This window comes from Peribacillus sp. NPDC096540 (assembly GCF_050278525.1).
Taxonomy (GTDB): domain Bacteria; phylum Bacillota; class Bacilli; order Bacillales; family DSM-1321; genus Peribacillus.
Genome location: NZ_JBNNTG010000009.1, coordinates 57,672 through 115,342, shown reverse-complemented (window position 1 = coordinate 115,342; position 57,671 = coordinate 57,672). Strand labels below are relative to the sequence as shown.

At 35.8% G+C, this 57,671-nt stretch carries 51 protein-coding genes, 4 pseudogenes and 1 riboswitch (1 of these 56 only partly in view); of the genes and pseudogenes, 48 read left to right on the top strand and 7 right to left on the bottom strand.

Annotated elements, in window-relative coordinates:
* The 29 genes and pseudogenes from pdxT to ACQKMR_RS10690 all read left to right on the top strand — a co-directional run.
* Window positions 1-50: the 3' portion of a pyridoxal 5'-phosphate synthase glutaminase subunit PdxT gene (gene pdxT / locus ACQKMR_RS10830; protein ID WP_427697333.1), read on the top strand. Its footprint begins 550 nt before the window's first position; the window shows 50 of its 600 coding nt (coding positions 551-600); the start codon falls outside the window, past its left edge; the stop codon is at window positions 48-50.
* Between the two features lie 569 nt (window positions 51-619).
* Entirely contained in the window at window positions 620-1,366 is a 747-nt protein-coding gene (locus ACQKMR_RS10825) for an SDR family NAD(P)-dependent oxidoreductase (protein WP_427697296.1), read from the top strand.
* 173 nt (window positions 1,367-1,539) lie between these two features.
* Window positions 1,540-2,127 (top strand): TetR/AcrR family transcriptional regulator, encoded by a 588-nt coding sequence (locus ACQKMR_RS10820; protein WP_427697295.1) that lies wholly within the window; start codon window positions 1,540-1,542, stop codon window positions 2,125-2,127.
* 425 nt (window positions 2,128-2,552) lie between these two features.
* Window positions 2,553-3,089, top strand: a complete 537-nt coding sequence (ssuE, locus tag ACQKMR_RS10815) for an NADPH-dependent FMN reductase (protein WP_427697294.1) — start codon at window positions 2,553-2,555, stop codon at window positions 3,087-3,089.
* A 331-nt stretch (window positions 3,090-3,420) separates the two neighbouring features.
* Window positions 3,421-3,529: riboswitch (SAM riboswitch) on the top strand.
* 178 nt (window positions 3,530-3,707) lie between these two features.
* Entirely contained in the window at window positions 3,708-3,851 is a 144-nt protein-coding gene (locus ACQKMR_RS10810) for a YezD family protein (protein ID WP_427697293.1), read from the top strand.
* A gap of 217 nt (window positions 3,852-4,068) precedes the next feature.
* Complete coding sequence (locus tag ACQKMR_RS10805) at window positions 4,069-4,746, top strand: phosphoadenylyl-sulfate reductase (protein WP_427697332.1); 678 nt, start codon at window positions 4,069-4,071, stop codon at window positions 4,744-4,746.
* Window positions 4,747-4,773: 27 nt separating this feature from the next.
* Window positions 4,774-5,922 (top strand): sulfate adenylyltransferase, encoded by a 1,149-nt coding sequence (gene sat, locus ACQKMR_RS10800; protein ID WP_427697292.1) that lies wholly within the window; start codon window positions 4,774-4,776, stop codon window positions 5,920-5,922.
* Between the two features lie 40 nt (window positions 5,923-5,962).
* The gene (gene cysC, locus ACQKMR_RS10795; protein WP_427697291.1) at window positions 5,963-6,562 is read left to right on the top strand and encodes an adenylyl-sulfate kinase; all 600 of its coding nucleotides are present in this window, start codon (window positions 5,963-5,965) and stop codon (window positions 6,560-6,562) included.
* A gap of 17 nt (window positions 6,563-6,579) precedes the next feature.
* Entirely contained in the window at window positions 6,580-8,205 is a 1,626-nt protein-coding gene (locus tag ACQKMR_RS10790; RefSeq protein ID WP_427697290.1) for a nitrite/sulfite reductase, read from the top strand.
* A gap of 21 nt (window positions 8,206-8,226) precedes the next feature.
* Window positions 8,227-8,442 carry a DUF3906 family protein gene (locus ACQKMR_RS10785; protein WP_427697289.1) on the top strand — a complete coding sequence of 72 codons (216 nt, stop codon included), beginning with the start codon at window positions 8,227-8,229 and terminating at the stop codon, window positions 8,440-8,442.
* 18 nt (window positions 8,443-8,460) lie between these two features.
* On the top strand, window positions 8,461-9,237 hold the full coding sequence (gene cobA / locus ACQKMR_RS10780; protein WP_427697288.1) for a uroporphyrinogen-III C-methyltransferase: 777 nt from the start codon (window positions 8,461-8,463) through the stop codon (window positions 9,235-9,237).
* Window positions 9,237-9,998 carry a sirohydrochlorin chelatase gene (locus ACQKMR_RS10775; RefSeq protein ID WP_427697287.1) on the top strand — a complete coding sequence of 254 codons (762 nt, stop codon included), beginning with the start codon at window positions 9,237-9,239 and terminating at the stop codon, window positions 9,996-9,998. Before cobA ends, ACQKMR_RS10775 begins: the two co-directional genes overlap by 1 nt.
* The gene (locus tag ACQKMR_RS10770) at window positions 9,979-10,593 is read left to right on the top strand and encodes an NAD(P)-binding protein (protein ID WP_427697286.1); all 615 of its coding nucleotides are present in this window, start codon (window positions 9,979-9,981) and stop codon (window positions 10,591-10,593) included. Before ACQKMR_RS10775 ends, ACQKMR_RS10770 begins: the two co-directional genes overlap by 20 nt.
* Window positions 10,594-10,767: 174 nt before the next feature.
* Window positions 10,768-11,667, top strand: a complete 900-nt coding sequence (locus tag ACQKMR_RS10765; protein WP_427697285.1) for a sulfite exporter TauE/SafE family protein — start codon at window positions 10,768-10,770, stop codon at window positions 11,665-11,667.
* A 792-nt stretch (window positions 11,668-12,459) separates the two neighbouring features.
* Window positions 12,460-14,652 (top strand): helix-turn-helix domain-containing protein, encoded by a 2,193-nt coding sequence (locus tag ACQKMR_RS10760; RefSeq protein ID WP_427697284.1) that lies wholly within the window; start codon window positions 12,460-12,462, stop codon window positions 14,650-14,652.
* A gap of 176 nt (window positions 14,653-14,828) precedes the next feature.
* Window positions 14,829-16,394: a class I adenylate-forming enzyme family protein gene (locus ACQKMR_RS10755; protein ID WP_427697283.1), complete on the top strand. Its 1,566-nt coding sequence runs from the start codon at window positions 14,829-14,831 to the stop codon at window positions 16,392-16,394.
* A 792-nt stretch (window positions 16,395-17,186) separates the two neighbouring features.
* Window positions 17,187-17,861, top strand: coding sequence for an NlpC/P60 family protein (locus ACQKMR_RS10750; RefSeq protein WP_427697282.1), 675 nt, complete (start codon window positions 17,187-17,189; stop codon window positions 17,859-17,861).
* A 486-nt stretch (window positions 17,862-18,347) separates the two neighbouring features.
* Complete coding sequence (locus ACQKMR_RS10745) at window positions 18,348-19,514, top strand: MalY/PatB family protein (RefSeq protein WP_427697281.1); 1,167 nt, start codon at window positions 18,348-18,350, stop codon at window positions 19,512-19,514.
* Window positions 19,515-19,857: 343 nt separating this feature from the next.
* The gene (gene mug / locus ACQKMR_RS10740; RefSeq protein ID WP_427697280.1) at window positions 19,858-20,376 is read left to right on the top strand and encodes a G/U mismatch-specific DNA glycosylase; all 519 of its coding nucleotides are present in this window, start codon (window positions 19,858-19,860) and stop codon (window positions 20,374-20,376) included.
* 105 nt (window positions 20,377-20,481) lie between these two features.
* Window positions 20,482-20,805: pseudogene (locus tag ACQKMR_RS10735) on the top strand (AzlC family ABC transporter permease); the annotation flags it as partial.
* A gap of 392 nt (window positions 20,806-21,197) precedes the next feature.
* The gene (locus tag ACQKMR_RS10730) at window positions 21,198-22,211 is read left to right on the top strand and encodes a glycoside hydrolase family 15 protein (protein ID WP_427697279.1); all 1,014 of its coding nucleotides are present in this window, start codon (window positions 21,198-21,200) and stop codon (window positions 22,209-22,211) included.
* Window positions 22,212-22,454: 243 nt separating this feature from the next.
* Complete coding sequence (gene glgB, locus ACQKMR_RS10725) at window positions 22,455-24,395, top strand: 1,4-alpha-glucan branching protein GlgB (RefSeq protein ID WP_427697278.1); 1,941 nt, start codon at window positions 22,455-22,457, stop codon at window positions 24,393-24,395.
* Entirely contained in the window at window positions 24,395-25,561 is a 1,167-nt protein-coding gene (locus ACQKMR_RS10720) for a glucose-1-phosphate adenylyltransferase (protein ID WP_427697277.1), read from the top strand. The genes glgB and ACQKMR_RS10720 overlap by 1 nt, the downstream gene beginning before the upstream one ends.
* Window positions 25,562-25,578: 17 nt before the next feature.
* Window positions 25,579-26,685 (top strand): glucose-1-phosphate adenylyltransferase subunit GlgD, encoded by a 1,107-nt coding sequence (gene glgD, locus ACQKMR_RS10715; protein WP_427697276.1) that lies wholly within the window; start codon window positions 25,579-25,581, stop codon window positions 26,683-26,685.
* Window positions 26,686-26,701: 16 nt separating this feature from the next.
* Window positions 26,702-28,141, top strand: coding sequence for a glycogen synthase GlgA (glgA, locus tag ACQKMR_RS10710; RefSeq protein WP_427697275.1), 1,440 nt, complete (start codon window positions 26,702-26,704; stop codon window positions 28,139-28,141).
* 114 nt (window positions 28,142-28,255) lie between these two features.
* Window positions 28,256-29,758, top strand: coding sequence for a cardiolipin synthase (gene cls, locus ACQKMR_RS10705; protein WP_427697274.1), 1,503 nt, complete (start codon window positions 28,256-28,258; stop codon window positions 29,756-29,758).
* Window positions 29,759-29,832: 74 nt separating this feature from the next.
* Entirely contained in the window at window positions 29,833-30,588 is a 756-nt protein-coding gene (locus ACQKMR_RS10700; RefSeq protein ID WP_427697273.1) for an exodeoxyribonuclease III, read from the top strand.
* 65 nt (window positions 30,589-30,653) lie between these two features.
* On the top strand, window positions 30,654-31,055 hold the full coding sequence (locus ACQKMR_RS10695) for a cytosolic protein (RefSeq protein WP_427697272.1): 402 nt from the start codon (window positions 30,654-30,656) through the stop codon (window positions 31,053-31,055).
* 484 nt (window positions 31,056-31,539) lie between these two features.
* Window positions 31,540-32,897 (top strand): annotated as a pseudogene (locus ACQKMR_RS10690) (IS1182 family transposase).
* 139 nt (window positions 32,898-33,036) lie between these two features.
* On the opposite strand, the gene ACQKMR_RS10685 reads toward ACQKMR_RS10690, so the two are convergent.
* Complete coding sequence (locus ACQKMR_RS10685) at window positions 33,037-33,558, bottom strand: DUF2179 domain-containing protein (RefSeq protein ID WP_056527290.1); 522 nt, start codon at window positions 33,556-33,558, stop codon at window positions 33,037-33,039.
* Window positions 33,559-33,806: 248 nt separating this feature from the next.
* Here ACQKMR_RS10685 and ACQKMR_RS10680 point away from each other — a divergent pair, with 248 nt between their 5' ends.
* The 7 genes and pseudogenes from ACQKMR_RS10680 (at window position 33,807) to ACQKMR_RS10650 (ending at window position 38,052) form a co-directional block, all read left to right on the top strand.
* Window positions 33,807-34,151, top strand: coding sequence for a n-acetylglutamate synthase (locus ACQKMR_RS10680; protein ID WP_427697271.1), 345 nt, complete (start codon window positions 33,807-33,809; stop codon window positions 34,149-34,151).
* 28 nt (window positions 34,152-34,179) lie between these two features.
* Window positions 34,180-34,749: a histidine phosphatase family protein gene (locus ACQKMR_RS10675; RefSeq protein WP_427697331.1), complete on the top strand. Its 570-nt coding sequence runs from the start codon at window positions 34,180-34,182 to the stop codon at window positions 34,747-34,749.
* Between the two features lie 92 nt (window positions 34,750-34,841).
* Window positions 34,842-35,510: an NAD-dependent epimerase/dehydratase family protein gene (locus ACQKMR_RS10670; RefSeq protein WP_427697270.1), complete on the top strand. Its 669-nt coding sequence runs from the start codon at window positions 34,842-34,844 to the stop codon at window positions 35,508-35,510.
* A gap of 373 nt (window positions 35,511-35,883) precedes the next feature.
* Window positions 35,884-36,118, top strand: a pseudogene (locus ACQKMR_RS10665) (alpha/beta fold hydrolase); the annotation flags it as partial.
* Window positions 36,119-36,281: 163 nt separating this feature from the next.
* Complete coding sequence (locus ACQKMR_RS10660) at window positions 36,282-36,698, top strand: BlaI/MecI/CopY family transcriptional regulator (RefSeq protein WP_427697269.1); 417 nt, start codon at window positions 36,282-36,284, stop codon at window positions 36,696-36,698.
* A complete protein-coding gene (locus tag ACQKMR_RS10655; RefSeq protein WP_427697268.1) occupies window positions 36,698-37,267 on the top strand; it encodes a M56 family metallopeptidase in 570 nt (189 codons plus the stop codon). The genes ACQKMR_RS10660 and ACQKMR_RS10655 overlap by 1 nt, the downstream gene beginning before the upstream one ends.
* A gap of 356 nt (window positions 37,268-37,623) precedes the next feature.
* Complete coding sequence (locus tag ACQKMR_RS10650) at window positions 37,624-38,052, top strand: DoxX family protein (RefSeq protein WP_427697267.1); 429 nt, start codon at window positions 37,624-37,626, stop codon at window positions 38,050-38,052.
* Window positions 38,053-38,175: 123 nt separating this feature from the next.
* On the opposite strand, the pseudogene ACQKMR_RS10645 reads toward ACQKMR_RS10650, so the two are convergent.
* A pseudogene (locus ACQKMR_RS10645) lies at window positions 38,176-38,304 on the bottom strand (IS3 family transposase); the annotation flags it as partial.
* 169 nt (window positions 38,305-38,473) lie between these two features.
* On the opposite strand from ACQKMR_RS10645, the gene ACQKMR_RS10640 reads away from it, so the two are divergent.
* From ACQKMR_RS10640 to speD, 7 genes are all read left to right on the top strand, one after another.
* Window positions 38,474-38,899: a VOC family protein gene (locus ACQKMR_RS10640; RefSeq protein ID WP_427697266.1), complete on the top strand. Its 426-nt coding sequence runs from the start codon at window positions 38,474-38,476 to the stop codon at window positions 38,897-38,899.
* Between the two features lie 805 nt (window positions 38,900-39,704).
* On the top strand, window positions 39,705-40,880 hold the full coding sequence (locus ACQKMR_RS10635) for an acyl-CoA dehydrogenase family protein (protein WP_427697265.1): 1,176 nt from the start codon (window positions 39,705-39,707) through the stop codon (window positions 40,878-40,880).
* A 213-nt stretch (window positions 40,881-41,093) separates the two neighbouring features.
* Window positions 41,094-42,248, top strand: coding sequence for a betaine/proline/choline family ABC transporter ATP-binding protein (locus ACQKMR_RS10630; RefSeq protein ID WP_427697264.1), 1,155 nt, complete (start codon window positions 41,094-41,096; stop codon window positions 42,246-42,248).
* Window positions 42,249-42,260: 12 nt separating this feature from the next.
* Window positions 42,261-42,914, top strand: a complete 654-nt coding sequence (locus tag ACQKMR_RS10625) for an ABC transporter permease (protein ID WP_427697263.1) — start codon at window positions 42,261-42,263, stop codon at window positions 42,912-42,914.
* A gap of 11 nt (window positions 42,915-42,925) precedes the next feature.
* Entirely contained in the window at window positions 42,926-43,843 is a 918-nt protein-coding gene (locus tag ACQKMR_RS10620; protein WP_427697262.1) for an osmoprotectant ABC transporter substrate-binding protein, read from the top strand.
* 17 nt (window positions 43,844-43,860) lie between these two features.
* Window positions 43,861-44,532 (top strand): ABC transporter permease, encoded by a 672-nt coding sequence (locus ACQKMR_RS10615; RefSeq protein WP_427697261.1) that lies wholly within the window; start codon window positions 43,861-43,863, stop codon window positions 44,530-44,532.
* 122 nt (window positions 44,533-44,654) lie between these two features.
* Window positions 44,655-45,491 carry an adenosylmethionine decarboxylase gene (gene speD, locus ACQKMR_RS10610; RefSeq protein WP_427697260.1) on the top strand — a complete coding sequence of 279 codons (837 nt, stop codon included), beginning with the start codon at window positions 44,655-44,657 and terminating at the stop codon, window positions 45,489-45,491.
* A 283-nt stretch (window positions 45,492-45,774) separates the two neighbouring features.
* On the opposite strand, the gene ACQKMR_RS10605 is transcribed toward speD, so the two are convergent.
* Entirely contained in the window at window positions 45,775-46,800 is a 1,026-nt protein-coding gene (locus tag ACQKMR_RS10605; RefSeq protein WP_427697259.1) for a YeiH family protein, read from the bottom strand.
* A gap of 130 nt (window positions 46,801-46,930) precedes the next feature.
* On the opposite strand from ACQKMR_RS10605, the gene ACQKMR_RS10600 reads away from it, so the two are divergent.
* From ACQKMR_RS10600 to ACQKMR_RS10580, 5 genes are all read left to right on the top strand, one after another.
* The gene (locus ACQKMR_RS10600) at window positions 46,931-47,824 is read left to right on the top strand and encodes a selenium metabolism-associated LysR family transcriptional regulator (protein ID WP_427697258.1); all 894 of its coding nucleotides are present in this window, start codon (window positions 46,931-46,933) and stop codon (window positions 47,822-47,824) included.
* 470 nt (window positions 47,825-48,294) lie between these two features.
* A complete protein-coding gene (locus ACQKMR_RS10595; RefSeq protein WP_427697257.1) occupies window positions 48,295-49,212 on the top strand; it encodes a hypothetical protein in 918 nt (305 codons plus the stop codon).
* 843 nt (window positions 49,213-50,055) lie between these two features.
* Window positions 50,056-50,682, top strand: a complete 627-nt coding sequence (locus ACQKMR_RS10590) for a metal-dependent hydrolase (protein ID WP_427697256.1) — start codon at window positions 50,056-50,058, stop codon at window positions 50,680-50,682.
* A 722-nt stretch (window positions 50,683-51,404) separates the two neighbouring features.
* Complete coding sequence (locus tag ACQKMR_RS10585) at window positions 51,405-52,328, top strand: Gfo/Idh/MocA family protein (protein ID WP_427697255.1); 924 nt, start codon at window positions 51,405-51,407, stop codon at window positions 52,326-52,328.
* A gap of 120 nt (window positions 52,329-52,448) precedes the next feature.
* Window positions 52,449-52,661 (top strand): hypothetical protein, encoded by a 213-nt coding sequence (locus ACQKMR_RS10580; protein ID WP_427697254.1) that lies wholly within the window; start codon window positions 52,449-52,451, stop codon window positions 52,659-52,661.
* 81 nt (window positions 52,662-52,742) lie between these two features.
* Here the strand turns inward: ACQKMR_RS10580 and ACQKMR_RS10575 are convergent.
* The 4 genes from ACQKMR_RS10575 to ACQKMR_RS10560 form a co-directional block, all read right to left on the bottom strand.
* Window positions 52,743-54,076 (bottom strand): IS3 family transposase gene (locus tag ACQKMR_RS10575; protein ID WP_427697253.1). Its coding sequence is split into 2 segments (ribosomal slippage): window positions 52,743-53,704 and window positions 53,704-54,076, totalling 1,335 coding nucleotides; the frame shifts between segments, so codons are not numbered across the junction.
* A gap of 289 nt (window positions 54,077-54,365) precedes the next feature.
* Window positions 54,366-54,557 carry a DUF3934 family protein gene (locus ACQKMR_RS10570; RefSeq protein WP_057216887.1) on the bottom strand — a complete coding sequence of 64 codons (192 nt, stop codon included), beginning with the start codon at window positions 54,555-54,557 and terminating at the stop codon, window positions 54,366-54,368.
* A 682-nt stretch (window positions 54,558-55,239) separates the two neighbouring features.
* Window positions 55,240-56,571, bottom strand: coding sequence for an oligosaccharide flippase family protein (locus ACQKMR_RS10565; protein WP_427697252.1), 1,332 nt, complete (start codon window positions 56,569-56,571; stop codon window positions 55,240-55,242).
* Window positions 56,572-56,843: 272 nt separating this feature from the next.
* A complete protein-coding gene (locus ACQKMR_RS10560) occupies window positions 56,844-57,308 on the bottom strand; it encodes a GNAT family N-acetyltransferase (RefSeq protein ID WP_427697251.1) in 465 nt (154 codons plus the stop codon).
* Window positions 57,309-57,671: the final 363 nt, after the last annotated feature.

The following is a 57,671-nucleotide window of genomic DNA, read 5'->3' as shown; positions in this document are numbered from 1 at the left end:
TCGGAATGGTGAAAGAATCTATCGGCAAAGTTGAAGTCAAAATGTGTTAAATATTATTGAGCTGTCCTATTTTATTAGGACAGCTCAGTTTGTAGACAAAAGGGGTTCGGAATGTTTTAATTCCGGACCCCTTTTGAAATTCCCTTTGAATTTTGCTCAAGATTAAGAGATTGGAAGCATCGTCATCACCAAGTTTTAATACTCCTATTTTAAAACAAAAAAGACTGTAGGAAAAAGGAGTTCTATCTAAATGTTAAAACAAAGTTGATTGGAACGGAAGGTGCGAGACTCCTGCGGGAAAAGCGTGTCCAAGGGAGACCCCGCAGGCGCATTGGCGCCGAGGAGGCTCCCGGACCGCCCGCGGAAAGCGAGTGCCTGGAGTGGAAATCAACGGTCAAAATTTAAAAACCTAAAAAAAACTGTAGACAAACTCAATTATTATCGAGTTTGTCTACATGCAAAAGGCTGTCCTATTTATTAGGACAGCCTTTTGCATGTAACAAGGATAAAGGGAACTATAAAAATAATTATTCCGCTTGAATTTATTATTCAATAAATCTATAATAAAAAGTGAGTAAATACTTACTTATATATTTTGAACGATGAAAGGGGAATTTTTATGACAGCAAGAGTGGCAGTTATTACAGGTGGAGCAAGTGGAATTGGTCGTGCAACATGTTTAAAATTTGCAAAAAAAGGGGACAAAGTCGTTGTTGCGGATTTTAACGAAGCCATGGCAGAAGAAACCGTTGAACTGATTAAGGCAGATGGCGGAGAAGCTATTTTTGTTAAAACAGATGTTTCAAAGCAAGAAGATGTTGAAGCATTGGTTAATATCGCTGTAGAAGTTTATGGAAGAATTGATATCATGTTCAATAACGCTGGCATAGGTGGTGGTGGCATGATTCTAGAACAGAATATGGAAGGGTACTTTAAAACGATTGGAGTAAACCAACACGGTGTGGCTTTTGGCATCATGGCAGCCGGACGTAAAATGAAGGACCTAGGCAGTAAGGGAGTTATTATAAATACTGCTTCGGTGTTTGGCTATTTAGCTTCACATGGGACTTTCGCATACCAGGCTTCTAAAGGCGCTGTAAGAATGATGACACAAACAGCTGCTTTGGAATTAGGTGCTTATGGAATACGAGTAGTAGGTATCGCACCAGGCGGTGTGGATACTCCAATTATCCAAGGATATAAAGATATGGGAATCATCGATAAATTGAATGCAAGCCAAATGCGCGGCAAATTAATTAAGCCGGAAGCAATTGCGAATGCTGTTTATCTACTATCATTAGATGAAGCTGATGCGATTAATGGCAGTATTGTTATGGTTGATGATGGCTATGCATCTTTTAAATAATTTTGAAAAGGAAAACATCGTCCTAATCCGACGATGTTTTCTTTATATGCCTTTTATGACTAATGCAAGTATCATAGACCAAAGGTTATATTGACCGATTGGTATCATCAGGCTATTATGGAAAATAGATCGGACAAGCCGGTCTTATCTTTTTTAAAAGAAGGTTGATATTTTTGAAAAAAGGGCAGCAAACAAAAGAACGGATCATTAATGTAGCCCGGACTCTTTTTGCCAGTAAAGGTTTTGACATGACCAGAACGAATGAAATCGCTTCTGCCTGTAATGTTTCCGAAGCTACGATTTACAAATACTTTGACAGCAAAAAAGATTTGCTTTTGGCTACGATTACTCCAAGTGAAAAAGAATATGCGGAAGATGTGACTAACATCCTTTCTACGGATGAGCTTGTAGAGAATCACGTTATCACATTGATAGAAAGAATTCTTGAAAATAAAGAACAGTTTTCGATATTATTTCGAGAAACTCAATTCGATCAAGAAATTTCTAAACAATATGTTGAGCAAATCTTCAAGCCAAATGCTAAGCTTATTGAACTTCAGAAGAGAATTGATACTGGAGAGATTCACTATATTTCTGATATTATCTTATTTAATGTAGGAATTATTTCTTTTACATTAGCTTTATCGACCCATTATGAGATTCATCAACAGAAAACGGAACCGTATTTTACTGAGGAACGAATAAAGAGTATTGCTCAGCTTTTAGTATATGGGATTCATGGAAAAAGAAAAAATACATAATTAAACGGTCATGTTTAAGGCGTATGAGTCAACAAGCCGCAAATATGACCGTTGCTTTATCTAATATTAGTATTAGTTATTCAAGATTGTACCTCTAGACTTGACGATACATAGTGCAAACTAGTGTAATCCGAAGAATGGAACTATATCTGTTATTTTGGAGGTGCAAAAATTAAAAGGTCAAGGAAGAAACAGTTTGAAATTTAAGGAAAAATAGAGTGGGATAACTGATGAAAGTTTCTGAATAGGTTATTCGCATCAATCCCGAGTTAAACACTTGACTTTTATTTTTCTGAATATTACGATGATTATATGATACATGACTTACCTAGGCAGGGTTCTTATCCGATTTATTAGTGATTGAGTGATTTTTATTGAATCAGCAAGTCTTATCGCAGATAAGAAAATAATAGGAGGAAATTTATATGAGCGAAATCGTAATTTTATCAGGCAGTCCAGCGAATCCATCAAGGACTGACATCTCTCTAAAACATGTTCGATCACTAGTTGAACAAGAGGGGTTTACCACTGCTTATTACTCTATAACGGATTTTTCCGCAGATGATCTGTTCCAAGGCCGGTATAATAGTGAAGATATAATAAAGCTTTCAAAAAAAATTCAAGAAGCTAGAGGTATCATTATTGGTTCACCAGTATATAAGGCATCGTACACAGGCGTATTAAAAGCTTTGATTGATTTGCTACCTGAGGGTGCATTTAAAAATAAGCCTGTTCTGCCAATTATGATTGGTGGAAGTAACAGGCATTTATTGGCGATTGATTACGCACTTAAACCTTTAATTTCAATTTTAAAAGGTGAGCCGTTGCAGGGCTTATATTTTGTAGATAAGGAAATAGATAAGCAGAATCCAGAAAGCCCAATAAAAGATGGCGAATTAGTTGATCGTGTGCAAAGTCAGGTGCAAGAATTTGTAGAAGCAATTCAAATAAGGAATAATTAACTGCTGTTAATAGACTAAAAGCAAAGGCTTAAGATTTTGAACTGCTTTTATTTTCATGAGATTAAAGATTATGTATGTACAATCAAAAAACTATTTATCTCTAGGTATTAGCAATTAAACAACTTAAAAAGAGGTAATTAATGAAATAGACTCAATTTTTTGGAGAGCTTCTCTAAAAAATTGAGTCTATTATCATATATAAATTATACAATTTTCGTTCAAGGAAAAGTGGATATAATAATAACAGTTCACCCATTTTATTAATCCAAGTTATTTTATATGAAAACTCCATTGACAAGGAATAAATATATGATAATATTTAAAATAATAAAACTTATCCAGAGCGACGGAGGGAAATGGCCCTTTGAAGTCCAGCAACCTGCATGGTGAATGCAAGGTGCTACATCCAACAAAATGTTGATCATTTTGGAAGATAAGGTAAATAATATTACCTTAAAAATCTTTCCATTATGGAAAGGTTTTTATTTTCTGTAAAATTCGTTTGCAAACCTTAACATTGTAAGATGTTTTGGAATATATAAATTTAAGAAAATTCATATAATAAGCGGGCAGCTATACGATAGGCTAGTCTCGAATTTTCTTAAAGGAGGAACAGGCGTGGAAAAAGAGAATCAGCTGGAGGAAATATTTGAACGCCTTCAAGATATGCTTAAGTCGATGAAATATGGATCCATAACACTTATCGTCCAGGATGGTAAAATTATTCAAATGGAAAGAAATGAAAAGCTGAGAATTAAATAAGGTATCTGCTGACTAGAAAACTAGAGGTGGATTTAACTGATATAAAAGAGAGTATTAGTTAAATTCGTCTCTTTTTTATAGAATTTTTTACGCTTGAGAAAAAATCAGCGTGTATATTAATCGCAAGTTACTCTATTCTGTGAAACATTTAGCAAGTTTTTTAGAGGGGGCTTTAAGATTGACTGCATTAGTAAACTATGAAAATTTCGACACAGGGATTTTGCCTGCATTTCCTGAGGACAGTGAGACAAAAGGTGCTTTAGAGGTTCTTGAGTGGGCAAATTCCCAATATGGAAACAAACTCATTTATGCATGTAGTTTCGGCATTGAAGGAATAGTACTTACGGATCTATTGGCAAAGGTCAATCCTTCAGCCAAAATTGTTTTTCTGGATACAGATGTTCATTTTGAAGAGACTTACAAATTAATTGAACAAGTTAAAAAGCGCTATCCGCAGCTTGCAATTGAAATGAAAAAGCCGGCATTGACACTTGAGGAACAAGCATCTGAATATGGAGATGAGTTATGGCTCCGTGATTCAAATAAATGTTGCAGCATACGTAAGGTCGCGCCGCTTACTGAAGTACTTTCAACGGCAACTGCTTGGCTCTCGGGACTACGCAGGGAGCAATCTGAAACAAGAGCATTAACGGAATATATTAATCAAGATAATAAGTTTAAATCAATTAAAATATGCCCGCTTATTCATTGGACATGGAAAGACGTATGGCGCTATGCCCATAAAAATGGACTTCCATATAATGTTCTTCACGATAATGGATATCCTAGTATTGGCTGTAAAACATGTACGGCACCTGTTATCAATGCCGATGATTTACGCTCGGGACGTTGGCAGGGCGCGCAAAAAACAGAATGCGGATTACATTTATCTTAATAAATAGAAAATTCAGGGGGAATTAGCATGACAGTTAGCTTACCGCACGGAGGAACGTTGATTAATCGTTGGAAACCAGACTATGATATTACTAATATAAAAAACTCAATCGAAATTGATGAGATTGCTTTAAGTGACCTGGAATTAATAGGTACTGGGGCCTACAGTCCTATTAAAGGATTCTTTACAAAAGATGACTATCAAACAGTGGTTAGGGATATGAGGCTTAGCAGCGGGCAGGTCTGGAGCATCCCGATTACTTTGCCACTTACTGATGAAGTAGCAAATGCTCTTACTCTAGGGGAAGAAGTAAAGTTGAATCATAAAGGAGAAACATACGGAGTTCTCACTGTTTCTGATATCTTCAGACCTGATAAACAGTTAGAAGCCACATTAGTTTATCAAACGGATGATGAGAAACATCCTGGTGTGAAAAACTTGTATAACCGTGGTGAAGTATATGTCGGTGGGGAAATTAAATTAGTTAAACGAATCGAACGTCCGCAATTCCAAGATCATTATCTGGATCCTGTTGACACAAGAAAAACTTTTGCTGAAAAAGGCTGGAAAACTGTTGTTGGATTCCAAACAAGAAATCCTGTTCACCGTGCACATGAATACATTCAAAAGACAGCTTTAGAGATTGTAGACGGTTTATTTTTAAACCCGCTAGTTGGTGCCACTAAATCGGATGACATACCAGCTGATGTACGGATGGAGAGTTATAAAGTTCTATTAGAGAAATATTATCCTAAGGATCGTGTCTCCCTAGCAGTTTTCCCTGCTGCTATGCGTTATGCAGGTCCAAGAGAAGCCATTTTCCATGCTATGGTTCGTAAAAATTACGGATGCACCCACTTTATTGTTGGCCGTGACCATGCCGGTGTGGGCGATTATTACGGCACATATGATGCACAAAAAATCTTTGGTAATTTTAAACCTGACGAGTTAGGAATCACGCTATTATTCTTTGAACATAGCTTTTATTGTAAAACATGTGGAAATATGGCTTCTGCTAAAACATGTCCTCATGGTAAAGAAGATCATGTCATCTTATCCGGAACGAAGGTTAGGGAAATGCTACGTAATGGTGAAATTCCACCAGCTACCTTCAGTCGTAAGGAAGTCATCGAAGTGTTAATCGAAGGCCTGAAAAAGAACGAAGTATATAACTAAACTAGTTTAAAATAGATGTAAGCAGTAGAGGGGGATTATTATGAGTAATAGCACGAATGTAACTTGGCATGAAGCGTCATTAACTAAGGAACTCCGTCGTAAGCAAAACAGACATGAGAGTACAGTTCTATGGTTCACCGGACTCTCAGGGTCCGGAAAATCAACGATTGCAAATGCAGTCGCCAAAGAGTTGTATAACCGAAATATTCGAAGTTATGTCTTGGATGGAGATAATATTCGGCATGGCTTAAATAAAGATTTGGGTTTTTCTGAAGAGGATCGGACTGAGAATATTAGACGGATTGGCGAAGTTTCTAAGCTTTTTGTGGATAGCGGTCAGTTCGTATTAACGGCATTTATTTCCCCTTTTCGAGCAGACCGTCAAATTGTACGCGATTTGCTTGAAGAAGGCGAGTTTATTGAAGTCTACATAAAATGTCCGATTGAAGAATGCGAAGTGCGTGATCCAAAAGGTCTTTACGACAAGGCACGTAAGGGAATCATTAAAGACTTTACGGGAATTGACTCTCCATATGAAGAACCTGAACAGCCGGAAATCGTTTTAGAATCCAACCAATATAGCGTTGAAGAGTGCGTCGAACAAGTAATCAACTATTTGACAGCTAAGAGCAAGATTTAATCGAGGAGGATAAAGTAATGGTATATGAGAAGTTCTGGTCTGAAAATCCGGTAATTGCGAAAAACAAAACCGAAGTCTGGAAATTAGAAAAAGATGGCTTGAAGATCTTTGACGATATTCCTCATTATGCAGAAAATGGATTTGAATCCATCCCTAAAGAAAAGTGGGATATGTTCAAGTGGGCAGGTCTATACTTGCAACGTCCAAAAGAAGCAGGTTATTGGATGATGCGTGTCGTTATTCCTGGTGGTATCCTTACTTATGATCAACAAATCACACTTGCAAATATCGCGAAAGATTACGGTAGGGATGTTTATGACATTACAACCCGCCAAGCCATTCAGTTTCACTGGTTGACTATTGAACAAGTGCCTGATATTTTAAACCGTTTAGAACAGGTTGGGATGACTACTGCTGGTGCTTGTGGTGATATCACACGGAATATAATCGGAAATGCATTAGCTGGCATTGATCCTGATGAACTTTTTGATACACGTGACGTCCTTTATAATGTATTTGAGTATTTCCGGCTTAACGAAGATTTTTCGAACCTTCCAAGGAAATATAAAATGTCAGTCAGTGCTAATGTTCATAATGCTTCCAATGCCGAAATCAACTGCGTTTCATTTAATCCTGCTACGAAGGTTATTGATGGAAAGACAGAAGTTGGTTTTCACGTTAAAGTAGGGGGGGGATTATCCTCCGTTCCAATGCTAGCAGAAGAACTTGATTTATTCATTTTACCGGAGAAAACAGTTGAAGTGGCAGCAGCCATTACTACGATTTTCCGTGACTTCGGTTATCGTGAAAAGCGTCATCGCTCTCGTTTGAAATTCCTTGTCGCTGATTGGGGTCCAGAACAATTTAAGGGAAAATTGCTTGAATACACTGGTCCACTTCCAGAAAAGGGAGAAAGTGCATTAAAGGAATGGAATGCTGGCTATTTCTATGGGATCCATAAACAAAAACAAGAAGGACTTAATTATGTTGGAGTCAATATTCCAGTTGGACGTTTAACACCAGACGAAGTTATTGAGTTTGCTGAACTTTCTAAAAAATACGGAAACGGGGAAATCCGCAACTGTAATTCGCAAAACCTAATTATTCCTAATGTTCCGGATGCAAAGCTTGAAGAATTAAAGCAAGAATCAATCTTCGAAAGATTTCCATATCAACCAAAAAAATTCATTGGTTATTCCGTTTCTTGTACAGGCATCGAGTATTGCAACCTGGCACTTGTTGAAACAAAAAACCGGATGAAAAATATTGCAGAAACACTGGACAAAGAAATTGATTTAGATGTACCGGTAAGAATGCATATGGTAGGTTGCCCTAATAACTGTGGTCAACGAGCTATTGCTGAAATCGGGTTGCAAGGTATCAAAATGAAAAACCAAGACAAAAAAATGGTCGAGGCTTTTGAAATATACGTAGGCGGAACACTAAATGCAGGTGGAAAGTTCAATGAAAAATTAAAGGGGAAAGTGGAAGCTGAACAGCTTTATGACGTATTAAAAGAGCTTATCCTATTTTTCAAAGAAACAAAGCTTTTGTCTGAAACTTTCTTGGATTTTGTAGAGCGAGTAGGAAAAGCAGAATTACAAAGTAAACTTGATAATATTTTAGCAAAGGTTGCCGTTTAAATAGAGGAAGGTAAGTAGAATATGAATCTATACCGTTTTGAAGTCACTATTAAAGAAGAACTAATTCATGTCATCATCGCCGCAGATTCAGATGAAAAGGCCTTCCAGCTTGTTGATATCGAGCTGGAAAAGCGTTTTTTGAAAATGCCAGAAGTGGATGACATATCATTATACGAAAAAAGAAAAATTAATAATGGAGCAGGTTACGTTTTATCGGAATTCGAAACAATTCTCTAAGGGAAGGCAGGTTGCAAAATGGGGAAAGTATATCTAGTAGGAGCCGGTCCTGGAGATCCAGATTTAATTACAATAAAAGGATTAAAGTGCATTCAAGAAGCCGATGTCATTTTATATGACCGTCTTGTCAATAATGAACTGTTGAATTATGCAAAAGAAGGGGTCGAATTGATTAATTGCGGTAAACTGCCGGATTATCATTTGTTGCAGCAAGATACAATCAATCGATTTCTAGTTAAATATGCAAAAAAAGGGAAAATTGTCACGCGATTAAAAGGTGGCGATCCCTTTGTTTTTGGAAGAGGCGGAGAGGAAGCGGAAGCCCTTGCAAAAAATGGAGTGAGTTTTGAAATTGTGCCAGGCATCACGGCTGGAATTGCTGCCACAGCCTATGCAGGAATTCCAGTGACCCATCGAGATCATGCTTCTTCATTTGCAATTGTTACTGGCCATCGGAAAAAAGACGAAGATGATAATATCAAGTGGGAATCTCTTGCAAAAGGTATTGATACATTAGCCATATACATGGGAGTGAAAAATCTACCGTATATTCAAGGTAAACTTTTGGAGCATGGAAAAAATCCAAATACCCCAGTGGCTCTTATTCATTGGGGAACGTTAAAAACACAAAAGACTGCTGTCAGTACATTAGCTAATGTGGTAGAAACAGCCAAAAACGAGCAAATTTCCAATCCTTGTATGATAGTTGTAGGAGATGTGGTCAATTTACGAGAGAAGATTAAATGGTTTGAACAAAAACAAGCGGAAACTTTGTTGGCAAATGAGGCCTTTTAATGGAAGCTATATTATATATTTGCCATGGAAGCCGTGTCAAAGAAGCATCTACACAAGCGATTGATTTTATTCATGTATGCATGGAAGGACAATCTAACACAATTCAGGAGTATTGCTTTTTAGAATTACAAAGTCCTACGATAGAAGATGCCTATGATCGATGCGTGCAACGCGGAGCGACGAAAATCATTGCTATTCCAGTTCTACTGTTAACTGCTGCACATGCAAAATATGATATTCCAGTAATTCTATGTAAAATGAAAAAACAGTATCCAGAGATTGAGTTGAAGTATGGAAAGCCCATAGGGGTCAGTGATAAAATGGTTGACATTTTAGTAGAAAGATTGAAAGAGACAAACGAAAAGGTAACAGAGAATTCACTAGTTTTATTAGTTGGGAGGGGCAGCAGTGATCCCGACGTGAAACGAGATTTAAGCCAATTAGCGGGTTTACTTAGGCGCAGGTTACCAAAAAGCCAAGTACAAGATTGTTATCTGACTGCTGCTTCACCAACTTTTGCAGAGGCATTGGAAATGGCTGAAGATTCCCAATCAGAACAAATTTTTATTATTCCTTACCTTTTATTTACCGGTATTTTAATGCAATCCATTCAAACAGCTATTAAAAAGATCCAGAAAAAAGGCAAGCAGAATTTTGTTCTATGCCGATATCTCGGTTATCATCCGAAGATTGAAAAAGCATTATCAGAACGAATTCACGAAGTGTCTGAGGAGGGTGCTTATGTATCCAATTACTCTTAATATTGAGAAGAGAAAGTGTATCATTATCGGCGGTGGTAAAATAGCTTACTTTAAAGCAGGCCCCTTACTAGAAGCAGGTGCTGAAGTAACTGTTGTAAGTCCTGAAATATGCGAAGGTTTCCAGAAGCTACAAGAGGAAGGGAAAATCCATGTTTTACTTAAAGAAGTAGAAGAAACTGACTATAAAGATGCTTTTTTAATCATTGCTGCAACCAACTCCTCAGAAATTAACGAGCAAGTCTATAAGAACACATCTCATAGCCAACTTGTTAACGTTATTAGTAATCAAGAGCTGGGCAACTTTCATATACCAGCCACAATGAAAAGAGGTAAGCTCTCAATTAGCGTTTCTACCAATGGTGCAAGTCCAAAACTGGCAAAAAAAATCCGAAAAGATCTACAGGAAGTTTATGATGAGTCATATGAAGAGTACCTTGAATTTCTTTTCGAAGTAAGGATGCATATAAAAAAGAGTTCATTATCAAAAGATGAAAAATCTCAGTTACTAAAAGATTCAATTGAGGATATTTATAAATATTCCCTTAAAGAAAGATATCGTTTTTTAGCTAGGCTTTTGCCAGTAGAAACTAAATAAAATCATTGGGCTGATCAGAAAAACTGAAGGCACCTAATCAAAATGAAACAATCATTTTGGTTAGGTGCCTCTTTGTGTCTGAAGAAAAATTTGAATGTTCTATTTACTAGCGAATTGTATGTAGGTGGGTCGAGGGTAATTTAGGTTCTATCTATGTAAAAAAAGGGGGCAGTCATGAAAAAGTTAATCGTTTTAGCCTTTATCGGGTTTTTAGCCCAATTAATAGATGGTTCACTTGGAATGGGGTATGGAGTAAGTTCAACTTCCTTATTGTTGACATTCGGGATCGTACCTGCAGTAGCATCAGCATCTGTTCACTTATCGGAAGTTGTAACGACAGCTGTTTCAGGAGCATCTCATATAAAGTTTGGGAACGTAGATAAGAATATGGTCTATCGATTGATTATTCCAGGTTCGGTTGGAGCATTTGTGGGTGCTTGTTTTCTGAGCAATTTGCCAGCTGAATTAGCAAAACCGTATATTGCCATCTTTCTATTTGGCTTAGGAGTATACGTTTTGTTTCGTTTTCTATTTATTTTCAAGCCGTCTAAGGAAAATGAAACAGTAAAGCCATTAACAGCGAAACAATCTATCCCGCTAGGACTTTTTGCAGGGTTTTGTGATGCAACAGGTGGAGGGGGATGGGGACCGATAGCGACGCCTGTTCTATTGTCCAAAAAAGGAATGACTGCGAGGAAAGCTGTCGGGACAGTTGATACTAGTGAGTTTGCGATTGCTTTTTTTGGTAGCCTTGGCTTTATCCTTTCCCTTGGATGGGAAGCGGTTAATTGGCTTTGGGTTGGAGCTCTGATTATTGGTGGAGTAATTGCTGCACCGATTGCAGCCTGGCTTGTTCGTATGCTTCCTGCTCAATTAATGGGGGTTTTAGTAGGCGGTTTCATCATTCTAATTAATGTACGAACACTTTTATCTACATGGGTACCTGAAGATGCACACATCTATATATATGCAGTTATTGTCATTGGCTGGATTGCGGGGATTTATTTTACAATAAATAAGATGTCTTCGGCGAAAAAGCAAGGTTACATCGAACAACAGAAGAATGTTTCTTAATAGCGGTAGGAGGCAGAAGTTGATATTACAGGTTTGTTTTAATAACTAATATATAAAAACTCGTAGGTACATAGAATACCTACGAGAAAAGTTTTTTAATAAAAGCAATATGTTATTGAGTATGAAATATTTGTAATAGGCTAAACGTTCAATGATAATAGGCCTTGGTATTTGGCAGCTGAGAGAGCAAACTTTAGGCAATACTGCCATACCGTTTTCTTTTTAACTCCATGATAACATCACCAATTATACCTATATTTATAAGAGAATTTGTTGCATTAAAAAAATGATATCACATGAACCATGACACACCGACATATTGGCATGATTTATTCACTTTTTTATTCCTTCATAATCTACTCCCGGGTTTAACGGGAAAATAGGTTTAAAATACGAACCTAATTATTCTTATGTTAAATAGTCTACACCTGTTCCAATGCAATATATGTAAATGAACATTGAAATGGCTTATTTTATTAACAAAGAGACGTATTCGCCTTGCAATAAAGAGACCACGACTAAAACCACCGCATCAAATGGCTACCAGACATGTTAGTTCTTAACGTTTTATTCTTATTTAGACTTTATAGAACATATTTGACCATTTCTGGAGTGCGTGTTTAAATGCCTCATTGAATACTTCAACTCCTACATTATTAAACTATAAATAACCTGTATAAAAATTTCATCCCAACTCCCTCATTCAATATTCCATTCTTTATAAAATCACGATGTGTTAATATTGGTATAAAAGGGTTTTATTGTAAGGATATATGAAAAGGGGGGATTTGATTGGAACTTACAAAGAGAGAAAAATTGATTAGAAGAATTGACCAGCATCTTCGTGTAACGGCTAGGCAGCTTATAATGTTCGATACAGAAGAAGAGACGCTGAAGTTTCTAATAGATTCGTTTCAATCAGATTTAAACTGTGACTTTGTCTGTATTCTTTTGAATGAAGATGGATATTTAATTCCAAAGGTATTCAATGGTGAATCTGATTCATTCATAGAAAATTTCCCTATTAATATCAGGAGTAATAGTTCTGACCTTTTAGAATATCCCATGGCCTTTTCCGATTCGGAAGTAGAGAATGTACATGAACTTTCGGATGTGATTAGAAAAGAAAAGATACAATCATGGTTCACTGTTCCTTATACAGGGGATTACGGAGTATCAGGTGTCTGTTTAATTGGTTTTAAAGATTTGGTTCCTTTATATCAAGAAATGGTATTGATTTTCACTGACTTTGGAAAAGATATTGCGGTTGCAATCAAATTAGCAAAGCAAAGAGAAGAACAGAAGAAAATCGGAATAGAGTGGATTACAGAAAGTCTATCTGTTAATTCACCAATAGAAAAAACTATTGGGAAAATAATAGAGAGAGCGGGAAAGGGAACGCAATCCAAGAAAGCTTGTGTTTATTTATATATGGAAAAAGATAATAGTTTCATTTTGCAAGAACCATGTTTTGGACAACCACTGTCACTAAAAAGAATCATTCCCCAGAATAATAAACTTATCGACTATTTTCCATATCTTGCGGCATGGGGTGGTAAAGCATTAACAGTTTCCTTAACGCTGAATTTAAAAACGATTGGTGTGCTCCATGTAGAAGACAAGGAAACTAACAACGGAATATATACAGAAGATGATTTACAAACTTTAAAATTACTGGCTCAACATATGGCTGCATTAATTGAGAATATCCGATTATTTGAGAGTGAAAAGGAGCATAAGCAAAGATTGCATATGCTGCTAGATTATCAGCAGGCTTTGGTAAAAGAAACGATTGAGCAAGATAGTTTTGTTGGTATAACCAATACAATCAGCGAACTTTTTTCTAGTTCGGTCTTACTCTTTGATCGGTTCATGAGACCTATTGCCCATTCCATGTATCCATTAGATAACACTGATGTTCAGTTACTTATTGAACAGGCGTCTTACCAGGTATTTCAAGGGCGTAATCAAGAAATTTGGCAGACATCCATGGGTGATATGGAAAAAAAACTAATGATCTGGCCAATTAATCACGGGGGAGATCTTCTTGGACATTTGGCTATTCATTTAGACCAAAATGACTTGGATGACTTTTTTAAGCTAAGTGTCAATATCGCTAGAAATATATTCTATTTACAATTTATTAAACAAAAGCTTGTGTTTGATACGAAAGAACAGGTTAAGGATGGTTTTATTAATAAATTATTAGTGCCTAATTTGATAAATGAAGAAGAAATCATTCAATATGCAAATGTATTCAATTGGAATTTATTTTTACCTCACCGTATTTCTGTACTTTCTTTTAATTTTGGAAACAAAGTTGAATCTGAAAATGGAATTATTGAGTTTCAAGAGAAAAAAACCTTGTTATTTAACCGGGTGAGGGAGTGGATTGCAGCTTTTGATAAAGAAATTCTATTTGCAACTAAAGGGGAATTATTTATATTAATCGTCCCAATTTCAATTGAGAAAGATAACCCGAGGGAATTTTGGACTAAACTCTTTACCTATATCAAAAAGTGGAGTAAGACTGAAATTTCAAAGCCCTTCTATTTAGGCATCGGAGGAAAAGCAGCAGCAATCGGTGACTATTTTGTTTCATATCAACAAGCTGTGGAATCGCATAACGTGATCATAAACCAGTTTAAAGAATCGAATTTTGTTCTTTATGATGATTTAGGAGCATACCCTCTTTTTCATCATTTGAAGAACAGTTCATCGACCCGATTGTTCATAAAAAAATATCTAAGCCCTATTTTAAATGACTCTGATGACAAAAATAATACCCTTTTTCAGACACTGCGAGCTTATTTAAATAATAATGGAAGTATTAAAGAAACTTCTGAGGAACTTTTCATACATCGCAGTACACTGCAGTACAGAATGGATAAGATTCAGAGCCTGTTGGAAATAGAATTGACTAGTTCTGAGCAGCGATTTAATTTGCAGCTCGCATTTAAATTAAATGACATCATTGATTTGTAATTCGACATGATGATGAAAAACTAAATACTTTTTCCTTCACGGTGCAGGTATTTTTGACTGCACTATTTTTTTATAATTAAAATACAGAATATACAATAAACAAGTGTGGTTTTTAAAAGGTTTGGTGATGAGACTTACAGAAAAAATGAAAGCGATTACAGGAAGGGGCTAATAATATGAAAGACATACAGACGATTCTTGAGAATGCTTACAAGGCTGAACCGGATAAGGAAGCAATATTCGATGGCTATAGGAGAATTACCTATAGGGAGTTATATTCAGATGTAGAAAATCTGTCATCAGCGCTTGCTCATTTAAATATTACAAAAGGAGATCGAGTGATGGTCTGCTTGCCAAATTGGCATGAATTCGTCACTATTACATTCAGCCTTGCTAAAATAGGAGCGATCATTGTTCCTTGTAATACAAGATATAAAGCAGAAGAGCTTTCATACATATTAGAAAATTCGAGGTCAAAAGCAGTGTTTCTAATAGACAATAATAATCATATAGAGATTTTTAAGAATAAGGTGAATAAAACAATAGAAAGTCAAGAACTTGAACAAATCTTTACGGTTCGATGTAAATCTGAAGGATATAGGTCTTTAGAAGAATTAATCGAGCTAGGAAAGGAAAAGTCTATCCCTAAAATCATGATTGATTCTCAAGAAGATATATTTTCAATTCTATATACATCTGGTACGACTGGCAATCCAAAAGGAGTAATGCTGACTCATTATAATGTATTAGAAACTGCTCAATTAACAAATGTTGCATTGGAAAGTTCGAATGAGGATGTATTCCTAATTCCTGTTCCTGTATTTCATATATTTGGAATGGCTGCATCGATTGTGCCAGCCATAGAGGCTGGAGCAAAAATGGTTTTGTTGGAAGAGTATAAAGCATCAAAAGCCTTAAGACTAGTAGAACAAGAGAAAATAACAATCCATCAAGGAGTCCCAACTATGTTCATTTTGGAGCTTAATCACCCTGAATTTGCAGACATGGACTTATCCTCACTAAGAACAGGGATTATTGCTGCAGCTCCATGTCCCGAAGAAATTGTTAAAAAAATAAGAATCGAAATGGGATGTAATATTGTTGTTGCTTATGGTTCTACAGAGACGTCCTCTACACTTACTGTAACATCCTTGGAAGATGATGATATGATTCGCTCTCAAACAGTTGGAAAGCCTACTTCCGGTTCAGAAGTAAAAATTATTGATGCAAACAGAAAAGAGATACCTACAGGTGAAATTGGAGAGATAATCTGTCGAAGCCCTGGGGTCATGAAAGGTTATTTTGAGATGCCTGAAAAAACTAGTGAAGCCATTGATTCAGATGGCTGGTTTTATACGGGGGATCTTGGAACGATAGATGATCAGGGGAACCTCCGAATTGTAGGCAGGAAAAAAGAGCTGATTATTAGGGGAGGTTATAACATCTATCCCCGCGAAGTCGAAGAATTGCTTTATCAGCATCATAGTGTATTAGAAGTGGCCGTTATTGGTCTGCCGGATACAGTTATGGGAGAGGTGGCCTGTGCTGCTATCAAATTAAAACCAGGTAAAGAGGAAACAGAGGAATCCATTCGGGAATTTATTGAAGACCGTATAGCAAATTATAAAGTACCTGACCGTTTTATCTTTTTAGATGAGCTGCCAATGACCCCTAGTGGGAAAATTAAAAAGATATCGTTACAGGAAGAATTGAGAGCGAAATTGCATTCTACTTTACGCTAAATTTAATTCCTTATTCTAAGCGGATACTAAATATTATTATTGTTTCAAAAAAACATAGACGGAGCAGGTCCAATAAATGGGGAAACCATTGAATTAGCCATAAAAGAATTCGAAACGGATGGTGAAGTAGTAAATTGCTGGTGGAATAGGCACGTCAACATAGATAAACACGAAATGAGGAATGACTCGGATGCGTCAACGTTCCCGTTACCCGCGCCTAGACTAAGGAAGTATCGGTGTTTCGGTTTAAGACAGTTGTCCAGCATTGAGCATGTTTTGATATAAGAAAGAGTTTAAAGAAGAATGAAAGATTAATTAAAACAATGGAAACTGACAAAACAAGCAATATCTCTCCCTTATGGTTTGGCGTTATTACTTTACCATAAGGGAGACTTTTCCTCTTTTTTTGCTTTAGATTTAACCACTTTTTGGTGAAGAGTATCTTTGAAAGGCAGACAAAATTTGAAATTAGCTAGCGATAAGAATTAATCAAAATAGAGCGAAATTAAAGCACCTTTTATCATTTGGTGTTTTTTTCTTTTGAGATTAACGAAGTACCCCTTTTGGCATTTTGATATTTTTGCTAAAGAAAAGGTAAAATGCCACATATTATGTTCAAAATCTGTTGACTTTCTCGACAGTAAGTATGAATTACAAGAATATTACCAAATTTTATATTTTATGTCATTTAAGCTCAAAATATGCATGATTTTGTAATGAAACTGTAAAAAAAAGTGCAATGAATGAGTGATAGAATTAAAAAAAGAGATTTTCTGGGGGAAAATATAAAATATGAAAAAAATTATAGCTGCATGTGTTGTGACCGGTTTGTTGCTATCCAATCCATTAGTTAGTAACGCTGAATTAGGTGATCGTACGTTGAAAAGTGGAATGACACATACCGAAGTTAAACAATTACAAGGGGTTCTAAAGAAAAAAGGATACTTCACTAGTAAAAACACGACTACATATTTTGGGACGGTTACGAAAAGTTCAGTAGTGAAATTTCAAAAAAGAAAAGGCCTAAAAGCAGATGGTATTGTCGGGTCGAATACCTATAAGGCTTTGGGGATAACCCCCAAAAACGCCCAAAAAGCAAACAGTTATTCATCTGCTAAGCTGGTAAGTAACGCTAAAAAACATTTGAATGTCCCTTATGTATGGGGAGGGAGTACGCCAAAAGGTTTTGATTGCAGTGGATTTGTAAAATATGTTTTCCAAGAAAGTTCCAATGTGACTATGCCACGAACGGTTGGGGAAGTATACAAGAAGGGGAAAAAGGTTTCTTCCCCAAGTGCTGGGGATATTGTGTTTTTTGAAACCTATAAATCAGGTGCCTCTCATATGGGGATCTATATCGGTGGGAATCAATTCATTCATAGCTCCTCCTCAAAAGGTGTAACGACAACTTCGATGAATAATAGTTATTGGTCGGATAGATATATAGGAGCAAAAACATATAAATGATAGAGTTGCTTTTCTGACAAATAAAATATGGGGTTTAAAGCCAGTTCTTTTAAAAAAAGACTGGCTTTTGCTTTTTTAAATACAATAGGGTTATTATAAAGACTTCTCCATTAGTTTTATTGAAAGATTCATGAGCTTCATTTTTTTCCGCTTTTTGCTTTTTGTAGGTTCGGTCCGGCTCCTTCTTTTTCGTAAACACTATCTTTACTTGTGAAACAGAGGTGTTCTGGTAGTCTTAAGTCGTCTCCCGTCGTGAGTTGACGGTTTTGAAGATAAAGGGTGTTGGAAGTCAGAAAGAGTAAAAAGTACGTGTGATGTGAAAATTATGTTGTAGTGGCTGTTATTATTGAAGATTAATGGACGAGGCTGCTAAGTTATTAACTGATTTTATTTAAAAAAGCCAAAGTCACACCAAAATATGTGCTTCAATCTCCTATATAATATGGATTGTTTATCAATAGGGGATGAAAGATAGGAGAGAAAGTCATGCAACTAGAAAAATTAATAGATCGAAGAAAAACACATTCGGTTAAATGGTACATAGAAGATCAAGATATTATTCCATTATGTATTGCCGATATGGATTTTCAAGTTTCAGAAGAAATAGTAAATGCTATAAGTCAAAAAGCCCTGCACGGAATTTACGGCTATAGTACATTTTGTGAGCGTTATTATGATGCTGTTCAGTATTGGTGGAAAACACAATACGATTGGGAGTTAAAACGAGAATGGATTTCTTTTAGCCCGGGAATCATTCCTGGGATTAATTTATTATTAAAAGCATTAACACAACCGGGTGATGGAGTTATTGTACAAGACCCCGTATATTATCCGTTCTTTTCAACGATTGAAACACAAGGTTGTACCATTTTAAACAATTCTCTCATTTATTCGAATGGTGCCTATGAAATGAATTTTGAAGATTTTGAGGAAAAAGCATCACTCCCCAATACGAAAGTATTTATTTTGTGTAGCCCTCACAATCCAGTAGGTAGAGTGTGGAAACTGGAAGAATTGAAGAAAATTGGAGAAATTTGCGATAAACATGGTGTCTTTGTTATTTCGGATGAAATGCATGGGGATTTAACTTACTCAGGTTATAAACATATACCATTTGCAACGGTTCATCCAAACCATTTAAAATTTTCTATTACATGTGCTGCACCGAGTAAAACATTTAACATTGCGGGAATGCAAAGTTCTATTTTTATTATTCCGAATAAAGATGTTAAAGAAAGGTATGAGGCGCTTTTAACAGGATATGGATTAATGCGTCCAAATGCCTTTGCCGTGGAAGGAACGATTGCTGCCTACTATAAAGGGTTACCTTGGCTGCAAGAAGTAAAGGGGTATTTGGAAGACAATCTTCAATATGTTTCTTCCTTTCTAAAAGAATATATTCCTTCAATTAAAATTGTGAAACCAGAAGCAACCCATTTGATTTGGTTAGATTGTCGTGATCTAGGAATTTCATACGACAAATTGCATACGTTCTTCTTAGAAAATGTAAGAGTTCGCCCTGATGAAGGAAAGAAGTTTGGTAGCGGTGGCCATGGTTTTGAACGTATAAATATTGCATGTCCGCGTGAGGTTTTAACTGAGGCTTTACTTAGAATGAAAGCTGCAGTAAAAGGAAAAGAAGAAACCTGCTAACGATTGTCGCTAGCAGGTTTCTTCTTTATCTTACACATGAAATAGCCTACTACCTTTCCATTGTGTTATTCGGGTAGCACTATAGACTTTTATAGAAAGGAAAGACCCTTTCTGACATTCTGGTAAGTTTCGTTTCGGCATTAAAAGGTCCGTAACCAAAGACTATATGGCTAATGCAACATTTCGTAGTTTCTTATTCCATTTTCAGCAATCATACCGAACGATCCGAAAGGAAAGCATCCATATGTGTTAAGTGATAATAAAGTAATTTAAATTATAGTGTAGTTAAATATTTTTCAGTTTTATACAATAATTTAAAAGAGAATGGAAAAGGGGTTTTACAATGGAAGGCATTTCCGATCATTTGAAAGAAAACCTAGATATTTTGTTTGTTGGCTTTAATCCAAGTATCCGTTCAGGACAGACAGGTCATCATTATGCTAATCCAAACAATCGCTTTTGGAAAATTCTCTTCGAATCTGGCCTGACACCTAGAAAATATCACCCAACAGAAGATTCTTCATTACTAGATTTAGGCTATGGTTTTACAAATATCGTTTCTAGGCCTACAAGAGGTGCAGATGAAATTACAAAAAAAGAGTATATAGAAGGAAGGAAACAATTAAAGAAAAAAATTGAAAAATACAAACCTTTACTAGTCTGTTTCGTTGGTAAGGGTGTCTATCAGGAATATCGGCAAATACGAAACATTGCATGGGGACATCAAAAAAATTCTGCATCGAACGAAACAATGGAATTTGTTGCTCCATCATCAAGCGGTTTAGTAAGAATGAGAATTGAAGAAATTATTGAAATATATAGAGAATTGCCATTACTGATCGACAATTTAAAATTTAGTTAAAATAAGGGTGTAGTTTTATTTGAGTCAGGATAGTGCGGAATGAAAAAGTGCTACTTATTCCGAGGTTAATGCAGCTGAAGGTTTTGGCAGGGCGTTTAAGATTGTATACCGACATTATTGGGATACTTAAGCATTGGTTTTGCAGCAGGGGTAGTCGAAAAACGTCATGATTAAGTATGATTGAAGTGGCACTTATGTCTCTTTTACTATTTGCAGGATCCGGAAAAATGCGGTATGGAGTTCGCATTGCTTGCTATGTTTATTGGATTATTTATTTTGCAGATTTTAAGTAATAAAAAGTTATTCATAGATCTTGTAGTCGCTTTTAGTGCCATATTAATTGTGGTTACTATAAGTTTTATCATTCCTCGAAGTACAGGCGTTATCGTTGCAACAATATTAGCTTCAACGATAGGGATGGTGAATGAAATAACAGGATATTTCATTCTTATTATCTTAGGTACTTCAATATGCGATTTTTCTTTAAAAAAAGGCTCAATAAAGATTAAACATTATAGCGACAAGACGATATTACTAGTAGTGAGTAACCATTACTAGTTTTTTTGTGCTCATATATATAAGTTAGCAAAAAATTATAAAGTTTTTATTAAATAGGCATATAACTCTTTTTAATGAATATTAAAAGCTTGATTATCAAAAGAGTCCTTTAGTACATAAACTAATGTAAGTGAACTTCTAGAATGTAGTTTCTGATAACTGAATTGAAAGCGCTTCTAATTTAAAATAAATGACAAAACGTTTAGAAAATGGAAGGCTGTCAACAATGAGAGTAAACAAATAGCTTCGGAGGTGTATAACTAATGAATGTTAACGGTGCACTAGAGGTTCTTGATCGTATGCGTCTTTCCAATGGTGCGTATACAGCAAGTGTTTCCAATGATTATAATTATGTCTGGATTCGGGATGTTGTTTATACAGTATTGCCTTTTTTAAATGATACATCCGATCGTTATGAGAAAGCGTACCATGCTTTATTTGAGTTATTTCGAGCCTACGAATGGAAAATAGATATTCATACTGAACAGAAGCCCCAGTATCTTTTTGAATATATCCATTCTAGATATTCCACTGATCTTAAAGAACTTCCGGAAGAGTGGGGGCATGCTCAAAATGATGCGATTGGTGCCTTTTTATGGGGAGTAGGTGAAGGGTATCGGCATGGCAAAAAGGTGTTAAGAGATGAGCATGATTTACGGATTGTTCAAAAGTTAGTCAAGTACTTGGAATGCCTTCAATACTGGCAGTCAGAAGATAATGGTATTTGGGAAGAAAATATTGAAATTCACGCTTCCAGTATCGGTGCCTGTGTAGCTGGTTTGAATTCCGTTAAAATGCTGGTCAATGTAAAAGAGGAATTAATAAAAAGGGGAGAGGAAACACTTCGTTTCATGCTTCCAAGAGAAAGCTATACGAAAGAGACGGACTTAGCCCTTTTATCATTAATTTATCCATACCGTCTTGTTGATCGAGATATAGCTCTTAAAATATTGCAAAATGTTTCACAACGTCTTGAAAGAACATACGGCTGTATACGATATGAGAGGGACCTTTATTATAATGAAGGCCAAGAAGCAGAGTGGTGTTTCGGACTTCCATGGCTGGGATTATGCTATCATGAACTCGGTATGTTGAACAAGGCAAAGGAATATATAGAGAAAACAAAAAAAATAATACCAGATAACTGGGAAGTTCCTGAGTTATATATTGGAGGCAGTAATATTCCTAATGGAAATACTCCACTGGCATGGTCTGTTTCTTTATCTTATTTATTCTTAACAAAAACTAAAATGATACGTACTGAACAAGTAACATGAAGTTTTCGTGCATCGCTACTTAGAGCTCTTCCAATAAAATGGGAAGGGCTTTAATTTCGTGCAATATTTTTACATAAAATGGTTAAATTTTACGAAAAATGTTTTAATGTTTAAAAAAAGGGCATTAATTACAATAACTTCACCTCCATTTGAAGGATTAATATAATTTCCATCGAATATATATAATATCTGGGGAAGAAAGGGAAAAATGCTATCGAGTTCATGTTGATGGAGGGGTAAAATTTGAATACAATTATCGACCAGCTACAAGAGATTTATCCAAGCGATTTTGATTTGTATTTATTTCATGAAGGCACCCTTTATGAAAGTTATAAAATGCTTGGGGCACACTTTGTCACATCATCAGGTAAAACAGGTGTCAGATTTGCCGTTTGGGCACCCCATGCCAAACAAGTTTCAGTAGTCGGTAATTTTAATAATTGGGACGGAAATGATCATTCTATGGAACGGATCGAGCGTTCAGGTATCTGGGTGTTGTTCGTACCAGGATTACAAGAAGGAGAGCTTTACAAATACGAAATACATACACCCGGAAATAAACGTATCCTTAAGTCTGATCCTTATGCTTTTTATTCCGAAGTAAGACCAAATACAGCCTCTATCATTAAAAGGTTGGATAATTTTGAATGGCAAGATTCGAAATGGATAGCCGATAGGAAAAAAGAAAATATTTATCAAAAACCTATGTCGATATATGAAGTTCACCCGGGAACATGGAAGCAGACAGAAGACGGGGAATTTTATTCGTACCGTGAACTGGCTGATAGATTAGTTGACTATGTGATTGATAATAGTTTTACACACGTGGAAATTATGGCCATAATGGAACATCCATTCGATAAATCTTGGGGATACCAGGTTACTGGATATTATTCTGTTAATAGCCGTTATGGTTCACCGGATGACTTTAAGTATCTTGTGAATCGCTGCCACCAAAATGGTATAGGGGTTATTCTTGACTGGGTTCCCGCCCATTTTTGTAGAGATGCCCATGGTCTTGCACGATTTGATGGAACACCTCTCTATGAACCAATTGATCATACTAGAGCCGATCGCCCGATATGGGGAACTTACAATTTCGATTTTACTAAACCAGAGGTAATTAGTTTTCTGATATCAAATGTGTTGTTTTGGATGGACGTTTATCATATCGATGGGGTTCGTGTCGATGCGGTATCTTCTATGGTTTATTTAAATCATGACAACCCTTTGCCGGTAAAGTTAAAAAACCAAAATGGCGGCGAAGAAAATATAGAGGCAATACAATTTTTGCAAAAACTAAATGAAGTGGTTTTTAAGAAGTATCCAAATGCTTTAATGATGGCTGAAGAAGCAACAGATCGGCCGCTAATAACTTCTCCTACCGATATTGGCGGTCTAGGTTTTAATTATAAATGGAATATGGGATGGACTAACGATATTCTTCGATATATGAAACTTGATACGAGTGAAAGACCAAATCACCATAGTCTTTTAACCTTTTCATTTTTCTATGCTTTTTCAGAGAATTTCGTATTACCATTTTCACATGATGAAGTAGTTCATGGCAAAAGGTCTTTGTTGAATAAGATGCCAGGTGACTATTGGCAAAAGTTTGCGAATTTGCGTTTACTCTTTGGTTATTTTATGACTCATCCCGGAAAGAAACTTCTCTTTATGGGTGGGGAATTTGGTCAGTTTATTGAGTGGAAAGATGAGGAACAATTAGATTGGCTGCTTTTGGAATATGAATCACACACAAAGCAAGCACATTACTTCCGTAGCCTTCAAGAATTTTATAGAGAAACTTCCTGCTTGTGGAGACTAGATCATGATCAGGAGGGTTTTGAATGGATAGATCCCAACAATAGTAGTCAGAGTATTCTTACCTTTATGAGAAAAGGTAAACGCAAAGGCGATTATTGTATTGTAGTCTGTAATTTTTCTGCTCAGGTTCATAATCATTATCAAATCGGTGTACCATCTCAGGGGAAATATATAGAGGTTTTTAATAGTGATTCAGTAGTTTTCGGAGGGTCAGGTCAGGTTAATAAAGAACCCATAAATGTAAAAAAAGAGCCTTATCATAATCAACTATTCAGTATGGAAATAACAGTACCTCCATTAGGCGTTTCAATTTATATGAAGCAAACAAAAAAAAGACGTGGGAGAGTGAACGATTAATGGGAGCGAAAAAATGGGTAGCAATGTTATTGGCAGGAGGGCAGGGTTCAAGATTAGGTGAATTAACTATTGGGTTGGCAAAACCAGCTGTTCCGTTCGGGGGGAAATATAGAATCATCGATTTTCCATTGAGTAACTGCACTCATTCTGGTATTGATACTGTTGGGGTACTAACCCAATATCAGCCATTGATACTTAATGATTATGTTGGTAATGGTAAAGCTTGGGATTTAGATCTAGATGTTGGAGGGGTTTCAGTTCTTCCTCCTTATCAAGGAAAAGAAGGTGGCGAGTGGTATAAAGGAACAGCCAATGCTGTTTATCAAAATATCCAATACATTGATAACTATGATCCTGAACACGTGCTGATCCTCTCAGGTGACCATATTTATAAAATGGATTACAGCAAAATGCTTGATTATCATATCGAAAAAAATGCAGAGGCCACCATAGCTGTCATTCAAGTACCTTGGCAGGAAGCTAGCCGTTTTGGCATTATGAATACGAATGAAGCTGATAGGGTTACTCAATTCGATGAGAAACCAAAATATCCAAAGAGTAACCTGGCTTCTATGGGTGTTTACCTTTTCAATTGGAAGACCTTAAGGAAATACTTAATTAACGATGAAAAAGATGTGAATTCATCCAATGATTTCGGCAGCAACATTATTCCAAAGATGCTTGAAGATCGAAAAAAACTTTTTGCCTATCGTTTTAATGATTATTGGAAGGATGTTGGAACTGTTGAGAGCCTTTGGCAGGCACATATGGATTTATTGGAGGAAACACCAAATTTCCAGTTAGATGATCAGCAATGGAAGATTTTTGCTCGAAATGCAAATCACCCTCCGCAATATATATCATCAGAAGCAGAGGTCAGCCAATCACTTATTAATGAGGGCTGCATGATACATGGAACCATTGATCATTCAGTTTTATCCTATAATGTTCAGGTGGGATATGGCTCAACGATTAAAGATTCAGTCATTATGCCTAATGTTACGATAGGTGAAAACGTTCATATAGAAAGAAGTATTATCGCCAGTAATTGTGTTATAGAAGATGGTGCTGCAGTAGGAAATTCAGCCGTTAATTCCGAAATTACCTTGATAGGCGAAAATCAGACCATTACAAATCCAAACAAAAAAAAGATTACTCTTAACTAGAAAAAGGGGACGATGTTATGGATAACGTGTTGGGAATTATTAACTTAATCAATGAGAGACAACATTTAAAAGAGTTGACTGCGCACCGTAATGTAGCATCTGTGCCATTTGGTGGACGCTACCGTCTGATTGACTTTACGATGTCGAACTTCATAAATGCAGATGTTTCAAAGGTAGCCGTTTTCCCAAAAGAAAAATATCTTTCTGTTATGGATCATCTTGGTTCGGGGAAAGAATGGAATTTGGATCGGCGTTCAGGCGGATTGTTCATCTTGCCTCCTATCCATCCAGATGAAACTGTGACAGGTGATATGAAACAGTTTTATGATCATCTCAGCTTTTTTGAGAGGGCTGATGCAGAAACAGTTATCATTTCTCCTGGAAGCCATGTATGCAAAATAGATTTTAATGAAGTACTTGCTTATCATAAAAAACATAAAGCAGATATCACAGTCGTCTATAAAGATTATGTAGGGGAATTGATAGAAAAACCAATTTATCACACCTGCTCAGTTGATTCAAATGAAGATATCACGGACATAAGCTTTTATACGATACCTAGACCTGGAGACCATGTTTGTTTAGAAACCTTCATTATAAGTAAAACCCTTTTGATGAATTTGATCAAAAGCTGTGTAGCTAGTGGGGAAAATGACTTTTTGAAAGATGCTGTAAAAGCAAACCTTCATCGTTTTAAGGTTAAAGGATATAATTTCACTGGAGACATGCCATTTATCCACTCGATTGAAAGTTTTCATTCAAGCAATATGAATTTTTTGAATCCCTCAGTTATCCGCTCTTTCTTTGGTGATACATGGGATGTTTATACAAAAATTAAGCATGAAGCACCTACCAAATATTCACGATCATCTAAGGTTACCAATTCATTGATAGCCAACGGTTGTGATATTGAGGGGACTGTCGAAAACAGTATACTCTTTCGTGGGGTAAAGGTAAAAAAAGGTGCTATTATAAGGAATAGTATCATCATGCAAAAAGGTGAGATAGAAGAAGGCGCAATCGTAGAAAATATTATTACCGACAAAGAAGTAAAAATTACTAGTGAGAAAACTGTTATTGGCATAAAACAGCCGACTGTAATAAAAAAAGCGGAAATTATTTAATAGAGGAGGTGCGGTAATGAATATTTTATTTGCTGCTTCAGAATGCGCCCCTTTTATAAAAACGGGAGGGCTAGGAGACGTAATAGGTGCGCTCCCGAAAGCGCTAAAAAAACAGGGAGTCCATGTAAGTGTTATTCTTCCAAAATTTGAAGATCTTCCTTTCCATTTTAAACAGGATATGAAACATATAACGAGTATCGAAGTTCCTGTTGGCTGGCGTCAGCAATTTTGTGGAATAGAAAAGCTTATTGCTAATGGTATTACATATTATTTTCTTGATAATGAATATTATTTCAAAAGACATGGAAGTTATGGGTTTTTCGATGACGGTGAGAGATTTGCCTTTTTCTCCCGTGCCATTTTAGAGGCTTTACCTTATTTAGAAGAAAAGCCGGACATCATTCACTGTCATGATTGGCAAACTGGCCTGGTCAGTGTACTGAAGAAAGCTCATTATCACAATCATCCTTTCTACCAAGATATTAAAACAGTATTTACGATACATAATTTACGCTACCAAGGAGTATATTCAAAAACTGTTCTAGCAGAATTATTGGATTTGAGTGAATTGTATTTTAATATCGACGGCCTAGAATTCCATGGAAATGTTAGTTACCTGAAGGCAGGGATAGCTTTCTCAAACATTGTCACAACTGTGAGCCCAAGTTATGCAGAGGAAATTCAGACTGCTTATTATGGGGAGAACTTGAATGGTTTCTTAAGTAAGCGAAGTGGTGATCTTAAAGGAATTATTAATGGGATTGATTATGAAGAATATAATCCTGTCACGGATGAATTCCTTGCGGTTCCCTTTAACACCTATGATGGCAAGATGGAAAATAAACGTCAGTTACAAGAATTATTGAATCTTCCAGTCAATGATGGCATCCCTGTTATATCAATGGTAACCAGGCTGGTTGATCAAAAAGGAATTGACCTTATTCTTCATGTTTTTTATGAAATGATAAACCAAGGAATTCAATTCATTCTTCTAGGTACCGGTGAAGAACAATATGAATCGGCCTTCCGTAATCTAGCTGATCAATATCCAAATCAAGTTTCAGTGAATACATACTTTGATGAAGGATTGGCAAGACGGATATATGCAGGGTCTGATTTATTTTTAATGCCTTCTCAATTCGAACCATGTGGAATCGGGCAACTCTTGGCGATGAGGTATGGTACATTGCCAATAGTGAGGGAGACAGGTGGTCTTCGGGATACGGTTATTCCATATAATCAATTTACTGACGAGGGAAATGGTTTTAGTTTTACGAATTATAATGCACACGATATGCTTCATACAATTGAACAATCAGTAGGAATGTATAAATTTCAGCCGAAAAGATGGAAGAAATTGGTTGAAAATACAATGAAACTAGATTTTAGTTGGGTTGCGTCATCCGTAAAATACCTTGACCTGTATGAAAGCTTAATTCCTGTAAAAGTTAGATAAAGAAAAGATAAAACACTTACGAAATTTGTCTTCGTGAGTGTTTTTGTTTCTTTTGCAGTGAAATATGGGTATATGACAGATATATAAAATATTTCAGTGTGGGAGAATGAAAAAATGAGAAGAAGAATGGAATTTGTATTTTTATTTATTTTAATCGCTTCGGTTTATATGATCATTTTTAGTCAGGTTAGCTTCAACACGAAGCTATTTTTTATTGGATTATATGTTTTTGTTATGTTTATTACAATTTACTCACTGATGCTAGAAAATAGATTTGCACATGATACTCTTCTATGGATGTATGTGCTTTTATTTTTCCCTGTATTTGGCTATGTTTTTTACTTGTTTTCTGGCCAGCTTTATTTAAAGGGGCATTTGTTCCAAAGTAAAAGAAAAAAAGATCGGGAAGAATGTAAAAGTCTTGTCACTCATGTATCTTCACCAGATCTTACGTTCTTGAACAATCATCAGAAGTCCTTTGCAGCTTTTTCGAAGAATGCTACTGAGACGACAATAAGTACAGCCTCAAAAACGGAAGTGTTGAAGAATGGAAATGAAACGTTTTCAGAAATCATTAAACAGTTAAAGAAAGCGGAAAAATTCATACATATTGAGTATTATATTTTCCGTTCAGACAGACTTGGCACGGAAATTATAGATATTCTAATTGAAAAAGCAAAAAAAGGTGTAGAAGTTTTATTTATTTTTGATGCTGCAGGTAGTTTAAGTCTTTCAAATAATGAAGTTAAGCGGATGAAAAAGGCAGGTGTTAAAGCATTTCCATTTTCGCCATTAAAGCACGGATTTTTCAATCAAAAGTTTAATTTTAGGAACCACCGAAAAATCATCATCATTGATGGGAAAGTTGGTTTTGTGGGTGGTTTGAACATCGGTGAGGAGTATTTAGGAAGAAATAAAAACATAGGATTTTGGCGTGATACACATATGGTCCTTGAAGGAGAAGCAGTTTACATGCTCCATACGGTATTCCTGTTAGACTGGGAATATGTAAGTGGAGAAGATGTTTTAGAAGAACGTCCAGAGATCAATACCAGAGTTGAAAATGGAGATGGAGCTGTACAGGTTGTTGCCAGTGGCCCAGATACACAGCAGGGAATCATGAGTGATTTTTACTATTCCCTGTTAACTTGTGCAACAAAATCAATCTGGATTGCAAGTCCATACTTTGTACCGAATCAAGCGATCAAAGCAGCGATAAAGCATGCTGCCATAAAAGGGATACAAGTCCGACTTATGGTTCCTGCAGTAAATGATGGTTTTTTAACCCAATATGGTAGTCGTTCTTATTTCGGTGAACTTCATCAATTTGGTGTAGAAGTTTACTTGTACAAAAAGGGTTTCTTGCATCAAAAACTTATCATTGTAGATGGTGATATTGCTTCTATTGGAACGGCAAACATGGATATGAGGAGTTTTCAACTGAATTTCGAGGTGAATGTCTTCCTAATGGGCAGCAGTTCCATTAACGATTTAGTCACTCATTATCAAGAGGATATGAAGGATAGCGAAAAACTAGATCCAGTAAGTTATAATAATCGAGGTTTGCTGGAACGCTCAAAAGAATCTTTTGCCCGGTTATTTTCCAATGTACTCTGATGGGCAAAAAATCAAATCAATAGTATAGTTGTGGTAGAAAAGAAAAGTTTGCTATAAGGAGATTGTAAAAGAATATGAAATTGGTTTCTTGGAACGTAAATGGAATTCGAGCTTGTGTAAAAAAAGGATTTTTAGATTACTTTAAAGATGTGGACGCAGATATTTTTTGTCTTCAAGAAACAAAGCTTCAAGAAGGGCAAATTTCCCTTGATCTAGAGGGGTATCATCAATATTGGAATTATGCTTTAAAAAAAGGTTATTCAGGTACAGCCATCTTCACGAAGGAAAAACCTCTTTCAGTGAAATATGGTGTAGGGGAACTCGTTGAGGAACCGGAAGGCAGAATTATTACACTCGAGTATGAGAAATTTTATATGGTTAATGTTTATACACCAAATGCTAAAAGAGATTTATCAAGGCTTGATTACCGTCTTGAATGGGAAGATGAAATTCGTAATTACCTGAGAGCGCTAGACTTAGTAAAACCAGTAATATATTGTGGGGATCTAAATGTAGCACATCAGGAAATAGACTTGAAAAACCCTAAACCAAATGTTGGGAATTCTGGTTTCACATTAGAAGAACGAGGTAAAATGACTGATTTACTTGATACAGGGTTTGTTGATACGTTTCGTCATTTTTATCCGAACCAGGAAGGTGCTTATACCTGGTGGTCATATATGAGTAAGGTAAGGGAGAGGAATATCGGATGGAGAATCGATTATTTTATTGTTTCTCAACGTCTCGTGGATTCTTTAATAGAGGCCAATATTCACTGCGATATTATGGGCAGTGACCATTGTCCGGTTGTTTTGGAATCGGCTCTTTAACTCGGATAAATTCGGTTAAATGGGGATACTATGGGTTATCCATACTCAACAGGAGGTAAAACATTATGAACACATTTATTGTGAGTTTCCATCAAGAAGATAATGTAGACAGCATGCAAGTGCAAAAATTGACGACCTCAGAATTTGAAAAATCAACATCACGTGGATTCCGCAGGTTATTTGAACTGGATACAAATCTCGGATCTTTCGTCTTTTTTGATGCAGAGGATGATGAAGGAGATTTATCACATCTTGTTCTACAATATGAAGAAGATAGTCTGGATCCTAGTGATTGTTACTCGTTCTCCAAAAATGATTTTTATGAATTCATGGCCCTATATTTACAAGGCATGGATGAAATGGATGAGGAAGAGGATGAAGAAGACAACGAAGACTATGGACCAATCCATCATCTTGCACATTTGATGTTTCACGTAGTTGAGGAAGGAAAGTCCGTTAAACCGTAACCAATTTAGGTAATGGCTTGAATGGTACTTGTGTGCTTAGTGAAAGGTGTGAGATTGATCAACAATTAACACCTAGGGAGTATCACTTTATTCTCTAAAAATCATGTCGTAAACAAAATCACGTCTTGTATTCAAATCGTGTGATAGCCAATAGATTATAATTCTTAAGGAAAGGCCCATCTTGAAAAAGATGGGCTCAGACTGTAGACAAACTCGATAAATAATTGAGTTTGTCTACAGTTTTTTTGGGGATTTGTAAAATTTGAACGTTGATTGGAACGTAGGGCACTCGCTTTCCGCGGGCGGTCCGGGAGCCTCCTCGGCGCCCTTTGCGCCTGTGGGGTCTCCCTTGGACGCGCTTTTCCCGCAGGAGTCTCGCACCTTTTGTTCCAATCAACTTTGTTTTAACATTTAGATAGAACCGATTTTTCTAACATTCTTTTTTTGTTTAAAAATAGAAGTATAAAAACTTGAGGTGATAAGGATGCTTTCTAAACATGATTCTATTCAGCGAGATCAACTTGAAATGATTTCTTTAGATCAACTGGTGCCAGGGAACCATTTGGTTCGTAAAATTGAGGCCGCCATTGACTTCTCTTTCATTTATGACTTGGTGAAAGATATGTATTCAGAGGTAGGACACCCAAGTATTGATCCAGTTATTCTAGTTAAACTGACATTCATTCCATATACCTTCGGTTTTCGCTCGATGCGTAAGACCATTGAAGAGATAGATACGAACATGGCCTATCGTTGGTTATTAGGTTACGGCTTTCATGATAAAGTACCTCACTTCTCTACCTTTGGAAAAAACTAAGAGCGTCGCTTTAAAGATACAGACCTGTTTGAACAGATTTTCTACCGTATATTCAAGGCTGCTACGGAGAAAAAGTTAATCAGTGCAGAACACGTTTTCGTTGATTCCACACATGTGAAGGCGAATGCGAATAAGCGCAAAATTGAAAAGTAAATCGTTAGAAAAGAAACAAGTGCTTATCGAGAACGTCTTCAAAGTGAGATCAACCAAGACCGCGAAGACCACGAAAAAAAGCCAATCCCTCAAGAATTGTTTGATAAGGAAGAAGAGAAAGAAATTAAAGATAGTACAACCGATTCAGAGAGAGGATACCACGTCAAAGACGAACGTACAAAACAGTTTGTCTATTCATTCCAAGCTGCCTCAGATCGAAACGGTTTTGTAGTCGGCACGATTGTAACACCAGGTAACCCACATGATAGTAATATCCTAGAGCCACTAGTGGAAAACGTGATTAGAAGAGTTGGAAAACCCGAAGCTATTGCCGCAGATGCAGCTTATAAAACACCTGCGATTACGAGATACTTATTTGTACAGGAGATTACACCTGCCTTACCATATACACGACCAAGCACAAAAGAAGGATTCTATCGTAAACATGAATATGTTTACGATGAATTCTTTGACTGTTACCTTTGCCCGGCAGGTGAATCCTTGAGGTATTCGACAACCACTAAAGAGGGGCTATCGTGAGTACAAATCACCGAAACACATTTGTGCAACGTGTCCTTTTTTAGCACAATGTACCGAAAGTAAAGATCATCAAAAAGTAGTGACACGTCACATTTGGCAAGAATACGTGGAAGAAGCATATCATCTTTGCCATCAAGAAGATAAAACCAATTTATGCGAAATGCAAAGAAACAATTGAGCGAGTATTCGCAGATGCAAAAGAAAAGCATGGCATGCGTTGGACAATGTTAAGGGGACTTAAAAAATTGTCGATGCAGGCGATTCTTACTTTCGCTGCCATGAATTTAAAGAAGATGGCCAACTGGACTTGGCGAGGACCAGAAATGGCCTAAATAATGACCACGGAGAGGTCAACTATTCTCTCAAATCCAATAAAAAATCAAAAAGGTTTCGGAATGCGACCATTCCGAAACCTTTTTGTCCAAAATCTAGGCCCATCTTGAAAAAGATGGGCTTTTGCAGTCAATTAATTCAGCTTGCTTTATTTTTCAACCGATCCAGTAAAAATCCACCTTTAAAATACCTTGGTTCATATGAAATAATGAAGGCTTTAGGTTCAAACTTTTCAACTGTTGCAATCAATTCTTGCTCTCGGTTTCGTTTTGTTAAAATTTCCATTCGATAACGGTTACTGTCCCTTCCTTCACCGGTATAAAGAGTGACACCGAATCCAATGTTTCTTAAAGTATCAATCAAATATTCATTTTTTGCTTGAGTATTAACGGTCACATTAATGTAACCGATGGCGAGTTTTTGCTCAATTTTCGTTCCAAAAATAATCCCGATTCCAAAACCAACTGCATATACAACCATGGCGATTATGCTTTGGTCACCGCCAAATACAAGAGATAAACCAAAAACGTAAACTAACATTTCTGCAATGCCTAATATAGATGCCAGTACGGTTATATTTTTCACTAAAAATATAGTCCGTAGTGTATAAATTGGAACATAAATAAGTTGCAATAATAAAATGAGCAGAATTTCTTTCAATTGAGCACCTCACCAATTTTTTTTATAATTTCTTTGATATTTCATATAGAATCGCCCTCCCATATGAAACATCTTCCATAATCTAATCATAAGACTATGGATGAATTCAATGGAAATATTATGTATTTATTCCCGGCATTTCAAATCATAGTAAAACCTATAATTTAATATGCGTTAGAAGTTCATAATACTCTTTTTTGCTTTAATTTGGTATTATTATCCTAAATAATTTATATGGGGGATTGTCTATGGTTAATTATAACGGAAGAATATTTATAGCTAAAGTTAATTCGGAAAATGGAGAAGTGTCGGCAAATACATTCTTTTACTATTCACAAGAAGGGAATATTCTTACAGCAAGTTATGAAGGGGGAGAGATTATTAAAGGAACGTTAATAGGTGTTGTTAATTTGGATGGGTCACTGGAATTTAGGTACAATCATATTAATGAAAAAGGTGAAATTAGAGGAGGAAGCTGTCTTTCCACGCCGGAAATGTTGCCTGATGGACGAATCCGATTACATGAAAAGTGGAAATGGTTAGATCTCGAGCAGTGTGAAGGTCATTCCATCATTGAAGAAGTGAAAAAATAAAGATTTTACATAGAGAGGTTTGTGGACAATTACTACTATTTGTTTAGTACGACATGGTCAAACAGATTGGAATGCACTGGGAAAACTGCAGGGACAGACTGACATCCCACTAAATGAACAAGGAAAGATACAAGCACAGAAGTGTGGTGAATTTTTGTCTAAAGCAGATTGGGATGTAATTATTACAAGCCCCCTAAAAAGGGCTAAAGAAACTGCCGAAATTATTAGTTCCTATATTGATAGGCAAGTAATTGAAAAATTAGAATTCATAGAAAAGAACTTTGGCGCTGCTGAAGGAATGACAGCGGATGAAAGAGAATCTGCATTCAGGGATAAAGTATATCCTAATCAGGAAAGTCAGGAGTCTTTACGAGATAGGCTGGTAAAAGGGCTTCAAGAGATTCAGCAGAGGTATCCGGAGAAGAAAGTGATACTAGTTGCACATGGCGCTGTGATTCATTTTATTTTACGATTGATGTCAAATGAGACAATCGTATCAAAACAAATGAGGTTATTTAATGCTTGTTTAAGTACGATTAGATTTGAGATGGATTCCTGGATTATTGAGGATTTTAATCAAGTGAATCATCTATCTTAATCCTAAATAATTTTCAAAAAGTTCTTTAGGAAGAAAATATGAAATAAAAGTATAACTGCTATTTAGTAGCTTATAAAGGAAAGAAGGAAATCATGACTATAAAAACTGCATTGATTTTAGGTGCAACTGGAGTCGTTGGTACCCATTTAGTTAAAGAGTTGAGTAACAGCAATAATTATAAGGAAATCCACTTGCTAACTAGAAGGGAAATAGAATCTAAAGAACCTAATTGCGAAGTCCATGTTGTGGAGTTTGATAATTTAGTCAGATATGCAGATTTATTCAATGTCACTGATGTTTTTATTTGTTTAGGTACAACTATTAAGAAAGCCAAATCGAAAGAAGCTTTTCGTAAAGTTGATTATGAATTTGTTATTGACGCGGCGAAAATGGCGAAAGCCTCTAATGTTGAGAAATTTCTCGTCATTACAGCCATGGGAGCCAATTCCAAATCCAAGTTTTTCTACAGTCGTGTTAAAGGCGATGTGGAAGGAACACTACAACAACTAGAATTGAATTCTGTACATATATTTCGCCCGTCCTTACTTCTTGGAGAACGAAAGGAATTTAGGGCAGGTGAAAAAATTTCTGGTATGATAGGTTCTTTTGCTAAATTTCTCTTTGTGGGTCCTTTACGTCCATATCGTGCCATAGAAGCAAACAAAGTAGCTGCTGCAATGTATGCTGCGGCCCAAAAGCCGACACTAGGGTATCATTTCTATAATTCTGATGAAATAGAGAAACTTACAACAAGGAGTTAATCATTAATTAGTGAAACGAGCCTTCATAAGGCTCGTTTCTTTAAAATTCGAAGCAAAAACTGAAATTTAATGTAAAAGCAAATTTTTATGGTGATTCATTCTGCTTATCAGGAAAAAAGGATCCGGGTTTTGGATGTACCTGTTAGCAGGGGAACATTTGGAGTTGAAAGGAATTTTGACTATAATCGAAGTGAAGATCCAGAAGTACTAGAAAAAGCCAGACCAGTGTTGAAGGTAATGAATGTCAAAATAATCATTTGGTAGGCCCTATTGGTGCTGGAAAAGCAATTAAAGCAATTTATCAAATGTTGTCAGGCATTCTGATGATTACTTTGCAGAAACCCTGGCTTTAGCTGAAAAACTTGATGTTGAACATTCGCTTCTTAAAGGTGATAATTCCTATGAGGGGAAGCTAAAAGGAATCAATGTACCTGTTTTGGTTATTCACGGTACAGAAGATACAGTGCTCCCATATGAGCATGGTCTAGCTCTTGTCAACGAAATACCTTATTCATCTTTATTAACGAAAGTACAGGTCATGAAAAACATTTCGATGGTCGGGATCATGTAATTTACACGCTATTTCCAACCATACTTCAATCTTGTAAGCATTTACTGACTCAATTAAGCTTAACAATTAATAATCCAAGAAGGGTTACAAATTCGATTGTCCCGGCCCATAAAGAAATTCGGATTTACATCAGATCTAATCTCCGGATGAACTTGATTCTAACAAGGATTTCCACTACAATTCGTAGTGGGGGGTAAAAGATGAATATTAAAAATTTTAAATATGATGAAGTTGGACTGAATCGTTTCTTTGGTCCCTTGGAAGCTAATATCATGGAATATTTATGGGATAAAAATGAACAGAGTATTAAAGCGGTGCAGCAATCCTTGGAGCTTGACAAGCCTATCAACTTTAATACTGTAATGACAGTCATGAATCGTCTAGTTGAAAAAGGCATTCTTGAAAAGAGGTCAGAAGGAAGGCTTTCATTATTTCGCCCCGTGCAATCTAAAGCGGAGTTTTTAGAAGAGCAATCAAAGAAACTGACTGAGAATTTGCTAGATGAATTTGGTGGTGCTGTCATTAGCCATATGCTTGATGCCATGAAAGACGCTGACCAAGCTTTAATTGAAAAATTGGAACAAAAAATTCAATCGTTAAAAAAGGATAAATTATAATGTGGAAGAAAAAGTCTTATTTTGTGATAAGCCTGAGTCTTTTAATTGCCGGTGTAGTATGGAGCCAAATGGGAGCGTTTTTGGTACACATCTTTTTTGGAGTAAATATTAAAGCCAACTTTTTTAAACTTTGCTCTAGTCTATTCAAGGAAGGTTCAGTATACTACTTTGTGGTCATCACACTGCTCATTATAGTAATATCCTATAGTATATTGATCACCCTATTCAAAATTGCAGAGCAATATTTCCTTTCCAGAAGGTTTAAACAAAAGCTTTTTATCTACAAAAACGTAGAAAAGACAAGGTCTATAAATGAAATATTCAAACGGGCCAACAAAGATATCTTAGTTGTGAATGCTAATCAACCTCTTGCTTTTACGCTTGGTTTCAGGCGACCTTTCATTGTGTTCAGTACTGGTTTAATTCAATTATTGGACTTTGACGAGCTAGAAGCAGTAGTAGAGCATGAAGCCTTTCACCAAAAAAAATATGATCCATTGGTAATCTTTATTTTACAGTTGATCTCACAGGCGTTATGGTTTGTCCCACTGAAAAAAATGGTGTTATAAAAATTACAAAATAATAAGTGAATTACTAGCCGATGAATATGCGATTAATAAAATGGGGACTGAAATAGGCATAAGCGCAGCTTTGTTAAAGTTAATTAAACATTGTTGCTCTGATAAATCCTCTCCCATCCTTGTCCACTTCTCGAATGAATCAGTTAACTATAGACTTCAGGAATTAGTTGATCCTCAAAGTACAATTCCTTTAAGGGCTGATATTACCACGATTTTTGTTTCTATATATGTTTTGATTATACTATTGGGAATGACTATAGTGATTGTCGGATGACTTTCACTTGATTTTTTTATACCTTTGCACTACGCTTTGTAGTGTAAAATACAATAAAAGGAGATGTGTTATGAAAAATCAAGAAATCGGTACCTTTTTATTAAGAGTAATGTTGGGAATTACATTTTTGATGCATGGTTTGTCAAAATTCCAAAGTGGATTGGATAACATTTCTGGATGGTTTCAAAGTATAGGCATTCCGGGATTTATGGCCTATGTAGTTGGTACAATTGAATTGGTTGGAGGAATTGCTTTAATCTTAGGTCTTGGAACAAGAATAATTTCTGCCCTCCTTATATTCATTATGGCTGGAGCAATTGTTTATGTGAAATTTCCAGCGGGCTTTATGGGGAATGGAGAAGGTACAGGATTCGAATTAGACCTCATTCTTATGATCATTGCACTTCACCTGGTATTAAATGGAAGTCGATTCCTATCGATAGATTCTAAGTTACCAAACCATAAAAGAGGACAAGATTCAGAAATAAAAGCGAGTTAATAAGAATATACAATATCAAAGTGGTAAGTTTTATGCTCACCAAATTGAAACGAATAGACTAAAGTCAAAAAAAGAGCTTATCAATTGAAGTGAACCCAAAAATTAGACACTTTTTTTAGTTAGTTAGGGAGCATTGAGGGCATGAACCGAGTAATCTACTGGGCTCATGCCTTTTAATTTCACCTTGAATCGTTGATTGTAGTAATGGATATAATCTTCTAGTTCTTGTTTTTCTTGTTTGAAATGCTCAAAAAATTGTTAGTCTTCAAGTAATATTTATTGACGAACATACGTTCTTTGTTATAAAATACAATCATGGGTAATAATGGTATAGTGGTTATTATCACTGACAAGTTTAAAAGGAAGCTTGGAAGTTACTCAAGATTTGTAAAAAAATTAGAACCAAAGGAGCTATTTAATTATGACAATGCGATTATCTCCCTATTTAATGATGAACGGAAATGCGAAGGAAGCGATCCAATTTTACGAAAAAGCACTGGGTGCAAAAGTCCTTTTTAATCAAACTTTTGGAGAAATGCCAGAAAACCCGGAATTTCCTTTACCAGAAGAAGCAAAGGATCTTGTGTCACACGCAATGTTAAAGGTCGGTGAAACAGACATCATGTTTTCAGATATGTTTCCAGGCCAAACTAGTCAAACTGGAGATCAAGTTACGATCTGTATTTCAACTAACGATATTGAAAAATCAAAACAAATTTTTGAATACTTGTCGCAAGATGGACAAGTAAAAATGCCGCTGCAGGAAGCTTTTTTTAGCCCTGCTTATGGGATTGTATCGGACAAATTCGGTGTAACTTTTCAAATTTATACAGAGGGTCAACAATAATTTTTTTTAGTATAAAAAATAGCCCCATGTATGAAGCCAAAAGCAGCCGATTTGATGACTCTTAGTTGGAAAATTACCTATTTTCCCGTTCCAACATAAAATCAATAGTTGAGCTTGTATAAATCCAGATTGGAACATCATATATTGATTCTCACGAAATAGCGGTTACTTTGAATGAAATCAATAAGAAACAATCTATGCGAAAAAAAATTATTTAATGATTGAATCTGATTAGGCAAAAATTATAACTTAGTTTTTTACTAATGAGGAAATGATTGACTATAACCGTTGCCCAAGGTAACCAACATAAGGCGCAATTGATTGGTGAAGAATAATTAAATCCCAATTTCTCATTTATATAACTGAGAGATTGGGATTTTTTTCATGCTGGCATATTCTTAACGTTGTTAATCTGCGTTTTGCTAGGGGTACTCCTTATGGATTGATTTTTTCAAACAAATTTAAATTATGAAAAGGAATATTACAAAAATAACCTCGTTAGAATACAAGGTTAAACCATATTTAAGCAGTTAAGTATCAATCATCATTTTCTTAAATCCGGAAGCTTTTCAAATAATATAATCAAAAATGAATTTAACATGGTGAAAAATAGATTTTTAAAAGGGAATTCAATACTTTTGTTGAACATGAATATTATGGCCCATTGTGACAGTTTGATGATTTTTATTATTGTGACCGTTTACATCTATATATTTAACCTATTTATCTTGATCATAGTTGTGGATTACAAGATATTTCACATTGATGTATATCAACAAAATCATTAGCGAATGGAGGTTAACCCATGGTTAACACGATGGCGATCAATAAGAATGATTCACGTTCCTTCCTCACAGAAGAACACTTATTATTTAAACAATCAATTCGGGAATTTCTCGGCAAGGAAGCTATCCCCTTTTATGATCAGTGGGAAAAAGAGGGGGAAGTACCTCGCTCATTTTGGAAAAAGATTGGGGATAACGGATTTTTATGTCCATGGCTTGATGTGGAATTCGGTGGGGTAGGAGCAGATTTTGGATATTCAGTTGTTCTGGCAGAGGAATTGGAAATACTTGGATCAGCCTTAGTAGGAATATCAATTCATTCTGATGTTGTAGCCCCGTATATTGCTTCATTTGGAACAATAGATCAAAAACAAAGGTATTTACCCAAGTTCATTTCAGGAGAAACGATTTCTGCCTTTGCAATGACAGAGCCAGGAATGGGTTCAGAATTAGCGAATATCCAAACTACAGCCATCAAGAAAGATGGGTATTATATTGTCAATGGAGCCAAAACGTCTATCACAAATGGCTTTAAAGCTGACTTATTGATTGTAGCATGTAAAACTGATCTTGATGCTGTTCCTTCCAATGATGGAATCAGTTTGTTGCTCATTGATAAAGATACACCAGGGCTTACACGAGGCAGAAAGCATGTAAAAGCAGGCCAGAATAGCTCAGAAACAGCCGAACTATTTTTCGATGATGCTTCAGTTCCTGTTGGGAACCTCCTTGGGGAAGAAGGGAAGGGCCTTTCATATATAATGCAAAAGCTGCAGCAGGAAAGACTTATGTGTGCGATTGGGTCTTTAATGGCAGCTAAGGACATGCTCCACTTAACGATGAATTTTATAAAAGAACGAAAAGCATTTGGTAAGAAAATAAGTAAATTTAATAAGGCACAGTTTACCATTGCTGAAATAGCGACCGATATTCAGCTGGGTAGAACGTTTGTTGATGGTTTGATCTGTAAACATATGAATGGGGAGAATATCATAACTGAAGTATCGATGGCTAAATACTGGATTACAGAGATGTCAAAGCGAATATCTGAAAAGTGCATGCAGTTACATGATGGATACGGAAATATGGGTGATTATAAAATTGCCCGGCGTCATCGAGACATTCCTGTGACAACATTCTATACAGGGTCTGATGAAATAGTGAAAACCCTCATCGCTAAAAATATTGGGTTTTAATTCAATTTTAATAACTTAAATCTATTAACTACCTTTATTAAAATGAGGTAGTTTTTTTCATTCTATTTCTTCAATATAATTACATTGAACTAGTTTATTTTAATAAAAGGTTTAATGTTTTATCGTATGGGTATAAGAGACTGTGCATATGAAAGCGGAATGTATTTGTAAAATTTGTAATTATATGCGAATGGAATCATGGAGGTGCTTGTTGTGTTAAAAATTGAAAATGTATCGAAAGTCTATAAGGGAGGAAAGAAAGCTGTTAGGAATATAACACTTGATATTAAAAAAGGAGAGTTCATCTGTTTTATTGGTCCGAGTGGCTGTGGGAAAACAACGACAATGAAAATGATTAATCGCCTGATTGAACCATCCGAAGGTAAGATATTCATTAATGGAGAAAATATTATGGAAAAGGATCAGGTGGAGCTAAGAAGACAGATTGGGTATGTAATTCAACAAATTGGTCTTTTCCCTCATATGACGATTCTTGAAAATATCACCCTCGTTCCAAAACTACTTAAATGGAGTGAACAAGAGAAAAAAGAACGTGCGCTAGAATTGTTACAGCTGGTTGATATGGGTCCTGAGTATCTAAAACGGTATCCCTACGAACTGAGCGGCGGGCAGCAACAAAGAATTGGCGTTCTCAGGGCTCTTGCATCTAATCCACCACTCATTTTAATGGATGAACCCTTTGGTGCTCTAGATCCGATTACCCGCGATGCTCTTCAAGAGGAATTTAAAAATCTGCAGCGCACACTTAATAAGACAATTGTTTTTGTTACCCATGATATGGATGAAGCGATTAAACTTGCTGATCGCATTGTGATATTAAAGGCTGGGGAAATCGTTCAAGTGGGAACCCCGGATGAAATTCTCAGAAACCCAGTAAATGAATTTGTTGAAGAATTTATCGGTAAAGAACGATTGTTACAAACAAGACCAAATGTTGAGTTGGTAGAACAAATCATGAGTCGTAATCCCATATCCATTACAGAGGAAAAGTCTCTTACCGATGCCATTACTATCATGCGAGAGAAAAGGGTGGATTCTTTACTTGTGGTCGATGAGCAAAATGCTTTGAAAGGGTTCGTAGATGTAGAAACGATCAGTGAATATCGAAAAAAAGCTAAATTTATTAGTGAAGTAATCAATACTGAAGTCTATTCTGTAAAACAAGACTCATTAATCCGTGATTCCGTTCAAAAGATATTAAAACGGGGATTCAAATACGTGCCGGTAGTTGACCAGAATAAACATTTGGTCGGAATTGTCACTAGGGCAACATTAGTGGACATCGTATATGACAGCATATGGGGAGAGGAAGAAAATCAAGTAGCTGAAATTGTTGAAATGTTCTAGGAGGTGTATGAGATGGAAACATTGCTCGATTTTTTACAAACGAATTGGCAAGAATTGATTAATAAGGCATGGGAACATTTATACATATCCATGATCGCTGTGTTCCTTGGAATAATAGTCGCCGTACCACTTGGCATTTTGTTGACCCGTATGAAAAAATGCGCATCTATTATTATTGGAATCGCAAACATCATGCAGACGTTACCAAGCTTGGCAGTACTAGCATTTTTTATTCCATTCCTTGGTGTTGGGAAGACACCCGCTATTATAGCGTTATTTTTCTATTCTGTTTTACCTATTCTCAGGAATACGTATACAGGTATTAAAGGTGTAAATAAAAATTTACTTGAATCTGGTAGAGGCATTGGGATGACGAGTTGGGAGAGAATTCGTCTAATTGAATTTCCACTTGCACTTTCCGTCATTATGGCTGGGATTCGAACTGCTTCCGTTTATTTAATTGGCTGGGCAACATTGGCTTCCTTTATTGGAGGCGGAGGACTTGGAGATTACATATTTATTGGTTTGAATTTATACCAAACAGAATATATTATCGCAGGTGCTGTACCGGTAATCATCATGGCCATCATGGTGGATTATGTTTTCTCGATTATTGAACGAAAAGTCGTACCAAAAGGATTAAAAGGTATGAAGGAAGTTGCTTGAGGAGGAATACCATGTGTAAAAAAATAAGAAAAACGAGTTTTACTACCCTTTTATTGTTTTCAATATTCATCAGCGGATGCTCGTTGCCTGGCTTGGGGTCATCTTCTGAAAAAACGGTTAAAATTGGTGCGCAGAGTATGACTGAATCCGAAATCTTGGCTAACATGATCGCACAACTTCTTGAACGAAATACAGACCTTGATACGAAGATTATTAAAAATTTAGGTTCGAATTTCGTCCAGCAAAAAGCGATGGAAAGCGGTGATATAGATATTGCCGCAACTCGATATACAGGAACGGACTTAACGAGTGTTCTTGGACAGGAAATTGAAAAGGATCCAGTAAAGGCAATGGATATTGTTCAAAGGGAATTTAAAAAACAATATGGATTTAAATTTTTCGATTCTTATGGATTCGATAACACATATGCCTTTACGATTTCAAATGAATTGGCAGAGAAAAAAGGCTATAAAAAAATATCAGATTTGGCTAAAGATGCAGGGAATTTGAGATTAGGTGTCGATAGTGCTTGGCTTAAAAGAAAAGGGGATGGCTATAAAGGGTTCGTCGATACCTATGGATTAGAATTCGGAGAAACCTATCCGATGCAAATTGGACTAGTATACGACGCAGTCAAAAATGGTCAGATGGATATTGTCCTAGCATACTCTTCAGATGGACGGATTAAGGTTAATGATTTGAAGCTTTTAGAAGATGACAAACAATATTTCCCTCCTTATGACTGTTCACCAGTCGTTACCGAAGAATTATTGGAAAGATACCCGGAGATAGAAGATGAACTTAACAAGTTAATTGGCGAAATTTCTACCGAAACGATGCAGGAACTGAACTATGAAGTTGATGGGAACTTGAAAGAACCATCTGTCGTAGCGTCGGAATTCCTTAAAGCACATAAATATTTCGAATAAATGGGAGGTACAAACTAATGGAAACCTTACAACAGTTGGGAACGTATTATTCCCAAAATTGGATGTATGTACTTACTGAGTTTTATCGCCACTTTTTAATGTCTGCTTATGGTGTATTATTTGCAGCCATCATTGCCATCCCGCTAGGTATATTCATCGCGAAGCATAAAAAGTTGAGTAATTGGGTGTTTTCGATAACTAATGTCATACAAACCACACCAGCCTTAGCAATGCTTGCTCTTCTAATGCTAGTAATGGGACTGGGGACAAACACAGTTATTTTGTCATTGTTTTTATATTCTTTACTACCAATACTAAGAAATACATATGTAGGAATTACAAACATTGATTATGCCTATTTAGAATCGGGTAAGGCTATGGGGATGACGAAGTTCCAATTACTAGTAATGGTCGAACTGCCATTATCCCTGTCTGTCATTATGGCAGGTATTCGAACGGCACTTGTCGTTGCGATTGGTGTAACTGCTGTCGGCACATTCGTCGGTGCAGGTGGACTGGGTGATATCATTGTCAGGGGAACCAATGCTTCGAATGGTACTGCAATTATTCTTGCAGGAGCGATTCCGACAGCATTAATGGCTATTCTATCTGACCTTTTACTAGGCTGGCTAGAACGAGCACTTTCACCGATTAAAAGAAAGAAATTAATACAATCGGAAGCAAAATAGGAAAAAAGAGCAGTTACATATTTCATGTATCTGCTCTTTTTAAAATAAGGGTATTAGCGTTTTTTATTTCTAATATAGGGTAACTATAAGAACAGTTGTAAAAAAAATAAGGGGAATCTATCATGAAACTTACACCAGAACAACGTATTGAACTCCATGGTTTTAATAATCTTACGAAATCATTAAGTTTTAATATGTATGATATTTGTTATACAAAAACAAAGAAAGAACGCGAAGCCTACCTCGAATATATCGACGAACAGTATAATGCAGAAAGGCTTTCGAAGATTTTGCAAAACGTTTCGGATTTAATCGGAGCACACGTTTTGAATACGGCGAAACAGGACTATATTCCACAGGGTGCGAGTGTAACGATGCTCGTTTCAGAAGGACCTGTCGTCGAAGTTCCGACTGGTACCTATGAGGAATCCCCAGGCCCTTTACCGAATAATGTTGTCATGCAACTGGATAAAAGCCACATTACTGTTCATACATACCCTGAATTTCATCCGAATGAAGGTATTAGTACATTCAGGGCTGATATCGATGTATCTACTTGTGGAGAAATCTCTCCTCTAAAAGCACTTAATTATCTTATACATTCTTTTGACACTGACATTATTACAATCGATTACCGTGTCCGAGGATTTACACGAGATAAAAATGGACGGAAATTATTCATTGATCATGATATAAATTCCATTCAAAATTATATCCCTGATGAAGTAAAGAGTTTATATGATATGATTGACGTCAATGTGTATCAGGAAAATATATTTCATACGAAATGTAAGTTGAAAAGATTTGATATAAATAATTATTTATTCGGTTTCACAGAAGAAAAATTAAATTCAGAGGAACGACAGGAAATTATAGAAAGACTACAAACAGAGATGGATGAAATCTTTTATGGAGCTAACGTTCCGCATCTTTTAAAGAAAAACAAGCATTCCAATTAAGGAATGCTTCAAACTGTAGACAAACTCGATGAAAATTGAGTTTGTCTACAGTTTTTTTATGGCTTGTACAATTTGAACGTTGATTGGAACGTAGGGCACTCGCTTTCCGCGGGCGGTCCGGGAGCCTCCTCGGCTTGCGCCTGCGGGGTCTCCCCTAGACGCGCTTTTCCCGCAGGAGTCTCGCACCTTCCGCTCCAATCAACTTTGATATAAAATTTAGATAGAACCTCTTTTGTCTACAAACTGAAGCATTCCAATTAAGGAATGCTTTAGTTTGTGAATATTAATTTAAATGTAATACCCGGACTAATACATAACCAAGAAATGATAATAAGATTGAACCGAGTAGACCAGCAACAAATGGTTTCCCACCATATTTCTTGAATATTACAAGATCTATATTTAATCCGAGTCCCGCCATAGACATTGCCATGAGGATATAAGAAAGGGAAACAATGGATTCAGCAATAGCTTTAGGTACAACTCCTGTAGAATAAAGAGCACTAGTTGCTAAAAAACCTAAAATAAACCAAGGAATCTGGATTGATTTCCATGAAAATTTCTTCCCAGGATTAGCTGTTCGCTCTTTCAAATTCATTATGAATCCAATTAAAATTGCAACAGGAATGAGCAATGCAACCCTTGTTAACTTGACCATGACTGCCATATCTATTGCCTCATTTCCACCTGGTGCTGCAGCGGCAATTACATGAGCAATTTCATGCAGTGTCGCCCCCGAGAAAATTCCGTATCCCTGATCTGATAATCCTAGGAATGGGTAAAGAATGGTGTAACCAAATGTAAAGGTTGTTCCCAATACCGCAACCGTTGCCACGGCAATCGCTGTGTCTTTTTCTTTTGCTTTAATTTGTGTGGAAATTGCAAGGACAGCCGCAGCTCCACAAATTCCTGTTCCACAGGCTGTCAAAATACTTAGCTTTTTATCAACCTTAAAAAGACGGGTCAATCCATAAACTACTAATATAGCAAATACAAGACTAATAGCTCCGACAGCAAAAGTTTTTGGTCCAGCATTAAAAATATCTTTTAAGTTCAAACGCATCCCTAACAAAATAATTCCAAAACGCAAAAGAATCTTACTAGAATAATTGGTTCCCGCGACCATATAATTAGGCAGGCCAACTATTGATTTCCAAAACACACCTATTAATATTGCTATGACGAGCTGCCCCATTATATGAAGGAAAGGGAGCTCTGCCAAGTATTTTGCTGCAATAGCAATTAGTAGGGTTATAGCTATCCCCTTAATAAAGCCAAGCCTTTTTGTTTCTCCAATTGTTTTTCCCAAGTTAAACACTCCATCTATATTGTTTCCTTTACTTTAAGGGTAAATTAAAAATAAGTGAAATATATATTTGCTATTGTAATAATTACATTTACTTATGATAAAATATTAAATAAAAATAAAGGAGGTATCTATGGATCCTTTAAAGGTTTTTGTAACCGTAATCGAACAGAAAAATTTCTCAAGAGCAGGTGAGATTCTTAACCTGTCACAGCCGGGAGTTAGCCTCCATATAAGGAACCTGGAAAATGAATTGGGGACGAAACTGATTTACCGTTCTCCGAAACAGGTTCAAATAACAGAGCCTGGAAAAATCTTATATAGGCATGCAAAGCAAATGCTGAATCACTATGAGACAGCAAAAAGAGAAATTAATGATTTTAATAACGTGGTAAGTGGGACTCTAAAAATTGGGGCTAGTTTTACAATAGGAGAATATTATCTTCCGAAAGTTTTAGCGGAATATGCTGTTCAATATCCTCTAGTTGATATTCAAATTATTATTTCAAATTCTAATGAAGTCATTCAAGGCGTACGTTCTAACCACCTTGATATAGGTCTGATTGAAGGGGAAACGGATTATAAAGATATTGATGTCAACTCATTCATGAATGATGAAATGATTGTCGTCGTTCCGCCTGATCATCCACTTTCACAAATGGAATTCATGGATGGTGCCATGCTTCAGGATCAAACATGGGTACTTAGGGAGCAAGGGTCCGGAACTCGAACGTATTCTGATAAACTTATAAACAGACTAGAACTTAACATCAAACGAAGTTTTATTTTTAGCAGTATTCAAGGAGTAAAAGAAGCAGTTATGGCAGGTCTTGGCATTGCACTATTATCCCGATTAACCGTTCAAAAAGAACTGAAAACCGGTGAATTGAAGACCTTTCATTTGAAAAATGAAGCCTTTATTAGACCTTTTTCAGTGGTGAAAAAGAATGATTTCGAAGCATCAAAAGCTTTGGAGTTATTTTTAAATAAAGTGAGAGAATTTGCGATAAAAGGACAATTAAAATGATACGGAATTCTAAGCATAAAAGCTAACCCTCTCATTTACACGATTGAGGGGCTTGGCGTTTGATTTAATCGAAAACGCTTTCGAATTATTTCTTTTCTTTAAGAACCCATAATAGCCTAGATTTCAATTGTAAGGGAAGTTCGCTAATTTCGGGGTGCAATTGTAGTTACAATGGGTACACAGATTCTGTTCTATTTAGGACATATGATAATCCCTACGGTAAAATGTTATTGCGGATAAAACCGGAAATGGAAACTTCAAAGAACACGTAGAAATGGCAGTTAAATACCAAGCCGAACGAGCAGGTAACTGTTTGGGATGGATAAAAAAGGAAATCAGTAACCCTCAACCAACATTTACGTATGTTCGCTTGATTACAAACATATTATTTAATAGGAAGAGACAAGGATGCTTTTTCGGTCCTTTTATTGACTTCTATTTTATATTAATTTGTAAAAGGAGCGTCCACATTGGCTATAGAGGAGCAGAAAGATAAGCGAATTTCTGTTTTCGACAGAATTATAGGATTCATGCCAAAATTATATGTGATTGGGACTATTTTGATTTTTGTTTATACACTGGTTGCGATGGCTCTATTAGGAATCCAAACGTGGAAGGAGCCTGATAAAGCCGTCAATCCGGTAAATACACAGAATCCAGCTATTTCTGAAGGCTTTGAACATACATTGATAACGTTAATCATAGAACCGATTGTAACATCTGAGTTTTATCAAATAATCTTCAACACATTATTTCTTTACCTTGTGTGGATACTGCTTTTTCTTTTAGCACCGATTGCTTTTTACCGCCTTAAGCACTTTAAGTTTTTTAATATAGAAATTGAGATTGAAAAACAAGATGCTGCTGTTTTTGAGGTGTTCAGCGTGAGCAGTTCAAAAATGAAATTTGCAGCATATTTGACATCTGAGGAATTTCAGCTGGAGATATCAGAGGTGATTGCTAATAGCAAGGACTTTAAAGCTCCTTTAATGTATACATTGGATAGTACTATCGAGTTTTATTCCAATCAATTAGGACTTAACTTTACTTATGATATTTATAACTTAAATCAATTCAAAAAAGCTAAACTGCCTAAATCCATCAAATCAATGCTTGATAAGTCCGTCCAAACTGGTGATCCATGTATAACGAATAAAAGCAACAGTGACAGTGAATATTATAAGAATTTCCTCTTGCATTATTATGAAAACCTAGACGGAAAATTTGTCACGGTTATAAATAGTTATCAAACGGAATTCGATACCTTCGATAAATCACTAATTAAGATTCTACACAATGTCATATACGATTATTATCTACAATATAACTATATATATAATGTAACGTTGACGATGGAGAAGATTGATGAAATTTCATACAATAAATAAAAACCACCCTACAAGTGGTTATTTTTTTTTGTAAGGTGATTGTTAATTATATTTTGGACGATTACATTATTACCAATAAGCTCAGAAGATTTCTTTACGTGCTGCTCTCTAAAATCCATGTTTTTTATTTTCTTTGACTTTTTCCCTTTTTTAAAATTATTGAAGGCATTTAGAAATGCTATTTGGATCACTCCCCTTATAGATTAGTATATTCATATTATGGATAAAGTTTCTAATAAAAAAGTCTCGTTAGAAAAAACTTTTAAAGGTTTTGTATATAAATACGAGCCTTTAATAAGGTTAATTTCAATATAGTATTTTTAATAGATTTTTCTAGTATAAGTCAAGACGAAGTCTACATGGCGCTTACATTTCTGGTTAGCTTTGTGTAGTTATATTTACTAAAACAACATGAGTTTCTTTCTCACAAAGAGAAATCTGTCTTATTGCATCTAGCTTGAAGACACCAGGATGAGCTTCCAACACCATTTAATCCCCATGGTAACTTTACAACATTGACTTTCTGCTTCATGATTATTTTAAATTTTAGCACTTATAGCCTCTTCGTATTTCATGATTTTCATGAGTGGGATTGCCCAGTAACTATTTAACCTAAAAATTGTTATAAAACTAGAAGTGAGTGAACAAAAATCAAAGGATTCTTAGAACATTCCAAAGAGGGAATAAGGTTATTTTTATATTGAAATCAAGGAATAATCTCACTTTTTTTAAAGAAATAAAGAAATTCAGTGAAAAATATTGTATAGTTAAAAAGCAAGGTGTTCGAACAAACATTCGATATTGATATGTAAGATAACTTCTTAGAAGAACAGGAGAGAGACAGTGAACGGGACAGCGCATATGGCATTAGGAGCAGCAGTGGGGTTTTTAACAGCAAACACACTTCAAACCGATCCAACCACTACTTTATTTTTAGTTGGGGTTGGTGGTGTTTCAGGTCTAATGCCCGACATGGATATTGACGGAAAGTTAAGCAATAGGATTACCTTTTCACATAAGTTCATCCGAACGTTAGCACAAACCTTCGGGATTCTCATGATTATTTATAGCTTTTTGGAAGGTTCTGAAACGGAAAAGTGGGTTGGTGTAGGAGCAGGAATTGGAATTATTATAATATCTACTTTTATAACCCAAAGGCATATGCTGACACTGACAGGACTAGGGGTATTAGGAGGCGGCCTATCTTTACAGGAAAACTGGTTATGGCTGTTAGGTATTTATATAATCCTAGCATCTTTCACACCACATAGAAGTTATACGCATTCGATTGCTGGCATCGTTTTCTTTGGCGTCATTGCACATCAATTCGAATCATCTTTGGGGATAGAGGGGATTTTCACTACTTGTATATTAGGTTACATAAGTCATTTAATTGCGGATATGAAATTTTTACCTTTTAATAGACGAGGAGTAAAGTTATTCTTGCCATTTTTCTCTAAGGAATTTTAAGTAAAAGAAACAGTGGTTCTGTCAGAACCACTGTTTCTTTTACTATTAAATATGGCTAATGTGAAAAAATATAAAATAATAGGATATAGTAACTATGTAAGGATAAATTCAACTTATTTTCTAGTCGTTTTCCTATATCTACTATTTTGGACAGACGCTTAGATAGACTAGTGGAGATGCATGAATTCATAATAATGTATGCAATCAATCAAAATGAAAAAGTATAAAAATGGAAGAATAAAAAAGATGGATTGTATGGAAGAATCATTGTTGGATTTTATTAAGCAAGAAGAAGGAGAAAAAATAGAGAAAATTATTCGCGGTCTCGGAGATTTTGAAAAAGAGTTTTGATGTACTGAAGCTTATAGTGAGGCATGTAGGGAATATATTTAATCAGGAAAGACGAAGCCTGTTTTTGTTACGGTTTACATCCGAAGCAGTGGAAAGGTTGAGCGAAGATATCAAGAACTTTGAAGATAAATTGTTAATGTAAAGTTCGTTGTGCTTCTTTTATTTTCTAACATCTAATAATGGCGGATCCTATGTCTTTATACGAAAATTTGATGTAAGAGACATGAAATTTTCATTAAGTTGGTACAAAAAAGCTCTCTTAATTTACTCCTATTACTCGACAACATGCAAATAAATTTGTTCATTTGGTTTTACAACTGAAACAGTGTAAACTAATTTTATTAACAATATCAATGCAAAGGATGTCAAACATGAAAAAACCTCGTATTGGCATGATAGGTTTAGGGAGTATAGCTCAAAAAGCATATTTACCAATCCTTACTAAAGAATTGGATTGGTCATTTGTAGGTGCTTTTTCACCAAGTAAAGATAAACGAAAAATGATTTGCAATCAGTATCGTATTCAAGATTTTAATAGCTTACAAACACTCGCTGCAGAATGTGATGCTGTTTTCGTACATAGTTCCACTAGCTCACATTTTGAAGTCGTATCTTCTCTATTAACTAGAGGAATAGATGTTTATGTCGATAAACCGTTAGCTGCAACTGTTGCTGAAGCTGAAAAATTAGTAGAGTTAAGCGAAAAATCAGGAAGAAAGCTTATGGTTGGATTTAATCGCCGTTTTGCTCCTTTGTATGTACAAGTAAAACATCTAGCTCAAAACATAGCATCAGTTCGCATAGAAAAACATAGAACAGATAGTATGGGACCTTATTCTTATGATTTTAGAATGTTAGATGATTATTTACATGTAGTTGATACTGCAAGATGGTTAGCTAATGGTGATTTAGATGTGCTGCATGGAACAGTAAATATTAGTAGTGAGAATTACCTTGTTTATGCAGGACATGTTTATAAATCCCAGGAGGGTATACCTTTCTTTACAGACATGCATCGAAAAGCAGGTACTAACCTTGAGAGGCTTGAACTATTAACGGATGGAGCAATTTTAAGTGTTAGGAACATGAATACTTTAGAAATTGCTTCTAATAACAGCCACTCAACTTCATTTTCTCCATCATGGGATACAACGTTAAAGCAAAGAGGATTTGAAGATGCTGTACAACATTTTATTAATTGTATTCAAAATGATGAGAAACCACTGATTGATGGACTAGAAGGTCTGAAATCTCAATTATTAGTCAATCAATTATTAAAAGCAGTAGCTAAATAAATAATATCAATTAATGATATTGGAGCGCTTTCTAACTTTTTACAAAGAGTCTAGCAAAAAGAGACAAAATTTCTTAGAGTAGAAAATCCGTTCCTTCTTATGTGGAAAATTACTTGGTTTATGAATAAAACTAATCGGATAGTACATTTATATATTGTTGACCCTTTGCTTGACTCTGCTCAAGATGTTGGTGAAGCTGAAGCCATACATGCAGTAACAAGCTCTGTTAAAAAGGCTACAAACGGCTTTACCACAGAGTTATCACTGAAAAAAGTTAACCCTCAAAACATAAAAGTCAGATGTGATGAAAATTTCTTGATTTTATCTGCATAAATTTTTATAAAACTCAAATGAACACGAAAGACACTACCGGTTTGAACTGTGCCCCATTTTACGGACAGTATAAAAAAGTGCCTATGAGGCTAATAGGTGGTCCCGGTATTGTACCGGGGCCATTTTCTTTAGTCCCCATTGATAACGATACTCATTGTATTCTTCAATAACTCTATCAACTTCTTCCTTCACATCCGTTAAATTAGTACATGTTTTATATTCTGCTAAATCTTTAAAGTGGCCAAAAAAACTTTCCATCGGCGCATTATCCCAACAGTTTCCCTTACGGGACATGGATTGGGTTAGCCTAAGTTCTTTCACTTTGTTTTGAAATAGCGGATGGGTGTAATGGAATCCTTGGTCAGAATGCAGGATTGCACTCGGATGGAACTCGTGACTCACAGCCTGCTTTAGCTTATTTAAAGTCTCGTAAACGATATCCATTTCTAATGAAGTGGATAAATGGTACGTAACGATTTCTTTTGTGGCGGCATCTTTTACGCAGGATAAATACGCTTTTTGGCCTTTCCCATAATAAAGATAGGTAATGTCAGTAAGCAGGACCTTCCCTGGCTCCTTCTGTTTGAATTCACGATTAAGAAGGTTTGGACAAGTAAGGTGCTCCTTGGTTGCCTTAGCCATCTTTCGATACGGATTGGCCCTTCTGATTTTTGCGAAGAGATGATATTTTGCCATCAACCGTCTGATTTTCTTATGATTCATGACGGTCGAATAATCATTTTCCATAACCATTTTGATCTGGAGGGCGCCTACTTTTTCCTTTTTACTAAGGAATATATTTTTAATTAATTCTATATCCAAATCATCCTGTTCCTCGCGTAGCTCACGGGTTGGAGCTGCCTTTAACCAATCATAGTAGCCACTTCGACTTACACCAGCCAATGTGCATAGATAGGAAACAGCCTTCTTTAACTGGTATTGCCTGATCGTTCTTTCAATCAGATAGAACTTCTCAGCTGCAGTTAGAATTATTTCTTTTTCAACGCCCGCCTTTCTAACTCTTCCAGCTTTTTTAGGAAGTCATTTTCTGCTTCAAGGAATTTGATTCTCGCTTCGGCCTTCCTAAGTTGATCCTCTACAGACTGTGGCTTGGAAGAAGGGCGTCCTGTACTTCCTTTTCCACGGCGTTCCGTAAGGAAGCCTTCCTCACCAAACCTTTCAAAGGTATCACGCCAGCGCTGTAGACAACGCTTAGGTTTTTCCTTACCAATTATTTCAAGATTAAATCCATGTTCTATGAAAATTTGAGAGGGGGATTTCCCCTTTTTATATTCCTTAACAGCTTTTGTTTTAAATTCAGGATTATAGGAAATAGAACGCTCTGAAGCACTTATGATATTTGGATTCTTTTCAAGTTCTTTAATCTGAAATTCAGTATATATATTCTTACTCATAGAAACCCTCCGTCCATACTCAATACACCTATTGAAACATAAAAAACCCCGGATAAGGGACACTTTTTTATGTGTGTCCGTTATCCGGGGTATAGTTCGGTTTGGGAGTGTCTTTTTCTTTATTATGTATAAATGCTCTTGGCTATTTTAATAGCTATAGAGTGAAGGAAGTTAGAGTTAATTGACCCAATTCTCTCATACAGATTTTTAAAGTGCCTAAATACCCTGTATGAGAATATGGAACATAATTTTGTAACCTTTAATTCAACACATAGGAGTTACATAATGATTATTTTTCAGACTTATCACCAGTATTATTGGTAGTTGCCTTTGAATCGTTCGCGTGTTTAACGCCTTTACTTACATAAGGTTTTGCGCTCTTTTTCTTGTTGGCACTGGTTTTCCAACGATTCCAACCCTTCTTACCCGTTCCCGTACCTGTACCTTTACCTGTTCCAGTTTTAGCCTTAGCTTTACTCATGAAATCACTCCATTAATATTGTATGGTTAGTTTAAACCATTTTACTTGATTATTATCCAAGTATGTTGAAATATACATCAACTAAGGAGATAAGTACAGAGAAAGGCTCAATATTTTTTAATTTTATTTATGAATTATTTGGCATACAATTTTTCTGATTTATATTTAAACACTATTCATTCAGTAACAAGCACGCTTAAAAAAGTGCCTAATGGCTTTTATACAGATATAACGAAAACGAGAATCAATCTTATCAAACGTAAAAGCCTGCTTAGATAAAAAAATATCGAAAGTTGAAGTCTACATTAATTTACCCCCATAAGAATTGAAAAAACACAGCCTGATTGAGGAGTGTCTTTTACTTCAATCAATATGAGAATATGAAACAAGAACCCTTAAGAAAAAATATCACAAAAAAAGATTTTATATTTCAGTAAAGTTAAGGCTAAGACCGGAACGGATAAAAGAAGGGGCAAAAAGGGTCGATAATTAGTACCAAAAAGAAAAAGAGCGCCAAAACTTATGTAAGGCGTTTAACACTTGAAGGATTCAAAATGTCGGCAATTAACGGTGACGATATTTATTATATTACTTCATTAATATTGGGTGATATTTTAAAGGATTTTCTTGATTATTATCCAAGTATGTTGAAAACACTCTAACTATCAAAAATAAGTACAGGTTACTTCATTATTATAGATCTCGATTTTGTTAACCAGATGCTTATCCCTATTTTTTTACATATAGTTAGGTAATGCATAAGGGTTAATAATACAGCACCTGTATTCATGCCTAAGATGATGCCTCCCATGTTAAGAGAGGCTTGCGAGCCGAGTATATACATCATCACAAAGGCAACGATATGTGACCACACAGTATGGAAAAAAGCCTCTTTAACTAAGCCTAAGCCAATGAGGTAGGCTTGCATCGGAATGACAAAAAAGTGAAAAAGAAAATAAGGACATAATAATTTTAAATAATAAGCAGCTGAAGTGGAGGAAAAAAAGAGTGAGGTTAAAGGTTCTGCAAAGAGATAAATAAAGACCACTGCAGGAATCCCATACAAGAAAGTAAAAGACATCGATTTTTGCAATAAAACTCTCAATTTTTCCTCATCCTGTCTCTTGTACGCATTCGATACATTTGGGATAAGCATTATCATTAGTGAATGAGCGATAAAAGCTGGGAAGAAGCCGATTGTCATCGCAACCCCTGTGAGCATCCCAAAATGTTCAGTAGCCAATACCGCACCGAATCCTGCCGAGAGAAGGGCAGCATGAATCAGAAAAGGTTGAATCGCATTTGTTATTGCGTGAAAGATTCTTAGTCCCATAGTAGGTAGTGAAACCTCCAACAACTTTTGACGTGCATATCTACCAGAGGTACGGGAGTTTGTACCACGCTTCATAATACGCATTTGTAGAATCAATAGGCTGATCAAGTATAAAAAGACGAGGAACTCACTGCCTATTAAAACAAAGAAGGCCATTAGCAAGGACTTTTCCTGGTTAAAATGAAATAAAGTAAATATGATGAACAGCAAGCCAAATTGAATAATATCTTTTAAAAAGTTGGAAAATGCAATCTTTCCCATCTGCTGAACGCCCATAAAATATCCTCTTGCAATCGACGAAAATGCGATTATGGGGATTAAGGTAATTAGCAGCCATTTTATATAAGGGTGGTATCTGTCCATTATGGATGAAAAGGTAAGAATAAAAGGCATGACTACACACATCACCAGAACTACAACCATAGCCATTTTAAGTGCATGAATCAAAAGATTATAATGCAATGTGTGTTTATTTTCTGCTACGAATTTTGAAATGGAAATATGTAATTCAAGACTGGCAATCACATATATCAAAAAGAAAATCGGCAATATGGACATATAAAGCCCCATGCCTTCTTCTTGTAATTCCCTGGCTAGGATCATGTTCACTAAAAATTCGATACATTCACCAAAAAACGCTGCGACAATCAAAATGAGCGTTCCTTTATAGAAAGATTTCATGTTGGCACACTCCTAACAAAGGTGTTTGTATAAGATATGAGACATGCCATGGAATATTCATAAGGAAAGATATAAAGCGGAGGTACTTATTGACTTATCATGGTTTTATCATAAAAATATAGTTTAAGAATGCAAGCTTTAGATCAGCTAAGGCGCATTATCGTATGGTGAGCGTATAGATGTTACTTTAGAATAAAGCTTGATCATTTTCAGGATTAAATATATGACGAATACCCTTCGTTATATGAAGATACCTATATGCAATTGTTTTTTTAAATTGATTTTGACATCGTGATATTCGTAATTTCGTAGCCCAACTTTTCATATAATCCACGTGCAATTTTGTTATGGCCAAAAACGTGAAGTGAAATTTTCTTCATTCCTAATTCTTTAGCAATAATTTCAATTTCTTTCATTGCTTTCTTACCATATCCCAGCCCTTGATATTGATCAAAGATAATAAAATCATAAATAAAGCCTTCGTCATTTTTTGTAGATGAATTTTGTGCAATCCAAATCGTTCCGACTATACGTTGGTCGTGAAAGATAGAGAAAATGTAATTAAACTCGGATTTTTCACCTTTTGGTAACAGTTGACTAAATTCTTTCCTAGACAGATCAATTGCTTCATCTTCACTCCAATTTCCAGAAGCAACTTTGTCTTTTGCATAGTCATCAATTGCATGAATAATATATTGCTTAAAATCCTCTTGGGTAATAGGTTTTAATGTAACCACATAATTCCCTCCTACTAAATTGATAATTCTTCCTTTAAAACATAATATATTTTTTAAGAAACTATCACATACCTGTTAGCTCAATCATGTTAATAGAGCTTTTCCAGAAAAAAGAACTAATAACATATCAAACAATATAAAAATCCAGGTTTGAAGCTGGAAAGTGTTAGTGAAAGTTGTTTTAACTAGTTCAAAATAAAGAATATCCCTTTTCTGCTCTGTATGACTATTCTAATAGCCATATAGGCTGAAAGTTCTTTCAATTATTTAACACTACCTAGAAAAAGACAAATTCACTACTATGCGGCTAACGTAGTTCAAACACAAAATGTTAAAAGTAGAAGCCCAAAAGAATATGAAGGC

What these genes read in the sequence shown, in the direction of transcription:
- ACQKMR_RS10580 (WP_427697254.1), top strand. Translation starts at nt 52,449, where the DNA reads ATGAATAAAACTAATCGGATAGTACATTTATATATTGTTGACCCTTTG.
- ACQKMR_RS10620 (WP_427697262.1), top strand. Translation starts at nt 42,926, where the DNA reads ATGTGTAAAAAAATAAGAAAAACGAGTTTTACTACCCTTTTATTGTTT.
- glgA (WP_427697275.1), top strand. Translation starts at nt 26,702, where the DNA reads ATGAATATTTTATTTGCTGCTTCAGAATGCGCCCCTTTTATAAAAACG.
- speD (WP_427697260.1), top strand. Translation starts at nt 44,655, where the DNA reads ATGAAACTTACACCAGAACAACGTATTGAACTCCATGGTTTTAATAAT.
- glgD (WP_427697276.1), top strand. Translation starts at nt 25,579, where the DNA reads ATGGATAACGTGTTGGGAATTATTAACTTAATCAATGAGAGACAACAT.
- ACQKMR_RS10680 (WP_427697271.1), top strand. Translation starts at nt 33,807, where the DNA reads ATGGTTAATTATAACGGAAGAATATTTATAGCTAAAGTTAATTCGGAA.
- ACQKMR_RS10585 (WP_427697255.1), top strand. Translation starts at nt 51,405, where the DNA reads ATGAAAAAACCTCGTATTGGCATGATAGGTTTAGGGAGTATAGCTCAA.
- ACQKMR_RS10790 (WP_427697290.1), top strand. Translation starts at nt 6,580, where the DNA reads ATGGTATATGAGAAGTTCTGGTCTGAAAATCCGGTAATTGCGAAAAAC.
- ACQKMR_RS10695 (WP_427697272.1), top strand. Translation starts at nt 30,654, where the DNA reads ATGAACACATTTATTGTGAGTTTCCATCAAGAAGATAATGTAGACAGC.
- ACQKMR_RS10660 (WP_427697269.1), top strand. Translation starts at nt 36,282, where the DNA reads ATGAATATTAAAAATTTTAAATATGATGAAGTTGGACTGAATCGTTTC.
- ACQKMR_RS10600 (WP_427697258.1), top strand. Translation starts at nt 46,931, where the DNA reads ATGGATCCTTTAAAGGTTTTTGTAACCGTAATCGAACAGAAAAATTTC.
- ACQKMR_RS10825 (WP_427697296.1), top strand. Translation starts at nt 620, where the DNA reads ATGACAGCAAGAGTGGCAGTTATTACAGGTGGAGCAAGTGGAATTGGT.
- ACQKMR_RS10730 (WP_427697279.1), top strand. Translation starts at nt 21,198, where the DNA reads ATGAATGTTAACGGTGCACTAGAGGTTCTTGATCGTATGCGTCTTTCC.
- ACQKMR_RS10700 (WP_427697273.1), top strand. Translation starts at nt 29,833, where the DNA reads ATGAAATTGGTTTCTTGGAACGTAAATGGAATTCGAGCTTGTGTAAAA.
- mug (WP_427697280.1), top strand. Translation starts at nt 19,858, where the DNA reads ATGGAAGGCATTTCCGATCATTTGAAAGAAAACCTAGATATTTTGTTT.
- ACQKMR_RS10640 (WP_427697266.1), top strand. Translation starts at nt 38,474, where the DNA reads ATGACAATGCGATTATCTCCCTATTTAATGATGAACGGAAATGCGAAG.
- ACQKMR_RS10625 (WP_427697263.1), top strand. Translation starts at nt 42,261, where the DNA reads ATGGAAACATTGCTCGATTTTTTACAAACGAATTGGCAAGAATTGATT.
- ACQKMR_RS10720 (WP_427697277.1), top strand. Translation starts at nt 24,395, where the DNA reads ATGGGAGCGAAAAAATGGGTAGCAATGTTATTGGCAGGAGGGCAGGGT.
- sat (WP_427697292.1), top strand. Translation starts at nt 4,774, where the DNA reads ATGACAGTTAGCTTACCGCACGGAGGAACGTTGATTAATCGTTGGAAA.
- ACQKMR_RS10615 (WP_427697261.1), top strand. Translation starts at nt 43,861, where the DNA reads ATGGAAACCTTACAACAGTTGGGAACGTATTATTCCCAAAATTGGATG.
- ACQKMR_RS10775 (WP_427697287.1), top strand. Translation starts at nt 9,237, where the DNA reads ATGGAAGCTATATTATATATTTGCCATGGAAGCCGTGTCAAAGAAGCA.
- ACQKMR_RS10570 (WP_057216887.1), bottom strand. Translation starts at nt 54,557, where the DNA reads ATGAGTAAAGCTAAGGCTAAAACTGGAACAGGTAAAGGTACAGGTACG.
- ACQKMR_RS10565 (WP_427697252.1), bottom strand. Translation starts at nt 56,571, where the DNA reads ATGAAATCTTTCTATAAAGGAACGCTCATTTTGATTGTCGCAGCGTTT.
- ACQKMR_RS10655 (WP_427697268.1), top strand. Translation starts at nt 36,698, where the DNA reads ATGTGGAAGAAAAAGTCTTATTTTGTGATAAGCCTGAGTCTTTTAATT.
- ACQKMR_RS10745 (WP_427697281.1), top strand. Translation starts at nt 18,348, where the DNA reads ATGCAACTAGAAAAATTAATAGATCGAAGAAAAACACATTCGGTTAAA.
- ACQKMR_RS10670 (WP_427697270.1), top strand. Translation starts at nt 34,842, where the DNA reads ATGACTATAAAAACTGCATTGATTTTAGGTGCAACTGGAGTCGTTGGT.
- cls (WP_427697274.1), top strand. Translation starts at nt 28,256, where the DNA reads ATGAGAAGAAGAATGGAATTTGTATTTTTATTTATTTTAATCGCTTCG.
- cysC (WP_427697291.1), top strand. Translation starts at nt 5,963, where the DNA reads ATGAGTAATAGCACGAATGTAACTTGGCATGAAGCGTCATTAACTAAG.
- ACQKMR_RS10650 (WP_427697267.1), top strand. Translation starts at nt 37,624, where the DNA reads ATGAAAAATCAAGAAATCGGTACCTTTTTATTAAGAGTAATGTTGGGA.
- ACQKMR_RS10765 (WP_427697285.1), top strand. Translation starts at nt 10,768, where the DNA reads ATGAAAAAGTTAATCGTTTTAGCCTTTATCGGGTTTTTAGCCCAATTA.
- ACQKMR_RS10755 (WP_427697283.1), top strand. Translation starts at nt 14,829, where the DNA reads ATGAAAGACATACAGACGATTCTTGAGAATGCTTACAAGGCTGAACCG.
- ssuE (WP_427697294.1), top strand. Translation starts at nt 2,553, where the DNA reads ATGAGCGAAATCGTAATTTTATCAGGCAGTCCAGCGAATCCATCAAGG.
- ACQKMR_RS10750 (WP_427697282.1), top strand. Translation starts at nt 17,187, where the DNA reads ATGAAAAAAATTATAGCTGCATGTGTTGTGACCGGTTTGTTGCTATCC.
- ACQKMR_RS10770 (WP_427697286.1), top strand. Translation starts at nt 9,979, where the DNA reads ATGTATCCAATTACTCTTAATATTGAGAAGAGAAAGTGTATCATTATC.
- ACQKMR_RS10785 (WP_427697289.1), top strand. Translation starts at nt 8,227, where the DNA reads ATGAATCTATACCGTTTTGAAGTCACTATTAAAGAAGAACTAATTCAT.
- ACQKMR_RS10635 (WP_427697265.1), top strand. Translation starts at nt 39,705, where the DNA reads ATGGTTAACACGATGGCGATCAATAAGAATGATTCACGTTCCTTCCTC.
- cobA (WP_427697288.1), top strand. Translation starts at nt 8,461, where the DNA reads ATGGGGAAAGTATATCTAGTAGGAGCCGGTCCTGGAGATCCAGATTTA.